Source organism: Tunturiibacter gelidiferens (genome assembly GCF_051013345.1).
GTDB lineage: Bacteria > Acidobacteriota > Terriglobia > Terriglobales > Acidobacteriaceae > Edaphobacter > Edaphobacter gelidiferens_A.
Genome location: NZ_CP132939.1, coordinates 2,289,344 through 2,347,014, shown reverse-complemented (window position 1 = coordinate 2,347,014; position 57,671 = coordinate 2,289,344). Strand labels below are relative to the sequence as shown.

40 protein-coding genes and 2 pseudogenes (1 of these 42 cut by a window edge) are annotated in these 57,671 nt (G+C 53.2%); 19 read left to right on the top strand and 23 right to left on the bottom strand.

Annotated features, from left to right (window positions below; translation table 11 throughout):
• The first annotated feature begins 50 nt into the window (after positions 1-50).
• Positions 51-1,088: a hypothetical protein gene (locus RBB80_RS11585; protein WP_433968317.1), complete on the top strand. Its 1,038-nt coding sequence runs from the start codon at positions 51-53 to the stop codon at positions 1,086-1,088.
• A gap of 46 nt (positions 1,089-1,134) precedes the next feature.
• Here RBB80_RS11585 and RBB80_RS11580 read toward each other — a convergent pair.
• Together RBB80_RS11580 and RBB80_RS11575 are read right to left on the bottom strand one after the other, a co-directional pair.
• Positions 1,135-2,000, bottom strand: a pseudogene (locus RBB80_RS11580) (ATP-binding protein).
• Positions 1,997-2,390, bottom strand: a pseudogene (locus tag RBB80_RS11575) (IS21 family transposase); the annotation flags it as partial. The pseudogenes RBB80_RS11575 and RBB80_RS11580, both read right to left, overlap by 4 nt.
• A 1,140-nt stretch (positions 2,391-3,530) precedes the next feature.
• On the opposite strand from RBB80_RS11575, the gene RBB80_RS11570 reads away from it, so the two are divergent.
• The 5 genes from RBB80_RS11570 (at position 3,531) to RBB80_RS11550 (ending at position 10,043) form a co-directional block, all read left to right on the top strand.
• Positions 3,531-3,815: a hypothetical protein gene (locus tag RBB80_RS11570; protein WP_433968316.1), complete on the top strand. Its 285-nt coding sequence runs from the start codon at positions 3,531-3,533 to the stop codon at positions 3,813-3,815.
• 993 nt (positions 3,816-4,808) lie between these two features.
• The gene (locus tag RBB80_RS11565) at positions 4,809-5,321 is read left to right on the top strand and encodes an Ig-like domain-containing protein (RefSeq protein ID WP_433968315.1); all 513 of its coding nucleotides are present in this window, start codon (positions 4,809-4,811) and stop codon (positions 5,319-5,321) included.
• The gene (locus RBB80_RS11560; protein ID WP_433970154.1) at positions 5,275-5,676 is read left to right on the top strand and encodes a hypothetical protein; all 402 of its coding nucleotides are present in this window, start codon (positions 5,275-5,277) and stop codon (positions 5,674-5,676) included. The genes RBB80_RS11565 and RBB80_RS11560 overlap by 47 nt, the downstream gene beginning before the upstream one ends.
• Before the next feature lie 47 nt (positions 5,677-5,723).
• Positions 5,724-7,946 carry an FG-GAP-like repeat-containing protein gene (locus RBB80_RS11555; RefSeq protein ID WP_433968314.1) on the top strand — a complete coding sequence of 741 codons (2,223 nt, stop codon included), beginning with the start codon at positions 5,724-5,726 and terminating at the stop codon, positions 7,944-7,946.
• Positions 7,947-9,692: 1,746 nt separating this feature from the next.
• Positions 9,693-10,043: a hypothetical protein gene (locus RBB80_RS11550; RefSeq protein ID WP_433968313.1), complete on the top strand. Its 351-nt coding sequence runs from the start codon at positions 9,693-9,695 to the stop codon at positions 10,041-10,043.
• Between the two features lie 802 nt (positions 10,044-10,845).
• On the opposite strand, the gene RBB80_RS11545 is transcribed toward RBB80_RS11550, so the two are convergent.
• From RBB80_RS11545 to RBB80_RS11535, 3 genes are all read right to left on the bottom strand, one after another.
• Positions 10,846-11,787: a hypothetical protein gene (locus RBB80_RS11545; RefSeq protein ID WP_433968312.1), complete on the bottom strand. Its 942-nt coding sequence runs from the start codon at positions 11,785-11,787 to the stop codon at positions 10,846-10,848.
• Between the two features lie 17 nt (positions 11,788-11,804).
• On the bottom strand, positions 11,805-13,397 hold the full coding sequence (locus RBB80_RS11540) for a glycosyl hydrolase family 28-related protein (RefSeq protein WP_433968311.1): 1,593 nt from the start codon (positions 13,395-13,397) through the stop codon (positions 11,805-11,807).
• Between the two features lie 1,623 nt (positions 13,398-15,020).
• On the bottom strand, positions 15,021-15,959 hold the full coding sequence (locus tag RBB80_RS11535) for a GGDEF domain-containing protein (protein WP_433968310.1): 939 nt from the start codon (positions 15,957-15,959) through the stop codon (positions 15,021-15,023).
• Between the two features lie 658 nt (positions 15,960-16,617).
• Here RBB80_RS11535 and RBB80_RS11530 point away from each other — a divergent pair.
• Positions 16,618-16,806 (top strand): hypothetical protein, encoded by a 189-nt coding sequence (locus RBB80_RS11530; protein WP_433968309.1) that lies wholly within the window; start codon positions 16,618-16,620, stop codon positions 16,804-16,806.
• Positions 16,807-17,027: 221 nt separating this feature from the next.
• Here the strand turns inward: RBB80_RS11530 and RBB80_RS11525 are convergent, their stop codons facing one another.
• From RBB80_RS11525 to RBB80_RS11505, 5 genes are all read right to left on the bottom strand, one after another.
• Positions 17,028-18,014 carry a HipA family kinase gene (locus RBB80_RS11525; RefSeq protein ID WP_433968308.1) on the bottom strand — a complete coding sequence of 329 codons (987 nt, stop codon included), beginning with the start codon at positions 18,012-18,014 and terminating at the stop codon, positions 17,028-17,030.
• Positions 18,015-18,669: 655 nt separating this feature from the next.
• On the bottom strand, positions 18,670-19,608 hold the full coding sequence (locus RBB80_RS11520; RefSeq protein WP_433968307.1) for a S1 family peptidase: 939 nt from the start codon (positions 19,606-19,608) through the stop codon (positions 18,670-18,672).
• 211 nt (positions 19,609-19,819) lie between these two features.
• Positions 19,820-20,596: a caspase family protein gene (locus RBB80_RS11515; RefSeq protein WP_433968306.1), complete on the bottom strand. Its 777-nt coding sequence runs from the start codon at positions 20,594-20,596 to the stop codon at positions 19,820-19,822.
• The gene (locus RBB80_RS11510) at positions 20,593-21,738 is read right to left on the bottom strand and encodes a hypothetical protein (protein ID WP_433968305.1); all 1,146 of its coding nucleotides are present in this window, start codon (positions 21,736-21,738) and stop codon (positions 20,593-20,595) included. The genes RBB80_RS11515 and RBB80_RS11510 overlap by 4 nt, the downstream gene beginning before the upstream one ends.
• A gap of 81 nt (positions 21,739-21,819) precedes the next feature.
• Positions 21,820-23,568, bottom strand: a complete 1,749-nt coding sequence (locus RBB80_RS11505) for a hypothetical protein (RefSeq protein ID WP_433968304.1) — start codon at positions 23,566-23,568, stop codon at positions 21,820-21,822.
• 1,836 nt (positions 23,569-25,404) lie between these two features.
• Here RBB80_RS11505 and RBB80_RS11500 point away from each other — a divergent pair.
• The gene (locus RBB80_RS11500) at positions 25,405-28,641 is read left to right on the top strand and encodes a hypothetical protein (RefSeq protein ID WP_433968303.1); all 3,237 of its coding nucleotides are present in this window, start codon (positions 25,405-25,407) and stop codon (positions 28,639-28,641) included.
• Positions 28,642-28,994: 353 nt separating this feature from the next.
• Positions 28,995-30,446 (top strand): hypothetical protein, encoded by a 1,452-nt coding sequence (locus RBB80_RS11495; protein WP_433968302.1) that lies wholly within the window; start codon positions 28,995-28,997, stop codon positions 30,444-30,446.
• A gap of 161 nt (positions 30,447-30,607) precedes the next feature.
• Here RBB80_RS11495 and RBB80_RS11490 read toward each other — a convergent pair whose 3' ends face one another.
• The 10 genes from RBB80_RS11490 to RBB80_RS11445 form a co-directional block, all read right to left on the bottom strand.
• Entirely contained in the window at positions 30,608-31,396 is a 789-nt protein-coding gene (locus RBB80_RS11490; protein ID WP_433968301.1) for a hypothetical protein, read from the bottom strand.
• A 700-nt stretch (positions 31,397-32,096) separates the two neighbouring features.
• Entirely contained in the window at positions 32,097-32,564 is a 468-nt protein-coding gene (locus RBB80_RS11485) for a TniQ family protein (RefSeq protein ID WP_433968300.1), read from the bottom strand.
• Entirely contained in the window at positions 32,561-33,322 is a 762-nt protein-coding gene (locus RBB80_RS11480; protein WP_433968299.1) for a hypothetical protein, read from the bottom strand. The genes RBB80_RS11485 and RBB80_RS11480 overlap by 4 nt, the downstream gene beginning before the upstream one ends.
• A gap of 101 nt (positions 33,323-33,423) precedes the next feature.
• Positions 33,424-34,500 (bottom strand): TniQ family protein, encoded by a 1,077-nt coding sequence (locus RBB80_RS11475; RefSeq protein ID WP_433968298.1) that lies wholly within the window; start codon positions 34,498-34,500, stop codon positions 33,424-33,426.
• Positions 34,497-35,516, bottom strand: coding sequence for a TniB family NTP-binding protein (locus RBB80_RS11470; protein ID WP_433968297.1), 1,020 nt, complete (start codon positions 35,514-35,516; stop codon positions 34,497-34,499). The genes RBB80_RS11475 and RBB80_RS11470 overlap by 4 nt, the downstream gene beginning before the upstream one ends.
• Positions 35,503-36,510 carry a Mu transposase C-terminal domain-containing protein gene (locus RBB80_RS11465; protein ID WP_433968296.1) on the bottom strand — a complete coding sequence of 336 codons (1,008 nt, stop codon included), beginning with the start codon at positions 36,508-36,510 and terminating at the stop codon, positions 35,503-35,505. Before RBB80_RS11465 ends, RBB80_RS11470 begins: the two co-directional genes overlap by 14 nt.
• Positions 36,511-37,517: 1,007 nt before the next feature.
• Positions 37,518-38,234, bottom strand: a complete 717-nt coding sequence (locus RBB80_RS11460; protein WP_433968295.1) for a TnsA endonuclease N-terminal domain-containing protein — start codon at positions 38,232-38,234, stop codon at positions 37,518-37,520.
• 791 nt (positions 38,235-39,025) lie between these two features.
• Positions 39,026-39,985, bottom strand: a complete 960-nt coding sequence (locus RBB80_RS11455) for an IS5 family transposase (protein WP_433964127.1) — start codon at positions 39,983-39,985, stop codon at positions 39,026-39,028.
• An 861-nt stretch (positions 39,986-40,846) separates the two neighbouring features.
• Positions 40,847-41,449, bottom strand: a complete 603-nt coding sequence (locus RBB80_RS11450) for an exonuclease domain-containing protein (RefSeq protein WP_433969621.1) — start codon at positions 41,447-41,449, stop codon at positions 40,847-40,849.
• Positions 41,450-41,714: 265 nt separating this feature from the next.
• The gene (locus RBB80_RS11445; RefSeq protein ID WP_433968294.1) at positions 41,715-42,080 is read right to left on the bottom strand and encodes a hypothetical protein; all 366 of its coding nucleotides are present in this window, start codon (positions 42,078-42,080) and stop codon (positions 41,715-41,717) included.
• 89 nt (positions 42,081-42,169) lie between these two features.
• Here RBB80_RS11445 and RBB80_RS11440 point away from each other — a divergent pair, with 89 nt between their 5' ends.
• The 7 genes from RBB80_RS11440 to RBB80_RS11410 all read left to right on the top strand — a co-directional run bounded on the left by RBB80_RS11440 (position 42,170) and on the right by RBB80_RS11410 (position 49,997).
• On the top strand, positions 42,170-42,421 hold the full coding sequence (locus RBB80_RS11440; protein WP_433968293.1) for a helix-turn-helix domain-containing protein: 252 nt from the start codon (positions 42,170-42,172) through the stop codon (positions 42,419-42,421).
• Between the two features lie 283 nt (positions 42,422-42,704).
• On the top strand, positions 42,705-44,924 hold the full coding sequence (locus RBB80_RS11435) for a type I restriction-modification system subunit M (RefSeq protein WP_433968292.1): 2,220 nt from the start codon (positions 42,705-42,707) through the stop codon (positions 44,922-44,924).
• Positions 44,924-46,189 (top strand): restriction endonuclease subunit S, encoded by a 1,266-nt coding sequence (locus RBB80_RS11430; protein ID WP_433968291.1) that lies wholly within the window; start codon positions 44,924-44,926, stop codon positions 46,187-46,189. The genes RBB80_RS11435 and RBB80_RS11430 overlap by 1 nt, the downstream gene beginning before the upstream one ends.
• Positions 46,190-46,282: 93 nt before the next feature.
• Positions 46,283-46,885 (top strand): hypothetical protein, encoded by a 603-nt coding sequence (locus tag RBB80_RS11425; protein WP_433968290.1) that lies wholly within the window; start codon positions 46,283-46,285, stop codon positions 46,883-46,885.
• Positions 46,886-46,915: 30 nt separating this feature from the next.
• Positions 46,916-49,177, top strand: coding sequence for a type I restriction endonuclease subunit R (locus RBB80_RS11420; protein ID WP_433968289.1), 2,262 nt, complete (start codon positions 46,916-46,918; stop codon positions 49,175-49,177).
• 23 nt (positions 49,178-49,200) lie between these two features.
• Positions 49,201-49,761 carry a hypothetical protein gene (locus tag RBB80_RS11415; protein WP_433968288.1) on the top strand — a complete coding sequence of 187 codons (561 nt, stop codon included), beginning with the start codon at positions 49,201-49,203 and terminating at the stop codon, positions 49,759-49,761.
• Positions 49,761-49,997 carry a hypothetical protein gene (locus RBB80_RS11410; RefSeq protein ID WP_433968287.1) on the top strand — a complete coding sequence of 79 codons (237 nt, stop codon included), beginning with the start codon at positions 49,761-49,763 and terminating at the stop codon, positions 49,995-49,997. Before RBB80_RS11415 ends, RBB80_RS11410 begins: the two co-directional genes overlap by 1 nt.
• Positions 49,998-50,183: 186 nt before the next feature.
• Here RBB80_RS11410 and RBB80_RS11405 read toward each other — a convergent pair whose 3' ends face one another.
• Together RBB80_RS11405 and RBB80_RS11400 are read right to left on the bottom strand one after the other, a co-directional pair.
• Positions 50,184-50,615 (bottom strand): hypothetical protein, encoded by a 432-nt coding sequence (locus RBB80_RS11405; protein ID WP_433968286.1) that lies wholly within the window; start codon positions 50,613-50,615, stop codon positions 50,184-50,186.
• Positions 50,616-50,659: 44 nt separating this feature from the next.
• Complete coding sequence (locus RBB80_RS11400) at positions 50,660-53,644, bottom strand: vitamin B12-dependent ribonucleotide reductase (protein WP_433968285.1); 2,985 nt, start codon at positions 53,642-53,644, stop codon at positions 50,660-50,662.
• A 551-nt stretch (positions 53,645-54,195) separates the two neighbouring features.
• Here RBB80_RS11400 and RBB80_RS11395 point away from each other — a divergent pair.
• Positions 54,196-55,671: a glycosyltransferase family 39 protein gene (locus tag RBB80_RS11395; RefSeq protein ID WP_433968284.1), complete on the top strand. Its 1,476-nt coding sequence runs from the start codon at positions 54,196-54,198 to the stop codon at positions 55,669-55,671.
• Positions 55,672-55,708: 37 nt separating this feature from the next.
• Here RBB80_RS11395 and RBB80_RS11390 read toward each other — a convergent pair whose 3' ends face one another.
• Entirely contained in the window at positions 55,709-56,371 is a 663-nt protein-coding gene (locus RBB80_RS11390) for an HNH endonuclease (RefSeq protein WP_433968283.1), read from the bottom strand.
• A gap of 68 nt (positions 56,372-56,439) precedes the next feature.
• Between RBB80_RS11390 and RBB80_RS11385 the strand changes: the two genes are divergently transcribed.
• Positions 56,440-56,883 carry a redoxin domain-containing protein gene (locus RBB80_RS11385; protein ID WP_433968282.1) on the top strand — a complete coding sequence of 148 codons (444 nt, stop codon included), beginning with the start codon at positions 56,440-56,442 and terminating at the stop codon, positions 56,881-56,883.
• Positions 56,884-57,116: 233 nt separating this feature from the next.
• On the top strand, positions 57,117-57,671 hold the 5' portion of the coding sequence (locus RBB80_RS11380) for a carbonic anhydrase (RefSeq protein WP_433968281.1). It continues 90 nt past the right edge of the window; 555 of the gene's 645 nt are visible here — the first part of the coding sequence; it begins with the start codon at positions 57,117-57,119; its stop codon lies beyond the right edge, outside the window.

Genomic DNA, 57,671 nt, shown 5'->3' with positions numbered 1-57,671 from the left:
GGTGCACATTAAGCCAAAGAGAAGTCCCTAGATGTCCGAGCATACGGTTCATGTGCGCTTTGGCCTCGGCAGGCTTTGCCAGCTTTGTCGCCATGGAATTGTGGCGCCACAATACGTTTGGGATTTGGATGCCGAACACTGTTTATGCGAAGTTATGGTGGCCTTATCAAGAAATTCATACATGGCATGGGCTGGCCGCCGGCAGAGGCAGCGCTACTATGGAGTTAGTGGAAGTTTTATTTTCGCCGTTACTTCTATTTTTCTGGCTTCTTGTTTCTAATCGATTTGTTTTTCGGAATCACCACACTCGTGTGCCTTCCCTCATATCCACCTTGGCTGTTGGGGCTGTCCTGTTCGGTTTAGTGTTCGGCAAAAACCTTGGTCATCGTGGCAGAATGACAGAATCTCTTTTGCCGTTCATTATTTTGCTTTTATCCTTTTGTATAGCAAATATTGCCTGTGAAAACGACGAACTGTTACTGCCGCTCGTCTTAGCCGCGATGCTGCATTTAGGGTTCTGGTCTGTCAATGCTTACTTTCTTGCGCATCGCGGAAATAGTGTCTCGATTCGTAAATTCGAGAACGAAGGGCGAGCTTCGGAGCGGATTCGGCAACTTTTGCACCACGAATCCTTGACGATTATGATTCCTGATGTTGGTGGCGCGGCGCTTTGCTGCGACAAGCTTCGAATATTAGACATCGCCCTCTTGACGAATCCGACTCTAGCGCGGGAAGGATATGGTAATTTCGAATCGTATTTTGTCTTAAACCGGCCTGACATCGTGGTAGCACATGAAGTATGGGCAGAGGCCAGTCATCTCTACAAGGACGGCTTGCTTGATAACTATTCCTTGGTTCAAGCACAACAGACACGCCTGTTCGTGCGGAACGATCTATACGCTCAACTACTTACAGAGAATATCGGCGAACTACACAAGATTACGGAACTGCCAGTTTGTTTGGGCTATTCTAGTGCTGACCAAGAGTACTCTCGAAAAAGGGATCATGTCTCCTCATTCAAAATGAGGCAAACAGCAAGTAGTTTCCTGTCAGGAGTTCTAGACTTTCGGCAAGCGCACGCGTTTTGACATTTGATGGTGACCGGTCTGGGGCTCCGCACTCGCATGAGTGAAATCATCTCAATATGTATCTCAAGGGCGGAGTAAAACCAGGCCACTGGGGCGAAGTAAAAGTAGGCCAGTAGTTGGACGTAAAGTTGTTGAGTATTCGGGGAGAAGGGGCGCTGGCGCGTAGCGGAAGCGGCCCTCCTCCCCGATGTGCGTTTGGAGGGGTAGTGTCAGCGTTCGGCGGGTGGCAGCCGTTTGCGGCGGCTCTATTTAAGGCGGTAGGTTGGAGGTGATTAGAGTGGAACCGCGCTCGTAGCGTTGGCTGAGCATCTCGAAGAGCAATTCGGCGCCGCTTTTCGATGGGGGGCACGAAGCCGAGCTCATCGACGATCAGCAGTTCATAGCTGGCGATCTGCTTCTGGAAGCGGAGCAGCTTCTTTTCGTCGCGAGCCTCGATCAGTTCGCTGACCAGGGCGTCGGTGGTGGTGAAGCGAACGCGGGGTCCACGCTGGCATACGGCCAGACCTAGAGCCAGGGCGAGGTGCGTTTTGCCCGTTCCGCTGTTGCCCAGCAGCAGCACGTCTCGCGGCGGGCAAGGAACTCACATCGCGCCAGCTCGAGCACCAGGGTCTTGTTCAGCGTAGGTATGGCAAGGAAGTCGAAGCTGTCCATGGTCTTGACGACCGGGAACTTCGCCTGCCGGATGCGGCGTTCGGTGGCCCTGCGTTCGCGGTCCAGCAACTCCAACTCGGCCATGCGCAGCAGATAGAGTTGATAGTCCACCTGCTCGACCGCACACTGCCGCGCCACCTTCTCGTACTCGCGCAGGATGGTGGGCAGCCGCAGTTCCTTCAGGTGATGCTCCAGCAGCAACTGCGGCGTGTCGGCTGTATGAGCCGTAGTGTTGGTAGCAGAGACATCGGCGCCGCTCATGCGCACACCTCGGCAAGCAAGGTCATGTAGTCGGCGGCCTCCGTGGTGCGCACCTGGGCCAGGGGCAGGGGGATAGTTCTCCATGTCCAGCCGCGGCGGTCTTCGTTCGATGCGGCACAGCAGCAGATGACGCTCTGCATCGAAGCTGATCGTGGCTAACCGCAGGGCATCTTCGATGGCATGGGTTAGCTCACCGAGGTCGAAGGTCTCCAGCAGGCGAAGCGCCTGCACGTACTCGCGGCCGCCGTGCTGCTTGAGCTTGGCTTCGAGCAGACGCCGCAGTTGGGCGAAGCACTCCGGTAACTGCCAGCCTGCCAGCGGCGCGGCCTGATCGAGGGCGCGTGTCTTCTGTTCGAGCAACGCCAGATAGTGCAGCGGATCGAAGACCACCCGATATGCGAGGGCTAGCTGCAGACGCTTGGGTTGTCTTCGGCTCACCGGTTGTTCCGGTCCCCTATTTTCCCCAATCCCAAGCTCGAGGCCAACCTCGCCTACCGTGTGTCATGATGCAGGATCTCTCACCCCATAGGGATAGGAGTTGTGTGGCTGAACCCCTCCTCGGTTGTTCGAATATTCTTTTCAAGCCATCGCTTGGCCCGCCACCTTCCAAATGGCCGTGCCAGTAAAATTAAGACGAATGCTGCGATCAACGCAATGCGCATTGCTTCCTCCGTTGTCATAAGACCTTATCGACCTCTTCGGCTTTTACATTAGGAGGTAAACTCTCTTCCCGGTTTGAACTGACCTGACCAACAAAACGATCCAGATGCCACTGCGTGCCCAAGGCAGGCGGACTACTGATGACTAGCGACTCCTCATTCCGACTGCGGGCGCGGGCGCGGGCACGATCACAATCATTAGAACTCTCCAATAAATGAATTGATACGCTTTGCTCTCCAACCCGTATTGGGGTGCCCTTTGTCGCCTATCGCACTCGCCAATACATCAATTCAAACAATTCCTGATTGACACCTAAGCTGTAGCGCCTTCGATTCGGACCTTCACGTGCTATTTCAGAAGTCGCAGCGGCAAGCAGCAGCAAATTCAGATTAGGTGTTTCTCATTATGTCCATTACCGCGGAAACTTCCGTAACGGCTCATCTCAGTATCCCTGACGTCGGCTGCGATTCAGTCGTAGAGACCTGGCGCGGACGGCGCCCTCTTGTTTGGTCTATCTCCAGCTTTGTTAGGAAGAACAAAATCAATCGCTCGAGACTTTTAGCGAAGCCGGTCTTAGTGGGAGCATTCTGTTATTCAGCATGTGTCTCGTTCTCCCAAAGTCTGCCGACGGCGACTCAGCGGCTTCAGCTTTCTACCTTCATGGCTGGTTCTAGAGTCTCGAATAATGTAGCGGGGGGAAAGAAATAAACTTTATCTCGGGGCTCGACCTCACTCTGCCTGCTGTCAAGGGTATTAGACCCTCTGTCGAAGCACGCGGATCTTATCCATTAGGAGGCGGCACCGTAGCCCGTCAAAAAGTGTTTCTGTTAGGCCCGGGGGGGCTACGACGCTGGGCGCTTGCATTACTACGTGAATGCTCTTGTCGGACGCGGTCGGATCAACTATGAAGATAATGGTTACATCTTCCGTGGATTTAGATATATCACCTCTACTTCCATGGTCTCGGCGTGCGTAACAGGTATGGACATCGGCCTTACTCATCAGTTCAGCGCCAAAGTCGATTTTCAGTATCAGCATTGGACCGCCCCATCACCGTCCTTCGGTTCCATCAACCCAGTAGTCTTCAGTCTAGGCGGAGTCTACAAGTTCGATTTGAACACACATCATCGTGGATGGAAGAACAGTCTCGACTAGCGTCTCCAATATGTCATCCCTATGACCGAGATTTTCCGAAAACCGTCGATGAGCTCAACAATGCGACCGCGGCACGGCATCTGCACAATCTGCGCTGGGCAAGTGTGTAGTATTGGGATGAACGGTTATAACGAACGTTCACCGCTCGAACATGAAGCTTTGGCTATCACCGCCTAAAGAGCAACCAATGCGACTGTTCGTACCGAAGGACCCCGCGCCACTCTGCCCCCAAACAATGACATGCCACTTAGCTTACTCAATGGGTTGCCTCCTGAGCCGGCTAATATTCGGGAGATGTTGATACAACCAATGAGCGATTGGGAATTCAGGTCTGTGTTGATCTCTTGCGGATTTCGAGCCATGTTGACAAGCCTGAGCTAGGTCTGGGAATTCCTCGGGCGAAATGCGTCAGGTGCGTATCGCAGAAATTGGCTGAATTAAGAGAATGGATTCATGGTAATTCCCTATAAACAATGACCGATTTGCGATGTAGGTAGCAACCTGAGTGTCTTCCGAACGCCAAAAATCTGCACAGAAATTGAATTATGAAGAGATAAATTAACAGAGCAACCAAAGCATGGTGATTGCCGGAATGTATTTGGCGCGCCTAATTGTAGATCGTTACGCCCTCAACGGCTGAATTCATTCGGCTGTGTCCTGCGGTCGAGATACGCTCGATAACGATTCTCATATGAAGACGCTGTCACCTTAGAAGAGTCCAGCCTGATAAGCCGAGCAGTTTAGGGCGGGAGACGCGCAACCATCTCCGCCTGTTTAGCAGTCTCTAATCCTTTGCCTAAAACATTGGTCTTCGACTTGCCGATAACAATGTGCATTGGACGATTAAGGTACCGAATTCCAGGAATTGTAGATATGTGTCACTGGTTTCGCATATGGCTAGCGGCAAGATCCGTATGCCCGCAGATCTGCTTTCCGCCAGACAAGGTACAAATCGTCTTGATCAGCTGATCGTACTAAGAATCGAGAAAAATAATGATTAGAGAATTCAGATTGACTACTTTCGGATGCTTATTGATCTCTATAACAGCAGTGGCTTCTGCTGCTTCTAGTCAAGCACATCTAAGTCAGACCGTTTTACAAGCGCCAACTAGGACTAGCTTAGATTCTCCGAATGGTATGGCCCTTGCTACGACAGATGTAGTAATTGCCGTGAACGTCACGGGACCAACGGGCGCCCCTGTGCCCGCGGGGGCCGCATCATTGTTTGATGGGACCGCTAAGGTCAATGAAACGCCTCTTGTCAATGGTTATGTAAGCTTTACGATCAACTTCGCGGCAGTCGGGATTCATCAACTAACCGCTTGTTTTGAAGGATCCGCAAATTACTTAACCAGTTGCGGAACACTTGCTTTTCAAGCCTTACCTCCCTACACCCTGCAGCAGACCCATCAATCCGGAACCGCCGTCGGCTCCGCGACATTCACAGATCTCTTAAAGGGTGATCCCAGCCCCTGGGTATGTCGGCGTCGTTCAGTTGGGCTGTAGGGTTGACTCCGGTAAGTGCGGCGTGTCGGCGCCGTCACTCACCTTTGTAGGCAATGGCGCGCCGCAATCCGTCGTGACATCGTTTACGCCGATCGGCACACAGTCAACCGCAGGAATGCTCCTCATTCCATTACTAGGAACCATCGGTTGCGCCGTCCGCCGAAGAATCAAGTTGTCGAAACTTGTTGGCGCGGTGCTTGCTTCCATGTTTCTACTAGCAGCGATCGGGTGCGGCCCTCTCGTCGCTTTCCCCTATTTTCCGCCGTTATCCATGTATGTGATGGGCGCCTCGGGTGACTACAGTCAGTCTGTGACATATCAGATCAATGTGGATCCTTTGACGGTCAATCAGTAGCCCAACGGACAAATTGCTTGGTTTGCAATGAAGAGGAGTTTATTACGATGAAAACCAATTTCACGAAGTCTGTGATGAAACTATCACTTTGGCTGTTGATTCCGCGCTGCCTAATCGCTGCCAACGCGCAGACGGTTACAACCTTGGTCGTCACGCCAGGTGGTGTCATTTCCTCCGGTACTGTCGTTACGTTAACCGCGTTGGTCACGAGTTCTGCTGGCACACCTCGCGGCACTGTCTCCTTTTGCGATCCCGGTTTTCCGGTTTGTTTGCCTGGCGATGGTCTATACGGTACAGCACAGCTTACAAGCGATGGAAATGCTAGTCTCACATTGAGACTGCCGGCAGGTACGAACAAAGTTCAAGCGAATTTTGAAGATTTTGGAGCAGCTAGCAGATCTGAGACGACCACGGTTGCTGTTACGCCGATCAGCGTCTACCCAAGCGTCACCTCACTGGCTGGAACTGGAAGTCCTGGAGACTACACCTTAAGCGGGACAGTGAGCGCATATGGGGGTCTTCCAATGGTCAGTCAGATAGGTCTACTCGATCTGACCAATAGCAACTTGCAGATAGCATCCGTACCATTGTCAAATCCAAGGTATGCGCTTTCGGCAGCAGCGCAAATTTCGGCTGGCATTAACCCATATTCGGGGGCGGTTGGCGATCTGAACAACGATGGGATACCAGACGTTGCCGTAACGGATGAATATAGCAATTCGGTGTCTATCTTACTCGGCAACGGCGACGGAACCTTCAAGCCCTTTGTCACCTATGACACTGGAGCAACTCCACTATCGGTCACGATTGCTGACTTTAATCGAGATGGGATTCCGGATTTGGCGGTGGCCAATTCCACCGAAGGGACCCTATCGGTACTGTTGGGGGTTGGAGACGGGCAGTTTCAACCGCAGCGAAAGTATTGGGTGGGGACAGAACCGTTTGCACTCTCAGTTGCTGACTTCGACGGCGACGGGAATCTAGATCTCGCCTGTGCAAATGAAAGCGACGGAACGATCTCTGTATTGCTTGGAAATGGTGATGGGACATTCCAATCTCAAATACTGGCTAATGTTTCGGCGAACCCAGATGCGCTTGTCTCGGTGGACTTGAATGGAGACGGTGTTCCGGATCTAGCCGTAGCCACAAACAATGCGATTTCTGTTCTCATTGGAAACGGTGACGGCACCTTTAAGCCTTCTGTAAACTATATAGCTGGTTCCGGATTAGAGGGAATAACGGTCGGCGATTTCAACCGAGATGGCGCACCCGATCTTGTCGCCGTTGACTTTGGCGGCTCAAGTATTTCGGTGCTTCTGGGCAATGGCGATGGTACTTTCCAGGCGCAAGTTCCTTATCGGGTCGGTAACTACCCCTATTCGGCGGCTGTCGGAGACTTCAACAGAGATGGGATCGCTGATTTGGTCGTGTCAAACGACGCAGACGATACGGCTTCAATACTCCTCGGGAATGGAGATGGCACCTTTCAACCTCAATTCACACTTGCTACAGGGAGCGGTCCACGTGGTCTAGTAGTGGCAGACTTCAATCTCGATGGAGTCCCAGATCTGCTAATAAGCGATACGTCGGCAACTACTGTCTCAGTCTTCCTGGGTCAACAGAGCAGCACCTTCAGTGTAGACCACGTTTCTATCGTGGGGACCGGATCACATAAGGTTGTTGCGAATTTTGGTGGGGACGGGAGCCGGATTAGGAGTCAGTCTCCTCCAGTTGCACTCCTCGCAAGTCCGGCAGTTCCGGTGCTTTCGCTCGTGTCGGCACCAAATCCTTCTACTTTCGGAACAGCTGTTACCTTGGTGGCTTCAGTGTCTAAGACTTCTGAGATCGAACCCACGGGAACTATAACGTTCCAAGACGGATCAACTCTTATAGGCAGTTCCCAACTGTCTGGAGGATCGGCCTCGATTGTCACCACGACCCTTGCCGTCGGTTCTCATACCATCTCCGCAATCTATGACGGAGATTCGAACTATACGGTGACATCCTCGTCCATGAGCCAAATAGTTAGTAAGGCGGTCGCAGCCATTAACCTATCTTCATCCCATGATCCCTCGATGTATGGGAGCGCCGTTACGTTTTCCGCGACCTTACCAGTGGGCGCGACAGGAACGATAAGCTTCAGAGACGGCGATCAACTATTGGGAACGGTTCCGCTAGCATCCGGAATTGCTTCGATTTCCGTGGTCTCTTTGGAAGCCGGCAGTCATGACATCAGCGCTACTTATTCCGGAGATCAGAACTTCCAGTAGGAAGTGATTTCGATCTCCACGCGTGCCAGAGACCCTCGGAGAGTGACCGTCCGACAACATCCGAAGTGTCTTCTGCTCAAGTCAAGGACGGAGACTCGCGCTTTCTGGGACTCGACCAAATCGATTGTGGCCGGAAGGATTCCTGGCTCATGCGGCCTCTTGTCGGAGGAAAGGGCGTGTCTGAGGACAAAACCCTCACGGTTCGAAGCTGATCTGAACAGGATTATCACTTCAAACTGTCCATCACAGCCACTCACTCACCGGATCGTGCTAATCCAATATTCGTATGCTTCTTCTTCGTTGCAGAACCATCGGTACCCCGACTGCACCATCCGTGTCTTACTAAGTACTGCGCCACAGCAGACGCACTTGGCAGTCTCGGCGTATCTTTCGGAGAATAGGAATTTCATAAGTCTCGTCATATGAATTATCTAGCGTAAGCCTCGGGAACGATGGATATGGCTAAAGCATGTTCATCCGACAATCACTACGTCTGCCTCGGAGTGCATTGCACTGATCATCAGGTTCCTCCAACCTCATTCGAGAGAGCCGACCAAAAACACCAGAATGACAACGAATCATTATACTGTGGACCACAGTTCCCAAAACCACTACCGTAGTTGGCTGCTTCTAGTCAGCTTTGGTGGTCGGGTGGACAGCGTTCGGTTGAAATCCATTTCATCCCATCTACGCCCCCAAAGCAGCGATAATTCTTTTGAGACCCGTACGACCCGAACACCGTACAGAAATCCGCGACCCTGCACGTCGGTCAAGAAATGACATCGAAATTACCATCGGCAAAGTACGCTTCCGTTCTGCGGAACCGCACCGAAACGTCAAGGCGCTCAAAAAGGGGATGGTAACAAAGGCACTTGGTGAGACCTTTTCGATGCAGAGGCGGAAGATCTTCTCCGGGCTGTTTCGAAACCTGCCAGGTTTGCTCGATGGGCTGTAGAGCATCCTTGTCCACTGTTTTTCTCTCAACTATAAAGTGTGTTCGAAAGATGAAACGCGGTTCTCAACCAATTTTGGTTCAGTGCAACGACAATCGATTCTGCGTCGTAAAATGACTGGCACCCCGCAAGGGCGTCGTAGCCAATGAATTTCTGGGTAGCATCATCGCAGGCGCAGTTGGACTTCCTGTGGTAGCTGAAAGTATCGTGATTCACCTGTCCGATCAGTTTATCGATAGTGAGCCAGACATCGGGTTTGAACTCCCTTCAGGAAGAAAGCGTCCTGACGCCTTCTTGCATTTTGGAACCTGCTTTTTGGGCAACCCTTTGGTCCGCAACGGTCATCAGAGTACATCAATCCTTCGAGAATCGATTCCATTGCGAATCGGGAGGCATTTTTAGGGATGTGCATCTTAGACGTTTGGGCTAATCATCAAGACAACCGACAGGCTGTTTTCCTCAGGAGATTGGGCGATGACGCTCAGGAGGCTCTCTTCATCGACCACGGTCACATATTTGGCGGACCTCACTGGCACTTCCGGGAGCGGCCGTCCTGACGTCCTTTCTTCGGTCACCTCAATTCTTTCACCGCGATGGTACAACGGCGACTTGGGAAGCCTAACCATCACTATCTAACACGAACGAACTTGTCTATACTGGTGCGACGAGCTCCCGACAGTTCGTTCATCGGAACAGCGAAATGATACCGTGCGATTACCAGATTCTCCAATACACAAACTCCGAACTCCGAACGGACGGAGTGCCGTTTATCGTGGTCTTGCGGATTCATATAATGAATTCGTCCGTTCTGACGGCCTATGTCTTGAAAAATTGGGAAACTATGGTCGAATTCGATAGTGAGCTTGATGATATCGAAGCTTTTCTAGAAGATCTCCGGCAGCAGAGCCGCGCTTCGCCGGCATCCGATACACGTTTCTTCGATCGTCTGAACAGCCTTGGTGTTGGACCGCTTCGCGCGTTGGGATCGGGCTCTTGCGCTGTACAACAGTTGGATACGGTAATTCCGATGTTTTTCGTTGAGATACCAGAAATATCAACTTGGCAAAGATCCTTCAATATGGTGGGTGAGGATTTTTTGACTCGACAGGAAACCTGGCCGCGGCATACCGTATGGACTCTTTGAAGTCAGACCGGTAGAGTCGAGATATAGGGGACCCGATCACTCTTACTGATCGCTGCCTCAGGCAATGGAGCGAGCATCAAGGACACAGAGTCGGTCGTTCTGTACGATGATGTGCAGCTACTGGCTCCGAGAACGTCTTAAAGACAGGGGGCGAAGCGCCAACATCTCATGAGCTTTAACTCGCCAAGCTAAATGACAGGGAATCATTTCGCTAAGTGGCAAGTCGTTCAAATTCTCGGGCTTAGGGAAGTGGAGGGACTGAAACAGCGGAGTACCGGACGGTTGCCTCCTGGGCGGACAAGCTACGTCGCGCTGACGCACCGAGTGGGCCCATCTTCGAAGTTTCGGACCAGATCAATTGGACGGAGACTTGCGGTTGAGCACGTTCCGAAACCGCGCAAAGCTGGTCGTCGCGGACCAGTAGGCCGCTTCGAAAATTGTCTTCGGTCCTCGATTCTCATCAAACCGAATGTCAGTCGGAATTAAATTATTTCGCCGGTTTCGTTTTGCAGTGACCATATTGGTTCGCGACTCTCTCACGGAGAGCGCTCAATCAGATGCACAACATCAGATCCTCCTTCCCCACCGTCCGAGACTTCCTTGTTCCTAAAACCGCTTTCCCTTTTGATGGCAGACTGCCTGGGCTATGATGACACCAAGCACCGGACAGCGACCTGCAGCTGGACGCGAGTCGTTGGACGGACCGGGCTAGGTTACACATATCTGGAAAGACCCCCGATAACCCGCGATGCGAGAGCTTTAGCCTTCGTCGCAGACAGCAGCCCATCGGATGTAAATGTCTTTAGTCATTTGGGTCTAAGAGATCAACTGACCACTTCTGGTTATTTGCGCCGCTCTCGACTGAGAGAGAAACGCAGCCTAGAGAATCGGTTGCCAATGCCAAACCGTTTGCTCTGTTGATGAGGTGGAAAGAGCCGTCTCCAAGTGGCCTTACGTTCCACCGCTGCCCAGCATCAGACATCGTCTCGGAAAGCCCCGGGTAGGGATAATCTAACGAATCGCCACTTCGGTTCGACAGGAAAGCAATCCCGTTACTCAAGCCATAGAAGCCGTCGACGTTTTGCTGCACTGTCCAAGCCCCATTCATTGTCAATGAACCATTACTGCAAGTAGAAGGTGCTTGCGCAGATTGTCCATTCGGCGCCAAGGGGGTCAATGTATATGTCGCGGATCCGCTAAATGAAGACTTTGGTTGAATTGTTATGCCGATACCATCGCTTAAGACGAGGATCCGGTGCAAATCGATTTCAGTGGCATCTGACGAGGGTGTCAACCGTGGAACGACATATTCCGTGCGTGCCTGCGCGAACATGTTCTCGACCACTGAGGGTGATGAAGGTACATCGAGGACTGCTGTTGGAGTGTTGTTATTTGTGGATTCAAGATTAGAGAGTTGCGTAGCATGCGTTACGGTTCCATCAGTCGCAAGCATTGACAGCCCCATTTCCTGTACTGTACCAGCAATCATCACAGCAGCTTTCGGAGACTGGTCTATGGTCAAAGTCGAGTTACTAACCACACCTAGAAGGCTTACTGAGCCGGAAAACTGGCTTGCTTTCATCATCGGCGCAGAGGATGGTGTATAGACGGTTCCCCCTTCGAGAGTCACGACCTCAGATCCCGATAACGTGAATTGCTGCGAACCCTGACCGGCGTCATGCCAGCCATCTTCGACCAAAAAGTGTCCTCCGCCAGACACTTCATAAGAATCGAGAGAGGTCATGAAGCCATCTAGGCGACCTAACGTCTGACCTCCCCCTGCCGGACGGGACCTCCCGTGACAACGGCAGCTTGACCGGAGCCGGCGTTTAGTTCACCAATCCGTACATCTACCAACGCATTGTCAATTTCATCCACCTGGAGACTGAGCTTCGAAAAGGCGGTCTTGCATTGATCACAATGAACACTGGTGGAAGGACGATCCGCGATATCGATCTCCAAGGCAGTGTCCGTCGTCAATCCCCCAAGTGAAGCAAGTTGCATGTTCTCAAGTCTCACATGAGTTCCTGAAATTTTCAGGACGGGACCAGAAAGAGAGATTGTGCCCGCGAGATCGGTAAGAGGGCCGTCTCCGGTTAGGGTGAGATTTGCCGAGTCGGGGACGTTAATGGTTTGATCGATCAAAAACTGGCCGGCCGGAAAGTGGACCACCCCGCCTTCCCGGCTCAGGGCAGCGCTATCCACTAGTTTCTGAATCTCACTAGCGGACGAACCTAACGGAACCTCAAAAATAGGGCGCCCGCTTGGGGGAGGAATGTAAACATCCACCGGAATATCAACTTTAGGGATAATGTCCGTTGAGCTTTGCTCTTCATCGACACTATTCATCACACCGATGTAACCTGTAAATGGTTTCGCCACAGCAAACACATTTCCAATAGAAAAGACGCCAAGCGGGTTGTAGCCCGTCTCGGAGAGAATGTTAAGCGACTGATCCAGTCCCGCAAAATAATTGTCGATTAGCATAACCGGACCTGGGTTTCCTATTTGTATAGGAGTGGTAGTCGGATTAATAACTGTATTTCCTTGAAGAATGATGTTTGCCCCGGCTCCGATGGGTCCCCCAATAAAGAAAGCTGCTGAGTCAAAGGAAATATTTTGCCTCTCCGAAAAGGGTCCGGTGTTCCACATCATCATGTCGGTGTACTGCGACCGGACAAAGACGCTATTTGAAACATTGAAAGCTCCAGAACCGGATCCTCCGGGCCCGGCATTGGTGACGCCAACGTTGCAGTCTGTAAAGAGAGAGTCGACGACGTTGAAATTCAATGCATTCCAGTTTTCTAAGCTAATACCAGCTATCGTATTGTGATCAAAGTGCACACGTTGAACGCTCGTTTCACCTGCAAATCCTACTTGGATTCCAATTCCTGCGTGACTGATCTGCTGGTCTTCGATATCGTCGTAAGTCGGATAGTTCTCTCCGTTCTCAAGTGAAGACGCAATCCGTATCACAACCCCCGCTTTGTCTTCGCCGTTCCAGCCGAGGCGCGCGAGTCGGAACCAAGCGCAGCCTTCAAGATCCAGCATGATTCCACTAGCTGAACCATTCCACTGAATGACTGATTTTGTAGGATCTTCGCCTATGATTGAGAATTGCTGGCAGGCCGTCATCCGTAGCGTGGCGCTGATAATATAATTTCCTTTCGGCACCCAAAGAACCGCCGGATTCGAGACTAGTCGGTTCAACGCGTTCTGGAATGCTTGCGTATCGTCGGTAACGCCATCTCCCTTTGCTCCAAACACGGTCTGAACATTCAACCAGGACGGAAATGGCCCATCGAACTGCTGAGCATGCTCTGCGAAACCGGCAGGAGGAGCGACTTGTTTCATAACACAGTTGAAGGACGAAGATGCTGAAAGCGATCCGAATTGAACCGAGGCTGCGGCAGTTCCGGGACCGTTGCAGAATGCAATGCCCTTGGGTGAAATATATGCGACCGAAGAGCTTCCGGACCAAGCAGATGTGGAGCTTACATCTGCCGATGAGCCGTCCGAATAGTCTGCAGTGGCTGTGAACGCGTAAGGGCTCTCAGATCGCACGGTCTTGGTCGAATTAGCGATCCGAAGCCTGACTAAGCTTGGCCTTTGCGGAATGAACGGCGTGGGGGGAGTCGAAGTGGACGGGCCACTCGGCGGCGGTTGAGGGTTGCCAGAAACTGGCTGAATGTTATTGCCACAGCCTATAGATGTCATGCAAAGCGCAAGGACAATAGTTGCAGCTAAACGTAGGGATGTAGCGTTGCGGGTAGGCATCACCCCCGTTATCGGCTCGCACTTAGCCGCAACCCAGCAGGGCCCGCTTTATTTAGACCAACGTAACGTGACTCTGAAGCCAATGGCAGTCATGCGAATTCGATCGGGGAGCCTTTTTAGAGAAGCAACTTGCGGTGCCAACTAATGACTCGTTAGAGTTTCCGGCGCATAAGAGCCACGAACCCTCTTACAGTGTTGGCCTCTCACGTGGAACATGACGGATACCAACCACCTGCAGTTCGGCACCAAGAACGAATGGGTTAGAAATTTGCAATAAACGAACCATCGTTATGGTCCCGAATCTGCGGAAGGCTATTGCAAGATCGCTTCGAAATGCACCTTCGGAAAGGTAGCTTATCAGAGCTAGTAGGTTTTAGGAGATGGCAACGATCACTGGAACGTGGAATAATCCGGCCGACAGACGATGCAATCGTAAACTCTCATATCGAAGCGTGATGATTGCGGAGAAGAACGCACATAGGGTTAGCCAGAAAGAAGGACGTCTGATTATCGCTTATCAATGTTTTGATTGTGGATGCTTCCACATAGGCAGAGCGGACAGATCTCAACTGCTCGCACGACGTCGAGAAATGCGACCCGCGGTGCCACCGAAGTGCATTTTCTGTCGAATGGTTTTGTACGTCAGGAGAGACATTTTCGATCCGCATCCCGATGGGCCGATATGCCTCGACAAACGCTGTATGGAACGCCGGGCCTCTGCGGCTCCATAGAGGTCGGCTACCTGCAGTGTAGTGTTAGAAGTAGCTAATTCGCGACAAGACAGACAAAACTACTAAGAACATGCTCTCCTGTCCGTTGTAGTGGCGGAAAACATGAAGGGCTGTTGGAAACGTGTGTCAATAACTCGCAAGATTGCATAGGCGACTGCCACCCGGCGGAGCAGCTAACTGCGGTCCCCAGTGACACTTCCGCGAAGAGTTAGCCGAGGATGTCTCTTCGGGTTGCCCCAGTCGCCCTGCGAGTGCCAACCTCGCCTGTCCGGCTCCGGATGGCGATCCACGTTTGCTGGGAATACACCAAGGAAGCAGATGAAGAGTACACTTACAGCAATCCAACAAGAAGCGTCATCTTGAAAAAGCAGAGAGCTGCCTGTCGATCAAGCTTTTCCGATTCTGCACAAGGAAATCATCCTCGAATGACGCGCCAGATCGATGACGTCGTTCAACTAGCTGAGGGATCTTATCGGCGGCGGCTATCTTCGTTGATCGAAGCCAGCAGGATCCGGGTGCAGTTACGGCCCGCTTGTTTGGCGTTGTACAGGGCCATGTCGGCGCGGGCAAGCATGGAGTTGGATGATTCGCGGAAAGTGGCGACGGTGAGGCCGATGCTGAGAGAGATAGGCAGCGCCAATCTGGAGACGGCAAGGCTACTCACCGCCCGTTCTATCCGTCCGGCGATTCGCAGGGCATCGTCGCAAGAGGTTTGAGGGAGGACAAGGAGGAACTCGTCGCCTCCGTACCGTCCGAAGAGATCGTAGGAGCGAAGGCGAGAGGAAATGACTTCAACGACCTGCTTGAGGGCGGCGTCACCTGCCGCGTGACCAGCGGTGTCGTTGATTTGTTTGAAATGATCGATGTCGATGAGCGCGATGGCGAGTTGGTAGCCTTTTCGCTCGGCGCGAACGAGTTCGAGTGCGAGCCTTTGGTCGATGCCGCGGCGGTTGAGTGCGCCGGAGACGTGGTCGTATAGAGACTGCGCCTCGACGATGGCAACGAGTTCGCTACTGAGCATTAGTACGAAGAAGAGGCCAATGATGCAGATGAAGATAAAGTTGACGACGAGTGCCGGGGTCTGGAACCTGCTTGTCTGCATGAGATCGTAGGGAGCACCGTGGAGGAAGGTAACGAGGGAGCGACCCACCCCAAACAGGGCATAGGTGGCCATCAGGACTGCGAAGACATTCAGGATGACCCGTTGACCGGCCTGTCTGAAAAGTTCGACAGCGATGAAGCCGCGGGAAAGGAAGAACACCAGGGAAATGATGGCGATTCGAGGAGCAATCTGGTCGTTCGCCATGCTGAAGTACATCAGCAAAAGGAGAGCAATACCAACCGAGGTCCAGAGTACGAGAGTCGTCCGCGGACTGCGAAAGAAGAGCAGAATCCCACGATAGAACAAAACGAATGCAGAGAAGAGCAGGAAGTTTACAACGACGATAGAGACAACGTTCGGGAGGCTGCCTCGTATAACGATCAGGACGCATCCGAGAAAACCGGAAAAAAGCCGAGAGCGAACGAACCGGTGCCCGGGAGATGACGATGCATCCGCCCCATGCTAAGGAAAACGATCGCGTACACCGCCGTCAGTAGAGTTTGGCAGGCGAAGAGAGTTCTATTGTCTATCCACGAGAGCAACATATTCTTGAAAGTGAGGCAGTTATATTGATCGGCCGTGAGGGGACTACCGAGAGGAGGTAACTTGCTTAAGAGGCCACTTAGGTTAACACCCGTCTTACCCGGACGAATCCCATTCGCCACCCGGGGCTTGCCCGTATGCCGCGCTCGCTGACGACGCCTGCAACTTGGCGAAGTGAGCTTGCGCGGGCTGCCTTGAATCGTTGCACTCTGGATACCGGGGCGGCGCGTTCAGGCAATTCACTCAGAGGAAGTAGTCACCACCGTGGATTGTGAAACATGAAGTGCAGTGTATGGATGACCTTCGCAAGAACGATCCAGAAGATAACGGAGATTAGACAGACATTACGCATTCCCACGAAAGCTTCAAAGCAATCTGATTGCGGCCTGGCCGGCGTAATTTCGGTTTCTGAATACGAGGAATGATCGACCCCACTCTCGATGATCGCTGTTTGCATAATCAAATGGTAAAGCGCACATCACGCGCCAACGTTGACAAAAACACAATGGGCGATGAGCGCATTCCCATTCTGGATCTAAAGAAGATTGCTGCTCTTCCCAAGAGGAAGATCCGCGAACAGTATCAAGAAGTCGTGGATCAGTTCATTTAGATCTTGCACGGAGCAAGAGCGCGACACGGAGGCACGGATAGGGCCAACAGTCAGATTGGCTGAACGTTCAAACAAAGAGGCAATCGAACTCTGTTCGCTATTTTTGAGCCGAAGATTTTCTAAGAAGGTTTCGAATTCATCAACCTCCCATTTGGAGACAACTTCAATTTTCGCTTTTCACTTGCCGAAAGATAAAAATCTTTGAGGCGTAGGAACTAAGCTCATGCAGTCCCACGACGACGATGAAAGGCACTCCGTGTCTCTGGAGTTCTGAGGTCGTGTATTCCAACATCTGATAATCGCAGAGTTTCATTTATGTTTTTCTGTTGACTTGGGTGCCAAGTCTTTTCTGCATCTGCTTGGACGAGTTCCGGCAAACGAAGTAACCGATCTTCTAGCCTGATAAGCAGTTCGCCCAAATCTCCTGAATACCATTCGGATGGCATCGGGGGAACAATCGACGCGAGCACATCCGGAATCAAGGTTTGAATTCGTGAAATCCAAGAGACTACTTGTTCATCCCGCCAAAGATCGGAGTAGACCGCCCTCTCCAAATGAAGAGCTGAAGCCGAATTCTCCTTGAAATTCCATTCCGGGCCTCCGAACATGTGACCGTGATCAATGAAGCAAACTTCCTGAGCGTTTGTCGAGCTTCGTCGGAAGATGGCCTGACGATTGTCTTGGTGATTGGCCCAAACATCGAGGAGGTACATCCCCAAAAACGCCTCCCTATTTGTAATCATGCTGACTCTCGACGGGCTTATGTATTCCGTTGGCCGGTCCGGGCCAGAGGTCTTGCCTACGAACAGACTACCAAAGTGCATACCCTTAGTTGGACGGCGTACTCCCGACGGAAGTTCGAACCACATGTCCGGATGACTGTCGATGAAACTGTCAGAGAGGCATATACCCTTGGCTTCGGCTACGGGGACCCCGACGGCTTTTGCAACGTGGCTACCGAGATGTTCGTTGGCAAGCACGTTGGGGCCTATGGGATTGTCCGTCATCTTTACAACGTAGTGCCGGCCATCATTGGCCAGAACTAAAATCGACTGCGAGCCGCCTTTCATCTTCCTTATATATAGGTTGGCAGTGAGAATGGCATTAGAACAAGGATGAAGGCTATCTTCAAAGGAGCGAAACTCGACGAGACCCACTTCTCCTCCAAACGGAACCTCTGAAGCGTACCGGTCGGTCCACTTTTCCACTCTACAACTTCCGTTTAGCCCATTAAGAGTAACGGACAGGGCAGGCATAACACTAGCCCAGATACTGACGCCGCATGGCTTTCGAACGATTCCGTTTGTTCGTACTTCCCGTGTCTGCACCTGCTACTAGAATGAGGTGGTTACGCCTCTTTGCGCCACACTGAGTCTCACATTTACATTGGCGAATCAAAGATAAAACCCCATCCGTGGCTGGATCATTTCCGATTGCGCGGCCATTCCCTCTCTCAACGGCTTTCGGCTTGTGCCTAAAAGTTGTGGGGTGACGCATAAGGCTGAACTTGCCCCACTCTTGTTTCAATGACTTGCTGGTTTCCAGACCTCATAAGGCTGAAGTGGCGCACCCCCATAAGGCTGAATTTCCGAGGAGAAATTACGCATAAGCTTGAATTCACCGCCGAACCACGATAGCCGTATGCCGATATCTCCCGTAAAACATTGATAATATGCGGGTATTATCTGGTCGATTCAATCCTGCGCGTTTGTTGGCACCGCTGTGACCCTCAAAATGAGGTAGGGCGAAAGCAGATCACACGATGAAATAGTGCTAGGTACTGCCCTGAACTTGCGATCGAAGCCAAATATGACTTCGATGAGGGCGGCCGCGATTCCGAGTCTGTGCTAGCGCGGCGAAGAGTTACCACTTGACTTCGTTAGCCGATATGCTTTTCACCCAAGGACGGAATATCGAAACTCGAGTGTAGACTCCCGGCTTGTTTACGTCCCCACAGCCTTCGCCCCAGCTAACAATGCCAACAAGCTTCCGCTGGCCATTGACAACAATGCTCGCAGGGCCGCCGCTGTCACCTGTGCAAGTATCTTTGCCTTCTCTCCCGGCGCAGAGCATATTGTCGGTTATTTCGCCAGGGTAGCTCTTATTCTGAGTGCACGAAGACTTCGGCACATATGGAACTTCTGTTTGATAGAGAACATCAGTGCGGATATCCTCGGTTATAGACAAGAGGCCCCAACCACTTACGCGTAGGAGAACTCCACCTACAATGCCTGTCTCGTCTGCACCTATGGCATCTATTGGCGTGCCCGCGAGATCAGATTTGACGTGCAATAGTGCAATATCCGAATCATGATTTAGAGGGTTCCAGTTGCAATGAACTGCTACCTGATCAACAGGCACGCGATTTTTCTTGCCCTTAAGTGAAGCTGTTCCTTCGAGGACACTTATGTCTGCAGCCTTCGTTCCCTCATCAACGCAGTGCGCGGCTGTCAGAACCCATCTCTTCGCGATTATTGATCCGCCGCAAAACTGGGCGGCCCAATTATCCGGAACATGGGAAGCTAAGATTGCTACCTGCCAAGGATTGTCTTCAATCTTGGCGGGTTGTCCCCCAATGATTCGTTGTTCTTGCTCAGTGCCTGTTGCATTCCAAACCGCGATTACTTTCTGTAGAGCTCCGGATCCCTTTGCCGAGATGTCATATTGTTTCCTACATGAGCCCTGATTTTGATCAGCTTTTGAATCCGCCTGAGCTAGACCAGTCCTCTGTGTAAAGCAGAATTGTGAAGCAAGAACACAGGTAACAAGGTAGGCTACGGGTCTGGTTGTTCGTCTGGACATAATTCACCTTTCGAAATGGCAGACTCTCCGTGAGAAGAGCTTGATTGCCACCCAAGAGCGTCCAAAAGATAGACGCTTCCGGGATGGCCTGTGAGATATAAGCTCACGCATCTTTCGTTATTCGTCTTCAAAGTCTCTTCCCATTTGACACGCTCTTTAGCCAGATCTTCTTCACGGGGATTAAAGAAGAACCCGTGCCCATCGGCTCCGCCTAGACTATATACTTCGGGGCCTGGGCCTCCCGCGTTGTCCTTAGTACTTCTCTACCCACCAGCCCTAATAGTTGCGGAAGCCGATACCCAGGATTATCAAGGTACAGCGTGAGTGCAGATACATAGGGACTGTCTACGTCGCCTGCCTGCACAAAGCTCATCGCGGTCTTACCATACTTGGCAGCCAATCCAAGGATTGCGGGACCATACGGGTCAGATTGAGACGTGAAACCATCTTCGGAACTAATGATGTTTCGACACGAGTCGAATAAGAAAATTGAAATGCCATTGGTGTGGCGCGCCAGTGTACCTAAGATACTCGAAACAGGGACGGACGTATCATTCTTGTTATCTATTGATGAACGAACGGGAACAATGTAGTTTGTTGAACCGCGGTGAAATCCATGTCCTGCAAAGAAAAAAACAATGACGGCGGGCTGGTCGGGCTTATTGGATGCACGCTGAGCTAACTCTCTCAAGTAGTCGTAAATCTCATCCGCGTCCTTAGGATCGGGGACATATCTTACGAAATCAAAGCCAAACTGAGTAAGTCTCCTTGCAATCTGTTTCGCGTCGTTGAGCGCGTTTGTTACGGGTGGCAAAGTTTCGTAGTGCTCTGCTCCGATAACTAGGGCAATCCTGGGAACGGTTCTCGGAACTGAGATTTGCGGAGTCGTCACTTGCTCTAACTGAGTCTGAGAATGCAACTTGATCGACTGACTAAGCAGAAGCGAAGCGATCGCGATATAAGGCGTGATCCAATTGACACGATTCATTTGAGTGTAGAAAGGCCAAGCTTTTTCATCTGATCGTCAGATAGAGGTGCGATTGCGTACTGTCCAGGAATTCCTGCAGCCCCCTCAGTCCCATCTGCACCGAGGTGACCATTTGGCCCTACGTCGCCCGCCAGTCCACCCTTGCAAAAACCGTCGCCATTTTGTGCGGCGCCGCCCTGTCCTCCAACACCGCATTTACCGCCGGCAGCACCTGGACCCCCACTTCCACCAGAAAGATTCGTTTGGAACACTTGTTTCGCGTACGGCGTCGTCGCGTTCTGAGCAGACGTTACGAATACAAAGTTCCCACCGTTTCCACCCCGTCCACCCGGACCACCTCGACCACCGTTACCGCCCGCGCCGCCATTTCCCCCGTTCGTTGCATCCGCTCTGCAGCCCGAAAGGCCCGCTAAGCTCGAAACGCTAGTTCGACCAGTCCTACCGAATCCACCGTCTCCCCCTGTTTGTCCAGGCTGGCCTGAACTACCATTTTCTCCGCGAAGACTAATCTCAAGGACTCCGCCCACCACCTCCGTTGCGAAAATGAATAGGGTCGGCGCACTCCGCCCAGGAATTCCGGGGCTGCCGGTCTGGCCGTCTGGTCCAGCGTGTCCGGCTGCCCCCTCGATGCTTCCCATGGCACCAGGAGGTGCTTTCAAGTACTGAAAGCCTGCGCTAAGAGAGAGACCTTCATTAGAGGATGTCGTTGGCTGGGTCTTGACGTCTCCTATCGGCCAAACAATCCTGGGTGCGGGAGCGCCAGGAATTACTTTGATCGTACGAGCGACAATGTACTTCTCTGCTCGATCGCTGAAGCGTCCTCCGATGATCAAGCTGCTACCTGGTAAAAACGTTATTACCCTCGCCGCGAGAACCATGCCATCAAACGGCATCGTGTCCTTAACTATGTACTCGGTGGGAGGCCCGGCTTGAATTGCTTCGTACGCCTGCCTCTGGGCGTCATTGAGATTGGCGGTGTCTATTCTGAGCGGTTCAGATTGCTGGCCAATATCACTCTGAACGGTCAAGTTTGTTTCAACGGTCGTGGTCGGAGCGATGGCAGGCTTACACATCACATCCTGTGCTATCGCAACCAGCGAAAATCCCGATAAACTAAAAAGCGCGAGCACGATCTTCGTCATATGGTCTAAGAGTACAGCGGGTCAACTGAGAGTAACGATAGCAGTCTACTTCTTAGGTCGTTCTACTGTCCTTATGCTTTGTTATTGCTTCTTTGAGGCTGGACTGCCCGCGTCAGTTCCAGCGGGCTTCGGAGTCGGCGCAACGGGAACTGCCGATTGGTTTGTCTGTCCCGTCGTTTGACCAAAGTCTTTGATCTTGTAGGTGATCGAAAATCCAAATCGGGCTGTAGGCCGCTTAACTGGTACGGGAGTCCCTGTATTGGGTGGTATTACTTGCCCGGAATGAGTATACCCAATTGGGTAGTCTGCAAACTCGCCAACATTAATGCCCGGAGTTAAAAGCAACTGATTTCTGATATGCAATGAAGGACCGACCAAAAGTCCCCATTGCGATGAATCGGTACTATTGCCGGACACAGCATATGTTGGGCCTGCGGACAAAGCTAGTCCCCAGTTCTCCCGGTTCATTGGGAGTCCGAATACTTTCGGCAAATATACGTTTAGCAATGCTGCAACTCCAACTCGCGGCCCATTGTAGTCATTGATGCCCAAGACATTTTGAGTAGCTGGACTAGTCATACCAGAGGGAACTGTTACGCTTGAATATGAACGTCCTGGTAGCTCAGTGATCAGAAATCCTCCCGACGAGCTCAAGATCTTATGGCCTGCTGGAATCAGGAAGTCTTTGGCTCCACCGGCAACTGAGCCTGCTGGATAATTAGCTTGAACCGTAGCCTTGTAGTCGCTAGTCGAATTGACTGACGCTGCAAAGTAGATCACGTGGGCTGAGTTGACTCGCGCCTGATAATACGTAAATGATTGACGGGCTGGCACGTATGCGTCCAGTATTACAGCTTCAGCGGAGGCAAGAACGTCCGTGGAACAAGCGTCAACATGCTCTAGGCTTAGGTTATTGATGACCTGAGATGTGGCAGCTTGGAACTGGTTGTAGGCATCGGGAACTGGCTGCCACAAGGAAACCGTGGTAGGCCAATCCACTAAATTGACTTTTCCATTGCCGTCTTTGCCGGGATCGAGCTTCCCGATCATGTCGCTGAAATTTCCAGCCCTAGCTTGAGCTATTGTAATCGAATCTGTCAGTGTGGTCGGACAGTTGATTGGTATGGCACCAGCTTTGTTTTTCTTCGCTGCATCATTAGCTGCGTCTGCGGCTGGATTATTTGTTTTACTACCGAAGCTAAATCCTGTAACCGTGCTAATCGCATCTTTGAGTAAGTCAAGAGCACTGCCACTTGGCGCAGTCTCCGTCAGAGAAAATGAAGCAGTGTAAAGAACGTTATTGAAGTCTCTCACCTCAAAGCAGGTCGGCCCTGATTCGTATATTTTGGTCGGATCGGTAGTCCCAGAGGGCCAGAACAAAGAAATTGTACGCTTTGGAATTTTTCCATTGTTACCGACAGGGCAACTCACCGTGAGGGTCGGGATTGTGCCAGTCTCTGCTTTTATGAGTTTCGCCGCCGCGAGTCTTTCGGGTGTATGAGCTTGGATACTTTTACCAGACCCTCCTGATGTGGGTTTCCCAACCGGCGCGACCTTGACAGCGGAAGCCTTCTTGGCAGCAGCGTACATCGCGTCTATAACAGCGTCCGATATTCCAGCATCTTTCAAGGTGCTGATCGTTGCCGGACTTAGGTCGAAATTCACGCTGTCGTTGCGATTTATCGTAGCGATAATGTCTGCATCTGCAAGTTTCCATTTTGCCATCTGAACGACGGCATCGTTATTAAGAGTGGCAGAGGTTTGCGCTTGCAGGATGGCAGACATAATGATCACGAACAGAAGAAAATGCAGCGCCTTTAGTTTGACCATTGAAGCTCCTCGAGTAACTCGTACATGTGGTCCGGCACTAATTGCGAAAGTGGTAAAATACAATTCCTATAGGGATGTATGTGTCCTCACTAACAGAGAATCCCTTGCAGACGTCGAGGGAATCGGCTTTGACACAGCCTTTTGATGCGAACACATCGACTGAGACATCCCCGGCACACCGTAGAACGCAAGTTGGTGCGTCAGCGACATTTGTGAATGGAACGCCAATAGTCACTGATATCGATCTAAATCTAGATTCGGGAGAGAACCGGCAATTCAGAAATACACCCGCACTAACGCGAGTAACTCGCGAGACGCGGCAGGAGGTGCTCATTAGTGCATCTTTTAGATGCTTGGAAAAGTTCTCATGGACTCGATAATATGTCAACAGGTAATTTTCAAATATTTGCCAACCGCCGCTGAAAACAGGCGAGAAGATGCCGTAGCAAATGTGACTAATTGAAGGCGATAATGGCACCTGAAAAATATCGGAAACGCATCTGGTGTCAACTGTCAGATGGTTTTTCCCTTTAGTCATCCCTTCCCTTCATCAACAAAGGGAGCTCATGAACATAGAAAACTATCAGGTGGCTTTAGAAGCCCGAAATGCGGTCGCAGTCATCGGAAAATACGGTCGTGGCCGTAACAGGTGAACATAATGCTTTTTTGAGCGGCCGAAATGCGTAGAAAGGGAATGTAGGGCCCTTGAGTGACTCAGATGCGAGGGAGCAAAACTGCCAGCTTGCTTACCGCAGTTCATGCGTACCCGCAACCGCCTAATCAAGTGATAAAGAATTGCATCTTCGTCGAACAGCTCTCTCCTCGTGCTTCCGCAAGAGCCAGACTCCTCCTCGTCAGCGCAAGGTATACCGCTCGCGTATCCAAATACCCAACGCCCACTTGCACTCTAGTTCTCAGTCCTTTCACGCTTAGCATTTCCGACATAATGGAGGCTTTCGCCACGAATATCTAATGCCAAGGATGCTGCTTCCAACATCCGATTCTCGCCGAGAGCCTTGTACAAACGAATGGTCAGCTTTTGAAGCTCTGGCACGGTTAGAGGATCACCTGCATGTTGAATCCCTAGGCAATTCGACTTGGCTTTCAGAGGGAACCCGGGTTCCCTCTGAGCTCTTCTTACTTGAGAAACGCCACTGAGCAATGGACTCTTCAGAGAGCCTGAAGCGTTCGGCAGCACCCGAGTCATCGTGCCAGCGGAAACATTCGGCTTGGAGTTGTCCGCCAAGTTCCCTTTTGGCTGCACCTGTATGCTTCGTTGGGCAACTTTATGTTTCTTCTTCTTTTTTCTTCTTATTTGATTCGCGAGCTATTGAGATACTCGAATGGGTGCCCGTCGGCGCAGACGGGCCTGGACCGGAAAAAAGTGGCGGAGCACCATCGGAACTGGCCCACTCAGATCCCTGCCGGGCGGCACGATTTTCCCATCTCACGCGATCCCAGTCCATCTTGCTCATGGTTTCTCTCGCTATCCCTGTCTTCCCCGCATCCAAGTCGGCGGATAAGGTCGCGACCAATACTGAAAATCGCTCCCGAGCGGCGAAGCGTGAATAGTTGGCCCCTGACCTCCCTTGCTTGTGAGCAATGGAGTTTTGCGAATTTGAACTACTTCCGGGTTGACCGTCACTCGGGACCTGGCTGATCAGTTCTTAGCCCCCGACTTTCCTAGAATCGATTTGGCAGAGCGGATTGCCTGGAATTAATCCAAGATCCCTGACCATAAGGAGCACGTTCCAACTCTAGCGTATGGTGTCCCTGAAATTCAAACCCTCTGCCGTGACGATAGCCTGCAAGCGCGTGATAGCATGAGCCGACGATATGACGGATCTTTCGAGGTTGTTCCAGAATGCTTTCACAGGCAGGGCCGTGCTCTTCGCCGGGCAGGACCTAGAGCCTGGAACGAGTGAACGATTCCTGCAAGCACTATCTAACAATGCAACTCTTCCGCCAAATGCCACGATGGAAGGCGTCTGTTCTGGAATTGTGGACCCTGAGTACATAATTGCAGCGGCAAAAGCGGTCGAGGAAAAGACAGCCCGAGGGGCTTTGAGGCGTATCGCCGACATCCCGTGGGCAGCAGTTTTCACCTCAGCCCTGGACGACACATTATCGACAGAACTTGCTGGCCAAGATAGCCAAGGTCGACGCCTGCGCCACCTCTCCCTAGATGATGAAATGCCAGCGTTTTTCCCAAGGCGAAACGAAGTTCTTACCGTTCTTCATCTATCTCATCTAGCGAATGAAAAGACTACAACGGGATTGCCGCTGTACGGAAGAAACTGGGGAAGGGCCAAGAGATTACTGATGCCCGGAGTGCTAGGAAATTTAGCGCAAGCAATCGGCCCCGCCCACTTGCTCTGCATTGCCGGAATTAGAAACACTGATGCGGTTGCTCCCCTCCTTGTTGCTGATTCGATTAGCGATCTTGATCCGGATAACGTCTACTGGTTTGTTGGCCCACAAGACAATTTAGACCTTTCTGAGCTCAAACTCGCCGCCCCAAACATCCATTTCGTCGAGTCGGAATTCTCGGCTGCGCTAACGTCCTATTCGGATAGTGCTAGCAAGCAGAGCAGTCTGTCAGTCTTGAAAGAACAGGTTTTGCAACTGGAAGACCTCACCGTGACAGTTAGCCTCGGCGAGATTCAAAAGGTTCTTACCTTCCGCGCGAGCGAGCTTCGCGAGTTTCGTAGGCACCTACTGATAGTTCCTGATCTGAAAGCCAAAGCCGCAGCCCCGGAAACAAATGGGCGCAAGCAGGATTTCATTCGCTTTCTGTCACAAAATCGAGATACGCCCGATTGGAGCGGCATCAGTGAAGGGTATGCATTTCAACGAGACGCTTACAAAGACCTCCTAGAACTTGTCCTTGACCGTACAAGACTGATCGTAGGTTCAGGCCAACGGTCACATACTCGAAAGCGAACCGTCGAAGATCTTCCTATCTTCTTGGCAGGTCCCCCCGCATCAGGGCGGACGGTGGGATTAAGTTGGCTGGCCTATGAACTCCGGCGAAGAGGCATCTTTGTGGTACATCTCCTCCCAGCGGGTGGGACCGTAGACAATGGTTCAATCGAGCAAATTCTTCGACTCGCTGAAGGAAGGGGTGCTCCATCTGCAGTTGTGCTGTTAGACAAGTCCGATCGCAAGGTAGCAGAACAGCTTGACCGGCAACTGAAAAGCGCGGGACGTCGTGCTATGCTGGTCGCTTCCGTAGCACCGGCAATGGCAAAGCGTGGACTACTCGCGAATCACGATCTTGATGATGAACTGGAAGCCTCTCGCGGCATCGAGGTCAACTTAGACTATGCCTTGACAGAGTCAGAAGCGAACAGATTTAGGACCTATCTTATAGAAAACGTCCGTGACATCGATCCGGACCTGGTCCTTCGGCTCTTAGCCTCGGACCCGGCCGTGTTCGCTCTCTTGTATAGATTGATCCCAGATACACGAGAGAACATTCGCGGAGTGGTTGTCGATGAGTATCTCAGCCTAGTAGATGGTCTTGCCACCTTTCGCCCACCGACAGGAGAGCAGCTAAGAGGTAGCACTATGAGCGAACAGCTCTCTATCTGGCTCGGCACTCACAGAACGAAACCAACAACGTTGGAAGCCTCAGCTGAGTCTCAACAATCACCTTCATGGAAGAACATCGCGATTCATCTTCCACAACTTGTGTTGCTTTTTTCGAGCCTAGATGAGTCAATCTCGCTAAATCTTCTAACCAAGAGATTTCCGGGATTGCTCCATGTCTACAGAACCATCAGGGAGACCTTAGAAGCAAGTGGCCTGTTTCAAGAGATCGATCTCGGGAAGCAGAGCGACCTTGGACTAACGGCGGCCAACCCATTCGTTGCGCAACTGCTCTTGAATGCCGCGGTACCGTCTTCAGTCGCGAGAATCAAGCTCCTGGGATCGCTTCTGCGGGAGTTCCCTTGGGACCCCGATAGCAGGCCTGTCGATTTGCCTGAACAAGCATTATTAATCCATCTGATAAGAAGCATCGCACCGCCCAGCGGTGCATTCCAAGCCGATTATCAGCGGACTGAGGATTTAAACGCATTGGCAGATATCCTGCGGGGACTGCGAGAGGACAATGGCGCCGCCCTCCCTCAACTACTCCTAGTGGAGGGGATCGTGCTGCGGCATCTCGGGCGTCGGACGGGTGACGACGGCCGCAATGTGGATGCAATAGCCTACTATCGGCAAAGCCGCCATGTCCTTGAGCTGGCGCGAGAAAGCCTTGCTCGTCGCAGACCATCATCTGGCCGCAACTTCGAAATGTCGATGGTATTGAACGCCATCGCCACGACAATCGGCTATACGTTCAATGCCGAATCACGTGGGCAAGACCTTGATGAATCGGAGCGTAGAGATTTGGTTCAACAGGCTTTGGACACCGCTAGCGAATCAAGAGCCTACACCGACGCATACCATCCTCTGGATACCGCATTCTGGACAAGTCGAGATTTCTTCAGACACTTATCTGAGGGACCAGAAACAGAACGAGGCAGACAAGAACGTGAGCGGGCGCTCCTTAACATGGCTGATGCGGTCGATAAAGCAAAAGAATTGGGACAATTGCCGCACGATCAAGCTGACCGGCTGGGTAGCCGTATCGTCGAACTAGCGACGTACCTGAACGATGACGGTACAGCCCAGCTTAGAGCGGAGGAAGATGCGCAAGCAGGAAAATTTAGCGGGATCTGCCTGTTGGGACGAATGGACGCGATCGATAGCCAATCAGGAAAGATTATTAGTTCTGCGGCCGCCACTGCAGCGCTCCACCGGCTGAATGCCTATGCGCCGAAGATATTGGCTGATGATCGCGCATTGACATTGATGCACCGACTTTGGCTTGGGGCACACCTAGGAAATCGTGATCTCGACGAACGCCCGCACGGAATCGCCAGTACGCAAGCTGAGTGGAAAGAGCTCGAAATGATAACCGCTGGTCGGCGTCAGCTTTTGGGGAGACCCGTGTGCCGTACGTCAATTTCTGGCTCTCGGTTGCACTCGCCCATCAAGGTGATATACGTAGGGCCTTACAGATGACCGAAGAAGTTCAGGCAAACTCTCTAGCCTTTGGTCGGCGACGCCTAACGCCGTTAGTCTATTTGTCTGACGAGTGGGGTGCGCCAAAGCACTTGGCCGCTATTGTAAGACGGAGAGACGATGATGATCTCTTGACTGTGTTCGTTCCTGCGCTCGGGATAGAGGTTAAGATCCCCAAGCGTTATCAAGGCCCTTCCGCAATGAATAATCTTCAGAGGGGTGATGAACTTATTACGCTTGTGGCATTCAATTACTGGAATCCCATGGGAGTCGGAACCGCTTGGGCCGAGACCAATAAATCTGATTCTGCTACCGGCAACTGACGGATCGAGACACTGCAGCCGAAAAATGCCATGGGACGCGACGAAGCGCTTCAACTCGTAGGGAACATGCTTCAGGATTTTTCCTCATTTTCGTCAACGATAGGCGGCCTTGAGTTTTATGGAGCGTCACCGGAATTCAAGAATGTTCTGCGACTTTGCAACGAAGTATTAGGGTCGGCGTCAACCGAAGACCCTGTTCAGCGCCGGGCCTACATATTCTTGGAGCAATACCACGGCAAGACCTCTATCGCCAAATCTCTTGACACTGCGGCGAAGAACAGGGGCATTCAGTCTTTCTATCTCGATGGAACCCTAGGTCTCACCCAAAAAGAACTTAAAGATTTGAGACGGTCGAGAGATTCATTGATCTTGCTCGATGGTTTGCCTGCCTCTGCTTCACAACGTGGGACAGTTTTGGAACGTTTTAACGCTCTTTCGGGTAGAGCCATTCTCTTTTCTCCGTCTGAATACCACTCAGATGCAAATCTAGACGCACAGGTACAGACTGTCCGCCTTAGCCACGTTGACGATCGCCCCTTAGACAAGATTGCGTGGCTTATAGGACTCATTCGTGAGCTTTTCCGGAATGATACGAGTGCGGATTCTGGTGATCTTGTAACCGCAACAACACAGCTACCATCAAGTGCACTCGTGGCATTGTCAAAGGTAAGCCTTGGACCGAGGATCAAAGAATTGCCCGAATTAGCCGCAAGGTGTGCAGATATGATGCGCCTTAGAGTTCAACTTGGCCCCAGGGAGCGCTTGGGGTCGGAAGACTTGACGGGACTCTTCTTAGAATTTTATGCGCCTCCATTAAACACCGCGAACGGCGGGTTTCGGCTATGGGTCGAGGGAGAGACTGACAGTCGCCTTCTGAAGCTTGTTTCGAAGCTGGCATATGCTGCCAAGGGTGTTGATGTAGCAGAGAGCCTCTCGATCCTACCGCTTGGCTCAGGCAGAGATGGGGGGACAAGCAAGGTTCCGGAAATTGTCGTAGAGAAAAGCACTAGAAGAAATAGGGACCTATTTCTTTTCGACTGTGATCAACCTGGTCGGAATGCCAAAGAGAAACTTCAGATCTTGGACCAAGATGCCGTGTTGTTGGAACCACAGCTCTCATGCAGCAGGTGTGACACGGAAGTAGAGATCGAGGATTTTGTTAGTCTTTCGTGCTTGGACCGGTTTTATGAGCATCATTCGGCGTATCGTCCTGAAAAGGAAATCATCAGATATAAGGCGCCAACGGGGCGACGAGTCGTAGTGGAGGGTTCTCACAAAGAAGCGCTCATGCAGTGGCTGGAAGCAAACGCTGAATTTGCAGATGTAGAGAATATGTTTTTTCTTCTTTGCGAGATCCGAGACCGATTTTCACTCCGAAACCCACTGTCTCCCGCAGAAATGATCGCTTGGAAAAGGAGACTTCAGGTGGACCTCGAACCGCTCAAGCACCTTGGGAGTCGCCCGCGCCATTGGGTCCCGTAGGAGCAGATAGGGTCGGTAGAGGATGATGCTATCGGCGCCATTCGACCAAACGGCTTTACGAGCGCATTCGTTTTTTATAAATAGCCGTCATGGAACGTGCACACCGCTTTCGATCTGGTTTGAAATTGACGGCATTTCCCAGAAATAACTTACCCTTTTGTTCACGGTTTTCGGGAACGATATACCTTGCGTTGGCGCGGAGGATCCGTACCCTTATCGAAACAGGAGTAAAGGACCACTAGACGGCTCCGCGCCCGGATAAAGAGCCTCTCCGTTAGGCCGAGGGTATGCTGCGCTTCGACGTAAGTGTCGGTATTCTGGATGGCCCTGATGATCGCAAGTAGCTCGGGGTTCTGATTCTTGACGAATCTGAAGAACTCATCCACGAGGATGCCGTTCTGAATAGCTTGATCATAGCTCATCCCAAACGCCCCGCGTTCGCTGGCAAGCGCATAGATGTAATCCTCGTCGAGCTGCGTTCCATCCGGCTCCGGTGAATAGTAGCTGGACGTGTTGGACGCGCGAACGGGGTTCGACGCGGCCTTCTGCCACAGCGAGATAAGGCGGTTCGTCAGGATTATTTTGATGTAATTGAAGAAGCGAGGCTCTGAAGCGCCATAGGCAAGGTCCGGATTGAAGGTCTGAATGCGGTCCTTGCACCCATCTGGGAAGCCGTTGTAATCCAGGGCGCGGAACTTGGACTTATCGGGCAAGCTCATGAGGAATATGAGCAGCTCGTTCTCGTGGTCCTCACGTTCCGAATCGGTACTGTTGGGCCAGAAAAAACGGACACGGCCACGGACGTACCGGGGATGCCTCTCAAAGAACTCTTCGAAGCTGCGTGGAACGACGAACCCATCCTGTCCGATGAAGTGGCCGTCCTCGGAAATAGTGTACAAGTCGCCTGTCCACCCCGGCTTCTCAGGCGTGGCGACCTGCGCTTCCTGCACGGTTGGTACCGCTTCCATAAGGGGGAGCGGCGAGGGTGTTGTGTGTAGGATTCGGTGAAGTTGCGCGGTATATGAAAGGTTTGACTAGCTTCGACGCGATTGTCCATCGCAACAGTCTAAGAATCTCCAAATGCATCAGCTGGCATCAAGATAACACTGACTCGATGATTTCTCAGAATCAAAGAACTGATTTCTTGAAGCAATCGAAAGAGGCATCTGATCTCTGCTCTAGTGTGCGTGTTCAGAGGCGGGACCAGCTGCCAGGCACTATATTCTCAGCAAGCCGTCGCGGAGCTACTCTGTGACGGAACTGTGCCCTTCCAATCGAGACGCGATTCTTCCGGACACCAACTCGTAGATGTTTGCAAAGTTCGCTGCGGGCGCAGTCAGTCCATCCTCGGATCCGCGAGGGCCTATATCCCCCAGCAGCTTTTCAAAATTGGAGGGCCAATCCTTGAGCACGCTGACTGCCGCCTGCAATAGATGTCTGCCCATCTGTAATTTCGAACTTCTGTTCGCAGTTAGTCGCTGCCTTCCGAGAGAACGGACAAGAGAGAGTAGCGATTGCAGACTCATGGCGGCGAGTTGCTCGCAGGGCATGCATGAATCATTTCGAGGACCGGTTCGATCATTAAGGACTTTTTGCCGAATTAAGTCGAGGAGCCACAGATCCTGTCTGGAATAGGAGTCGCGGGGGACGTCAAAGGGAGCTCCCGCACTTGCACGTTAGTAGACCCGATCTTACCCAGCTCAGTCTCCTTCGGCATTTACCGCAGAACCACACAGCGGGCCGCTCGTGAACAGGACAAGCCACCATGAGTTCAATATGCCAATGTGCCTCAATGAATCCTTTCTCGGCGACACACGCTGGGCACACCCTTGCGCCAGTCAAGTTCAGGTCTCTCTTACTCACCCAGTTCCCTAATAATTGCATTGTTTCGGACTCGTCCCCTGAATCCTTGAATGCAATCTGGTCCAGAAGAGCGGTTTGACAATTCGCGATCGCGGCGAGCTTTGAACATTCAAAATTACTCGGCGAAATTTCGTCTGCCTTCATGCCAGCCAATCGATATAGATTCTGCGGAGAGGTATAGCCGTTTGCTTCGCTGAGACGCAGGACATATCCCTCGGATAGGGAGGGGTGCCGAACCAGTTTTGACGTGATCATGCGCCTACCGCTCCCTTTACAGATGCGATTACTCGCATACCAACTGCATCATCGGGAATCAAACTCTCTAGAGTTTGACTCGCACCCGAGAAGAGGTAGCATTTGTCCGCAAGGCGGATGAACGGCTGCAGGCCACCACGTCTCCTTGTTGGCACCAGAAGCATGTTGATGCCATTCTCTTCACAGCGACGCATCAGGGCTCTGCTGCTGGTACCTTCGCTTTTTGCGACAGATGCTAATGAAACGTATTGCCGTTTGAACACCTCGATGGAGTCATCCGTTATCCGCAGGCCTACGGGCGTTTCGCTCCCCTCAAGAAGACCTAAGCGCACCAAACCAGGAACGGTGGTCCCATCACAAACGAGAGATCTCGCCACCGCAGCCGGTGTGCTGGCGTTCCCTGCAGCTCTGTTACGAACATCTTCTACAAACCGGTGATATGCGGCGCGTTCTAACAACACCCCTCCAGGAGTTCCATCGGCATTGCCGACGACGGCAATCTTATCTGAAAGAACCGCTCGTAATATGTTCATCTTGATCTCCAGCGAGTCGTGGTGTCCTTGCATAACAACTCGCAGGGCGACGCAATCTTGAGCCACGCCGGAGGACGACTCGGAGCGTGGAGCGAGAGTCAACAGCCTCTGCCTGAAGGCTTCAATATCGAGTTCGTGGAATCCCGCTCGTGTTGGAAGTAGATGGTTGATTTCGTAAACACCGGCCTTCTTTAAAAACTGCAACAGAGACGCGGAAAGTCCCATGTGCTTTGCTGCATCTCTATTCCTGAATATCTTTCCGGGCGAAGTGCGAGGAACTTGACTTTGACTTGCGTCCACCAGAATGCGCTCAGCTTTGCCACACTTCACTCGCCTCGAAGAGGCTTTTGACTCCTCAGAAGTCGTGCAACGGTGCTTTGCTCCACTCCTATTTGCGTTGCGAATTCCGTCTGCGTCAGGTATCGCTTGGCAACATTTGTTCCCAATACCTTTACCAACTTGCGGTCGACAAAGCCTCGACCCCAATGGTTCATGGCAAAGTCTAGAAAAGCGACCTTCAGAAAGTCGGCATCCTCTCGCGGCCTGATTGCTTCGCTCTTAAACAAGGCATGATAGATGCTTGCAAACTGCTTTCTGACGCCGCCGGCAGTGGTTACCGGAAGCCTTTGACCGATATCTACAAACAGTTCGATGAAGTGTTGTGGCCAGTTCATCAGGACGTGTGAGGCTTTCTCTACCGCTCGTCGTTTATCGTTCCAGCTAGTCGAACGATTGGCGATCATACGATGCTTTCCAAGTGTGTGGACAACTGCCAGTAGTGAGTGCAGACTCATCTTCATGAGCTGATCTTGTGGCAGCGATGCTAGGTTTTCTGCGGGCACCGGAAGCGCCAGTACTGTTCTTCTGATCGCGTCGAGCAGGCTTGCTTCTGACAGGGATATTGAAGGTAGTTCGCCGTCCTGCAGGTTGCCGCCGCACTTGCATTCCAATAGGCCCGGCCTGAACCAGCTCAGGCGCTTGCCGCACTTAGGGCAGGTCGAGAGTGCCAAACACTGATGGATAGGACAGGCCACCATGATCTCCAGGTGCCAGTGCGCCTCAATGAATCCCTTCTCGGAGACACATTGAGGGCAAAGCTTCGGCTTGGTTACATTTAGATCCGTCGGAACCAAGCGATGGCCCAGCAGCCGAGAGCAACGCTGGTGGTTAGCCGATTGTGCAAATGCAATGCCGTCCAGTTGGGACACAGGACACCCGGCAATCTTGGCCAAGCTCTCAACTCTGATGCCCGTGGTTCTCATCTCGTTCTGTCTCATCCCGGCCAATCGATATACGCTCCACGGCGAAGGGTAGCCATTGTTCTCGCTCAGTCGTAACACGTACCCAAGGAGGCTCTCAGTTCGATGCGGAGTTGGATGCCGGACTAGAAGCGGGGTGCTCATCGAGTCACCAGTTCGGCATTGAGAGACTTGTCTCTTGGTTTCTTGAATCCGCGTAGCGTCGGCGTCGGCGAGATGGCGGTGACCATACCTACCTTTCCGGCGCGATCGAGAATGTCCACATTTGCAACTAGTGAAAAGCCGCGATCAAATGGCTTGAGAAGATCATGACTCGTCGCGTTGGACCATATTGCCTGCCCATGTGCAATGTTTAGGTCCTCAAGCGTTATGGACGTCTTGTTGCCATCGACTGCGTTCCGCACGGCCTGTCTCAGAAGCTTCGCTAAATAGCCAATTAGACCTCCAGTTGCGCAGTAAAATCGGAAGGCCAAGCCCTCTTCATGAAACGGTGGAAGTTCGTATTTCTTGGAGAGTCGGTTATGGAATTCCTTCAGAATGCCCATAAATTCCCTTCGTTGATTCAGATCCTGCCACCAGAACCTCGGCAATTGCACCGGAGCGAGAAATCTCCTGCGCAATTGTTCATTCTGGTTAATAACGGACGCGCAGGAAGGAAGACCCGCCACCACGAGTATTGAGTGCGTGTCGTCGATCAAGACCTTGAGCCAATCTGCGATGTTGTACATAATTTTTTGTTTGTCCTGATCGTAAAAATGCTGAAACTCATCGATCATCACCATCCGTGTCCCTGTTCCTTTCATCAGCACCCGCAGGCGCTTAGATTTTTCATGCTCAGTACCCCGTTCCCAATCGGGGTCCTTGAGGGCCGCCAACATCGCCCCAGCAAGGCTCTTAACCGTTGGTTGGGGAGGCACTGTCGCTGACAGGATCGGGACGCGCCAGCCTTCGTTGGTATGGATGGATTGGTAATTAGCTCTGAAGCTCTCTAGTACACTTGTCTTTCCTGTGCCAGATTCTCCGGTTATTGCGACTCCTTCCGCTTCCGCCTTTTCACCCGAGAACTCAAAGCACTGCCGAATCTGTCGCTCTGCGTGGAGGAAGGCCGTATGTGGGATTACGACTTGATCGACAATCGTTACGTAGCTATTCGTCTTCATATCCGCCCTTGTACCTTGCTGTGAATGTTGGAAGATCGTCGGAAAGGTCTTGTGCGCCCGGATCTGGGGGACCACCAAACGGGCTTGCAAGAGAGTACGAATCCGCCGCCACAGAGTTGCTGGCAGCAGCGTTTGATGAACTTCGGGATGGGATCGATGTTGTCTCGTGTGACTCTCTATGTGCTCTGGCCTTCTCCGACCCTTCTAGATAGCGCCCAACACGCTTGCCCATCCGTTTGCGCTTAAGTGATGCGTCCTCTTCGATCCGCCGCGAAATGTCTTGGCTTACCTGCAGCCGCCCAGCTGAACCCTGATCAAGATCAGCATTTTCTCTTTGTCTTTTCTTGTTTACCCTGTGTGCCCAGAGACTAAGGCCTTTGGCATAATCGAGCTCTAGTGCCGGAACCTCGAATGGTTCCGAGACTTTCGGCCATAGCACATAAAGGGAACCTAGATCGCTTTCGTTGACACGTATTTCAACTTTAAGATCGGCCCTCTCTAATCGCCTCAATTCGTGAATAGCGGGCGAATAGTAGATTAGGCTCTCGAACTCTATCCCCTTGTGTGTCAAAGAGCGCCAATATGCGCTACCGGTGACAGCATCAAGCTGGGTCGACTCATCTGGGTAGCGGATATCCTCAGGACTAATACTGGATGTCCACATTTTGGAGGGCGTTGTATCTATCGACCGGTGGGGCCGTTGATGATACTCGTCGGCAATCCATTGCATGATATTCCTCTTCAAAGTCGAGAGGGTTACGCAAGCATGCTTCGCTGAATCGTAGTCTCCCTTCTCCTCGATGCTCCTGAAGGTCGTGCCTGGAACGCCCTCGGTAACTGCACGATTGAGTGTGCCTAAAAATCGCTCGATCTTCCCCTTGAACCAGGGCGTACGACAGGGTGACATGACTATATTGATGCCAAGAGAATTGCATGCCTTTTCTAGGCTAGTGCCGTGAAACTCAAGACCACCGTCGACAACCAGATTGCGCATTACGCCATGTGCTGGCCACTCCGACTGGATTTCCGGATATTCGCTCTTGAGCCTCACCTTGGGACGAAGGCAGTCATTTAGGCAGAGTTGAACAGTCTGATAGCCAGGCGGATTAAATCCCACATAGATACCCAGGATGCAGCGGGAGAAGTCGTCTATGCAGGCTGTCACATGTGGCCTGCCAATCGTTTTGGACGTCTCATCGTCTACAACCTCGATATCGAGTTGCGTATGATCGATCTCTGCTCGTTCAAGGGGGCCTCAGTGACAACATGCCCTTTGACGGAGCGAAAGGCTTTACGGGCTGACTCGTGGCCGTACCGTGCTGCATGCTTATCGAAGGCAGGGATGTGTTGAACGAGCCGCTTTACAAGTCGCCGGGTTGGCAAAGGAAGTGCCAAACTGGGCAAACGATGTTTGTTCTCTTCTAGGACCCTACTCTTGGCATATTCCAACGTTTTCTGAATAGTGTTGCGCTCTCTCCGCAAATATCTGGCCTCGATGGCTTGATTGCAAATCTCAACCACCGTGGAAGGATAACGATTCAGGCGGTTGCCTTTCCCTCTTGTGTCGTTGACGAGCACGCGGTAGTCGCCGTTTGCCGCTTGGTAGCGGCGCTTCCAGAGATACACTGTCGAGTAACTGGGAGCCGTATCTGGAATCTTGATCTTGTTCCAGAGGTCTGCGATGACTCGTTCAAGAGATGTGCGTGAGTTTGGAACCTTGAGCGCTTCTCGCACATAGGTAAGTCTCAATACTGCTAGTTCGTGATCTTGCGAAGATATTGACAAGTTTGCTGGACCGCAGTGAACGACGTTGCCGCTGCTTGGAAACACGAGTGTTTTGTCGTCATATTTAATTAGAAGTTCGTTCTCCTCAAACTGAGCAAAGCACCCCGTTCGGGTATGCACCAACTGCCAGCGCGTAGAGGTGATTTTGCTTAGGAGGCGATGCTCTACCCCGTCAATCTTTACGAGTGCATTTTTTCGAACGCGCAAGCACCCATTTCAGATTCCAGCCTTTCCGGTAGTGAACCGAGTGTCGGCAGACCATGTCGCATTCATGTCCAGGGACAATGTTCCATTGAGCGCGAGGTGGCACAGAATCTCCCTGCCTCTTGAGCCATATGCCCCGGCGCAGGCATCCGACCAGACCAATGCGCCGCATCGCTTGAGGGCTAACCTTATGAACTCCTGCTCGCACTCCGTGACGGTGTCTCGACCAAAGCTAAGCAGCCGATCCGCATTTCTGAGGCGCGGTTGTCTCGCGAGCTCGTGGTCGAGAACGACACGGTAGGAATAGCCCCACCTCGGAAGATGTTGCGCAAGCAACGTCGTCCGCGAAGCTACTTCAGGCCGAATGGCCTCGGCCTCAGGCTTAATCTCCCACAGTTTTTTGCAGCCTTTGGTCTCGACGAGAATGTCTGGAAAGTGGGTTTTAGATACTCCGTCGTGGACGTACAAAATCTTGCATGGCTGTTCAGCGAAGCGTGTTACTTCTGGATCGCAGTCGAGCAAGCGGAATGCGTTAAGTTCGTTCAGAGACTCCCACTGGAGCATCCTACCCATCTTCCAGCTCGGATACTTACCCGTCGAGCGGCTTTGCGACCGCGTCACCACTTTGCGAGCTCGAAGCTGCCCTGGCTCAGGAAACTCGATGCTTTGGATCGCGGAAATTGTTGCCAGAACTGCACCATCCGGCCTGCCTAACTTCTGGATGGGCACCCTTCTGTCGATTGGTCGCCCAGTTCCTCGGGCTTGTGAGCGAGTTACAACTTTCCGAGATCGAAATTCCCCAGGTTCCGAGAAGCGGATATCTATGATAGATTGTGATATCTGGTCGACAAGATGCGGCCAGTCTGCTTGCGAAGTATGTGTTGTTAGTTTCTTAGCGGTAGATAAAATTGTCATACGTTAACATCGGGACCTGAGGTCGATTTATGGAGTCGATCGTAAAAATATTTTGAATTGTTTCTGCAGTAGAGGAGTTCTACCTGGTCGCCCACCGTGTTAACCAGTGATGTTGGCTGGGGAGTTACATGCTGAGATACGATGAGAGCCTGACATTTACTATGGCGAGGCAGGTACTTGTAACCAAGACGGAGAAGATCACAGTGAAGTAAACTGGCCCTTCTGCTGACCTCTGGATTTAGAGCTTCCATTTCCAATGGAATTTCTCGCAGTTTCTCTACATCATTGATTTCCGCGAGATGGCGATGACGGATCCCATCAAGGCTATCGTGGATTTCACGTGGCTGTTCGTATAACGCCGTTACATTCGGATTGCTGTCGAGCCGTCTGAAAGCATTGAGTTTGTTCTTGGACTCAGCGTGCATGATCCTCAGCATTTTCCAACTTAGATATTTCACAGTTACTCTGGGGAACCTCTGCGTAGGCGTCTGACTTTCTGGGGTCAGGGAGTGGGCATGGAAGATGCGCGGGTTTTGGTTGGTTTGATGCTGTTGGAGGGCTAATTGGAACGCGCATCCGCCCGTTTTCCGGGGCTTCCAGGCGCACTACTGCCCAAGGACTGCCAGACGTTTGCGGTGCAGGTACAGGTTCACCAGCGCGAAGTTCGCGCACAGGCGGTGATGGTTCTTCGCGATGCCTCTGTATCTCACTTTGTCGAAGCCGAAGATGCGCTTCAGGATCCGGAACGGATGTTCTACCTTGGCCCGCACCCTCGACTTACTCCGGTTCTTCTTTTTCTGTAACTCGTCGACATAGTTTTTGAACTTCGTCCGCTTGCAGGTCATGTCCTGTGCCTTCGGAGCGGCCTCTTGGATGGCGTCGGTCTGGCCCTGATAGCCGCCGTCGCCCCACACCTTACGCTCTTGGCCGTGCAGCAGTTCCGGTAACATGTGGCAGTCCGCCACGCTGGCTGCGCTCGTCGCCACAGAGTGGACGATGCCCTCCCTCGCGTCCACGCCGATATGCGCCTTCAGGCCGAAGTACCACTGGTTGCCCTTCCTGGTCTGGTGCATCGCCGGGTCGCGCTCGCCACTCGCGTTCTGGGTCGACGAAGGCGCATGCAGGATGGTCGCATCGACAATCGTGCCCGTCGCGATCCGGATGCCCCTGGCATCCAGATGCACGTTCACCGCATCCAGCATCAACCCGCCCAGCTCGTGCCTCTCCAGCAGATGACGGAACCGCAGGATGGTCGTCTCATCCGGCGCAGGCGCAATCCCAAGGTCCACGCCAACGAACCGCCGCAGCGCCGCAGACTCGTACAACGCCTCTTCCACCCCAGGGTCCGACAGATTGAACCACTGCTGCACAAAGTAAGTCCGCAGCATGATCGCCAACCCTACCGGCTGCCGTCCCTTGCCCGCCTTCGCATAGTGCGGTCGTACCAGGGCTTCCAGCGCAGACCATGGAACCACCTGCTCCATCTCGTCCAGAAACAACTCCCGCCGACTCTTCCGCCCGTACTTCTCAAACACACCCTGACTCGACAGACTCTGCTGCTTCATCGCAATCTCCTCGCAGCTATCAGATTAATCAATCAGGCAAGCGATGCAGAACTTGTGCAGACTCTCCCTGGAGTGAGACTGGCTTGCGCCTTCCGCAACCTCAACTGGCTTGACTTCGGACCGGAGAGGCGCGATAGATTGAGACTGCCCGTTTCACAAAACGATCTATATCGTTTTGTGAAACGGAGTGACATTTACTGTCGTTTGTAGATATTGCCCGTGTCATAACCTGAGCCACAAGGCCGCGTCTATGGACTCGAAGTGAGAAATATTTTCCCGTCGGGCTCCGTTTGCGCAGGGAGTTCTCGGTTTCTTTTTCGTTCACATCCTTTAACATGGTGGGTCGCACGCACGCGGACTCGCGATCCATAAACGCCTCGAAATACCTGCAAGAGGGACCGAGACGAGGGCGGCCTGTAGCCGGGCATTAGGGTGATAGTGCTCATTACGTTCACTAAGTGGTTATAAGGACAAATGGAGCAGTTTTGACGAAAAGATTTGTGGAAAACTGGTGGAAAAGCGCTTCGCTCTAGAAAGCGATGACTAGTAGTGCCGATTAGCCGTTCTATCCACTTCCGGTATAGCCTTCCCACTTACACTGAATGTGATTTGCGGATTCAACAGAAAATAGTTTGGGATTTTACAGAAGGCGATGGGAGTTATGCATTTGCCATAGTTAAACCTCGACGATGTCCTGATAGCTCTTTGGTTTGATTTAAAAACGAAATTTCGTCGCGATATGACATTAAGTTCGAAATGAGGAGCGCGTGCACGATTGCCTTGCTCACGATCCAGGCAAGTCGGAGATGTCGTCGAATTGCAATCGCTCCAATCATGGACGCAAGCTGAGTTCATCGTCGGCTAGGTTTTCACCGGACCAGATGCTTCGTCCCCGGATGAAGTCGAAAGAGACCGCTGCAGCTTCTCTGCGAAAGAACTCAAATGTGTTCCTTCGATAGCTTTTGCGGGAGGTGGCCGCTGAGGATCAGGATTGCCCCTCATCCGCCGAACCACAGCGGCGTGGATCCGTGCAGTATTGCGGGCGTCAACCAACGCGCAGTGTGGGACACCATCAAACTCCAATCCAAGTAATTTGACTGCGTTTCTAAGGCTTGGTCCATCCCTCAAGAGAAGGAGATTTTGAACGAAATGCGCCAGGTCCAGAAGGTGACGCAAGGGGCTCTTGAGCCCATGCGATCGACAGGCGTCCGCGATAAGCCCAGCGTCGCCACCCCAAGTACAACAAAGCGCCTTCTGGGGATTGAATTCCTGTGTCACCAAATCGAGGACTTCAGCGAACGGGCGTGCCGAGCGAATGTCATCCGTTGTGATCCCGGTGAGATCGGTGCATTGGGAACTGATCTCCCATCGACGCGGGCGTATGAAATGTGATTTTTCGCGAGTGATCGTAAGCGCCATCAGATCCATTTCAACGATCCCTATCTCAACAATCTCTTGCTTCATACCTGGTGGTGGTGGACCCGACCAGCAAGTTAATTCGATATCTATATATATGGCTCGGTGATGCTGCTCCAGATCGTGCACTGTCATGTTGCTTCACTGTTCCTCAATAGGGGGTGATGACCACAATAGGCGAAGAAGAATAAACAAGCCGCAGCGATAGCATTCTCTAAATCGATGAGCGACTGGGCTAGTTGAGCTTCTTTCAGATCGATTGACCTGCATAGTTCCCGTGGGGCGGAATTAGCTCCCGCCCCAGCGCAGGTTGTTACCGGCGGATATTTGAACGGTAGACAACAGGGAGAGCGTAGAGTGCGGCCGTTATCTGGTCGTCCGAAGCATCTGGGTCCGTCAGAGCAAGGGCGGAGGGTGTGACACCGACGCCGCTGACGGCCCAAGTCTGGGCAGAATGGTCGTAGCGCACATCAGCCACGATGTTAGGAAACATGCGAATTTCTCTACCATTTTCACAGTCACCCACGAATGTGTGAGTGTCCAGCATGTGCTGCAGATAATCATTGTGGGTAGCGCAAGTGCCGTCCGCCCAACGCACAGAACTGGGCAGTTCAACGGACATATCCTGGCTTGGGTTCCACTTAGCGATAAGCTCCATTGGCGAGATGCTGTTTTTCATCCTTCTCCTCATGTTGATTGCATTAGTCTTGTGTAGAAGTGACCTTCATTTGAATCACTATAGAGCTTTTATAGCTCCATTGAGCTTACATGTCAAGACCTGATGCACCAAAAGATTTGACGATCGACTGGAAGTCGGTGGGACGCCGGATTCGGGAACTCCGTGGATTCGACACAAAGCAGTCGGAGCTGGCTGACGCGGTCGGAGTTGCGCAGAGCTATGTCTCTGCGATCGAGCGCGGGGAGAAGGAATGTGGGGCAGTAATCCTGTTTCGGATCTCGAAGCTCTATGGGAAATCCATCGAATGGCTACTGACAGGGAACGACTCGGAAGTCCGTTGAGACAATCTGCAGACCTGCTGCAGTGATCAGGCTTTGGTTCGGAACTAGATATCGATCGCCGGTACCGCCTATACTTTGCACATACCTAAATCGACCTCTCGCTTGATAGATCTATTCCATATCTGTAACATTCTAAGCAGCTTACGAGATGATAAATTTTCTCGCCTGAGTGGCGGCATGTGAGGCCGTCTGCGAGGATCTCTCACGTCATGTGCGAAAGCACTCAAATTAGTCGATCGCGCGGCAAAGGCCACTAACAAGAACAGTTTTCAGGAAAGCATTGATGCAAAATACGCAGCACCAAAATCTCGTCGGGTTCATCTGGAATATCGCGAATAAATTACGTGGTCCGTATCGTCCTCCGCAGTACCGCCGCGTGATGCTTCCCCTGATCGTTTTACGCCGCTTTGATCTCGTCTTGGCGGAAAACAAGCAGAAAGTTCTGAATGAAAAGAAGCGACTTGAAGATAAGGGGATCACCGGCGCTGCTCTCCAAAAGTCGCTGTCGCGCGTAGCTGCGAAGGACCGCAAGCAGGAATTGTTCAATACCAGCGGCTTCACTTTTGAGAAGCTTCTAGGGGATGCTCCCAACATTGCGGGCAATCTAATTGCTTACATTCAGGGATTCTCGCCGCGTGCCCGTGACATCTTCGATAAATTCGAATTTGAGGCTGAAATCGCCAAGCTCGACGAAGCCAACCGCCTATTCCTGATCATCAAGGAATTCTGCTCGCCAGATATCGATCTGTCCCCGCAGCGCTTGTCCAACCTGCAAATGGGTTATCTATTCGAAGAGCTCGTACGCAAGTTCAACGAGCAGGCCAATGAAGAAGCCGGAGATCACTTCACCCCGCGCGAGGTCATTCGGCTTATGGTGCAGTTGTTATTCGTCGGCGAAGAAGATATTTACGCAAAACAGATTTACCGCAGTGTCTACGATCCCACAGCTGGCACCGGCGGGATGCTGTCTGAATCAGAGAAGTTCATCTGCGGTGATGGAGTTCATACGGGCCTTAATCCTGAAGCGAACATCGAGTTGTTCGGCCAGGAATACAATCCCGAGTCCTACGCCATCTGCTGCTCGGACCTCCTGATCAAAGACGAGCCGATCAACAATCTGATCTATGGCGATACTCTCGGCATCAAGGACGCCAAGAACAAGACCAACGGCTTTGTTGCGCATGACGGGCACCAAGACAAGAAATTTCACTATATGCTATCCAACCCTCCATTCGGAGTGGAATGGAAACCGGAAGAAGACTTCGTTAGAGAAGAGTACAAAGAGCAAGGCTTCTCAGGCCGTTTTGGCGCTGGTTTGCCGCGCATCAACGACGGGGCGCTCCTCTTTTTGCAGCACATGATCTCGAAGATGCACAACCCACCCAAACTCGGTGGAGACGGCTCCAAGATCGCCATTGTTTTTAACGGCTCCCCTTTGTTTACCGGTGATGCAGGCAGCGGTGAAAGCAATATCCGTCGCTGGATTATTGAGCGCGATATGCTGGATGCTGTAGTAGGCTTGCCTGACCAGATGTTCTACAACACAGGTATCTACACTTACGTCTGGATCGTGACCAACAAGAAGCCTGCTCATCGCCAAGGCAAAGTGCAATTGATCGACGGTACTCGTCACTTCATAAAGATGAACCCAAGCCTTGGTAACAAGCGCAACGAGCTGTCAGATGACCACATCAAGGAGCTGGTACGCCTCTACGCCGAATACGAGCACGATGCGGAAAGCGAAGTTCTGGTTGATGGCAAAGCTGAACGCCGCATCTGCAGCAAAATTTTCGATAACCGTGGATTTGGGTTCCTCAAGATGACGGTGGAGCGTCCGCTTCGTCTCAATTTCCAAGTGAGCGCCGAGCGCATCGCCAGACTCGATGCCCAGAGCGCTTTCAAAAACCTGGCGAGCAGCAAGAAGCGCAAGGATGACGCTGCCTATCGTGCGGAGATTGAAGAAGGACGCAAGATGCAAGCAGCCATCAAGGTGGCTTTGGACCGGATGGACGGAGAGACACTTTATCGAAATCGCCGCGCGTTTGAAGATGTTCTTAACACAGGGATGAAGAAGGCGAAAATCAAGCTCGAGGCACCGATCCGGAAAGCGATTCTTGCAGCGCTTTCGGAGCGAGACCCGAAAGCCGACATCTGCTTCGACGCAAAAGGCGACCCTGAGCCCGATCCTGAAATACGCGATACCGAACTCGTACCGCTTCCTAGCGACATTTCCCTTCCGTTGCCGCTTGGCTACGACAGTGAAACAGGCCATGACAATCTGCTGGCCCTGGTGCAAGCCCACTGCGAGGAGTACCTCAAGACGGAGGTTCTTCCCCATGTACCCGATGCCTGGATCGATCACAGCAAGACCAAGGTCGGCTATGAAATCCCACTGACGCGGCACTTCTATGTCTACCAACCGCCGCGTCCCTTGGATGTTATCGCTGGCGAAATCAGTCAGCTCGAAAAGGACGTCATGACAATGCTGAGTGAGGTGCTGTGATGGCGCAGTACCCACCATATCCGAGCTACTCGAAGTCTGGCGTACCTGAGGCTTGGGGATACAAGCGTTTGCGATTTTCTTTGACGATGAATCCGAGCAAGAGCGAGATTAGTCTTTGTCAATCAGATCAAGTCTCATTTGTACGTATGGATGCAGTCGGCGAGTATGGAGGAATCCGCCTAGTTGAAGAGAAAGCGTTGGCGGAAGTGAGTAGTGGCTACACCTACTTTCGCGACGGTGATGTCGTCGTTGCCAAAATAACTCCATGTTTTGAAAATGGGAAAGGTGCCTTGGCAAAGGGGCTCAGAAACCAAACAGCTTTTGGGACAACCGAACTGCATGTATTGCGTACCTCGCCCGAACAGCTTGATCCAAAATTCATTTTTTATCTCACCATATCCCACAAGTTCCGGAAGCTTGGTGAATCAGAGATGTATGGGGCAGGTGGGCAAAAACGTGTTCCCGAAACGTTTTTCAAGAACTTCAGAGCTGGCATGCCTCCGCTCGAAGAGCAATGGACCATCGCACGCTTCCTTGATTTCAAAATGGAGCAGATCGATGCACTGATCGCGAAACAACAGACATTGTTGGAGAAGCTAACCGAAAAGCGTACGGCGTTAATCAGCCATGCGGTCACCAGGGGCCTTGACCCGTCTGTTCCCATGAAAGATTCAGATGTCGAGTGGCTGGGCAAACTTCCGGCGCATTGGAATACAAAGCGCCTACGTTTTCTGACCAACATGACGGGCGGAATGACTCCCAGTACTGGGAACTCAGAGTATTGGGGTGGAGACATTCCCTGGATCTCACCTAAAGACATGAAAAGTGAGGTGCTCGGGGGCTCAATCGATACGCTTACAGAGCAAGCACTTATCGAGACAGGGATACCTCTTCACGAGCATGGAAAAGTACTGATCGTCGTGCGTGGAATGATTTTGGCGCACACCTTCCCAGTTGCCATCAATTCGGTACCAACGACCGTAAACCAAGATATGAAGGCTATCGCCACAACCTTGGATAGCAAGTACCTTGCGATTCTGCTCAGAGGAATTCAGCAGCTAGTCCTGAGTGTTGTCGAGGAATCTGCTCATGGCACTAAGGTGCTGCGTACGGATGTGTTCAAGAACATACATCTTCCGGTGCCACCTCTAGCGGAACAGGGTGAAATCGTCGCGACAGTATGCAACCTCACTAATAAAATCGATAACCAAAAAAACACGTTCAGAGGATCATTGACCATCTTCAAGAGTATCGTTCTGCTCTGATCACGAACGCCGTCACTGGCAAAATCGACGTGCGGAGTGTGCCTATCCCTCCATCGACGATGCCAGCCCTAGCGGCGGCGGAGGAGTGACCAGATGGCCTTAAACGCGCAGGGATACTTCAACTGCCTAAAGTCTTACCTGAACACCAATCATTACGGTGAACCCCAGGCCGGGCAGGATGAAATCGTGCTGAGGGAAAAGGGATACGGTGAAAATGGCAGTAAACCCATTGAATATAAGGTGAGACTACAGACGGCGGGCGAGGTCCTTGTGATTAGGCTTGATTCTAAGAAAAACGGATCTTCGCCACCACTGTTTCATTTTCTCGACGACAACGCCAAGCCTTGGTCGAAGCGCTGCGATTTCGTGGTGTTCAATCTGCGTGAAGGCAAGCTTTTCACGTACTGCCTTGAGTTTAAGTCCGAGAGCATTCCTCAGGATGTGCCAGCTCAGTTGCAGGCCAGTGTGGATTGGTTGAAGGCGTTGCATGCTACGGTCAACGCTTATACCGCCAAACGCAGCAAATTGCAGGTAACCAGATATGTGCTGAGCAATCATCCAGACGCGAGCCCGTACCTAGATGTAGAGAGAAAGTACCTGCAACGTGACCACACGATTCGCCATTACCGCTACTCTGATGTGAACGGTATGTCTCTGGCAGATCTGGAGAACACCAACGTTGAGGTGATTCGCTAGAAGCGAATCAGCCTCTGCACAAGGATCGACATGCATAGAGAAATCGACTTTGAGAACGACATCGAAGACACGCTGACGACCAGTGGCGGATATGTTAAAGGTGTCCCGAGTGCGTATGATCCGGAGACCGCCTTATTTCCAGCTGATGTGGTGGCCTTTGTGCAGAAGACGCAGCCCCAGATCTGGACGAGGCTCACGCAACTAGACGCGAGCAAGGCACAAGCGATCCTGCTCGACAGCCTGGTCAAGGAACTGGCCGCCAAAGGCGCATTGGCGGTGCTTCGTGGGGGATTCAAGTGCGTCGGAAAAACGGTACGACTGGCTTATTTCGCACCCAATACCGGACTGGACCCCACGGCCACGGAACGATACGCGGACAACTGCCTTACCGTTGTGCGCCAAGTTCCGACCAAGAGCGGAGCGATACCAGACGTAGTGCTGGTGGTGAATGGGCTGCCAGTGGCAACGATAGAACTGAAGAATCCGATGTCAGCAACTCGTTGGAACGTGGAGCACGCCAAGTATCAGTATCGTTTTGAGCGCGATCCAAAGGATTTGCTGTTCGCTTTCGGGCAGCGCTGCCTTGTGCACTTTGCCGTTGATACAGAACTCGTATTCATGACCACGAAGCTCGAAAGAAAAGATACGTTTTTCCTGCCCTTCAACCTTGGCTTTGAGCATGGCGCAGGAAACCCGCCTGTAGATGGAGACGTTCGCACCTCCTACCTCTGGCACAAGGCTTTGGTGCGCGACAGTTTTATGGATATTCTGGCGCGTTTTATCCACCTCCATATCGAAGAAAATACAGTCGTGACGGAGAGAGGCATCAAGCGGAACCGCAAAGAGTCAATGATCTTTCCGCGTTTTCACCAGTTGGATGCGGTGCGTACTCTAACTGACCATGCCCAGACCCACGGGGCGGGGCACAATTATCTGATTCAGCATTCGGCGGGCTCAGGTAAATCGAACTCGATTGCTTGGCTGGCACACCGTCTCTCTAGCTTGCACGACATCCATAACGAGAAGATCTTCCATTCGGTGGTTGTGATTACAGACCGGCTCGTACTCGATCAGCAGTTACAGGACACCATCTTTCAGTTCGAGCACAAGCTTGGCGTGGTGCAAAAAATTGACGAGGACACACAGCAACTGGCAAAAGCGCTCGCAGACGGTGTTCCTATCATTATCTCTACTATCCAAAAATTTCCGTTCATCACGCAGGCCATTCGTACGATGAAGGGGAAAGGCCACTCGGTGATGCTCTCCACTGCGGGCAAGCGCTTCGCTGTGATCGTGGACGAGGCCCACAGCTCGCAAAGCGGCGAAACTGCAATGGAGCTGCGCAAAATCCTCAACAAAGATGGCATTGAGGCGGCAGTTGCCGAGCAAATGCTCGACTTGGACGACGACGAGTTAAGTGAGGAAGCCAAAAAGGAACTGCTGCGCGAGCAATTGAAACGTACCAAGCAGCCCAACCTTAGCTTTTTTGCTTTTACGGCGACCCCCAAATTCAAGACGCTGTGCGTATTCGACGAGGCGGGCCTGGATGGCAAGTCCCCGTTCCATCACTACAGCATGCGCCAAGCCATCGAAGAGGGCTTCATCCACGATGTCTTGAAGTATCACACCAGTTACCGGCGCTACTACAAACTGATCCAGAAGGTCGAGGACGATCCCGAGCTACCGAGACGCAAGACAGCCCGCGCACTAGCGCGGTTCGTGGAGTTCCACGACTACGAGATTGCACAAAAGGTGGAGGTGATCGTCGAGCACTTCCGTACCCATACACGCCACAAGATTGGTGGGCGAGCCAAAGCGATGGTGGTCACCGGCTCGCGCGAGCATGCCGTGCGCTACAAGCTTGGGTTTGACAAATACATCAAGGAAAAAGGCTACGCGGATATCAGATCCTTGGTAGCCTTCTCGGGCGAGATCATGCTTAAGGAGTACGGTGACAAGAAATTTACCGAAATTGGAATGAACAACGGCATCAAGGAATCTGAGCTGCCTGAGAAATTTAACACAGAAGAGTATCAAGTATTGTTGGTGGCAGAGAAGTACCAGACCGGCTTCGATCAGCCCCTTCTACACAGCATGTACGTAGACAAAAGGTTGTCAGGCATTCAGGCCGTACAGACGTTGTCACGTCTCAATCGTACGACGCGAGGCAAGACTGATACCTTCGTGCTCGACTTTGTGAATGAGCCAGACGAAATCTATAAATCATTCAAGCCGTACTACCAAGTGACACCCAAGGGGAGGACACTGACCCGCAGCAGCTCAGTACTTTAGCTCATACCCTAGCGAGTTGGAGGGTGTTTACCGCAACTGAGGTGAACGAATGGTGCGAGATCTGGTTTCGAAACCGGATGAACCCGACGGGCGGCGAGCATAAGCAACTAAATGGCTTATTAGACCTCGCCGTAGAGCGTTTTAAACAGCTGAGGGAAGAAGACGGAAACTTGTTCAAGAGTCAATTGGCGAGTTTTCGCAATCTTTACAGCTTTGTTTCACAGATAATCCCTTACCAGGACTCTGACTTTGAAAAACTCTACACGTATGCACGCTTCTTGCTGACGAAACTGCCGCAGACTTCGGATATCCGAAGAATTGAGATTGATGACGAAGTAGAGTTGAAGTTTTATCGCCTCCAGAAAATCAGTGAAGGGGCGATAGATTTGAAGGCGGGTGAGGCCGAGGCCCTTAAGGGACCGACCGATGTCGGTACCGGCCAGCCGGATGAAGACGTGCAACTGTCAACGTTGGTGGGTAAACTGAATGAACGTTTTGGCACCGAGTTCACTCCAGCTGATCAACTTTTTTTGAACAGGTTCGTGAAACTGCTGTTGCCAATGAGCAACTGCGTCAGGCAGTGATGACGAACACCATCGAAAATTTTGAGCCGGTTTTCAATAAGGAGCTGGAAAATTTGTTTATTGATCGAATGGATGGCAACGAAGAGATATTCGTCCGATTGATGAACGACGAAGCCTTCCGCAGCATAGCAGCAAGCCACCTCATGCGTGCTGTCTATACCCAGGTCCGGGCAGCTGACGATCACAATTCATACAACAGTTCTACTATCGTGCGGCTCACTCAGGAGCGAACGTGATCACTTCTTTCCTTGGTCAGCGAAAGCACGCCCGGACCAATAGACCCAATCTCTTACTCTGCTGCTGCTAAAAACACCCCAAAAGCGCTTTAGGCTTATGGGGTGTCGACTTTAGCTTTATGGGGTACAACTTCAACCTTATGCGTAAACCCACACACAACCCCACATCAACCCACATGAGGTTCATCAGCTGCAGCCGCTGGTGCTGCCGCAGGACATGCAGCGGTAGCAGGATCCGCTGCGGGTCATGATGGCTCCGCAGGTGGCGCAGGACGGTGAGTCGCCCATCTCGTACATGGACTTCATGGCGTCGGAGGCGTGGTAGATGCCGCGGTCTTCGAGGGAGAGGTTGTCCGTTGTCCGTTGTCCGCTCTCAGTCAGGCCGCTGCGGGCTGCGAGATCGGGGGCGATTCCCTGTTGGGGTGGGGTGGTGGGGTGGGTGTGCTCGTGGCTGTCGTAGTCGCCGGTTGAGGCAGAAAGATCCAAGCTGTTGGTGGCTGGGCCGGCGGCTTCGGGATCCTTCGCTCCGCTCAGGATGACAGCAGAGGCGTGGAGGTTGGGGAGGACTGAGGACTCGATGCGGTTGACGGGTGCCGAGGTGCTGGAGGGTCCGGTCAACGTGGACGATTCGATGCGGTTGTTGGGGGCGTTGACGGTGCCTTCTACGGGGATGCTGGTTGGGATGCTGGCGTGGCCCTGGCTTTGGGGGTGAGGCCGGCGAAGAGGTCGAACTGGTGTCCGGAGAGGAAGCGGATCTGGATCCAGCGGAAGATGTAGTCCATGATCGACTTGGCGTAGCCGATTTGCTCGTTGCCGGTCCAGCCGGAGGGCTCGAAGCGGGTGTGGGCGAACTTCTCGCAGAGGACACGGAGAGGAACGCCGTGCTGGAGGGCGAGAGATACGGCAGTGGCGAAGGAGTCCATGAGTCCGGAGACGGTGGAGCCTTCCTTGGCCATGCGGATGAAGATTTCGCCGGGCTGGCCGTTGGGGTAGAGGCCGACGGTGATGTAGCCCTCGTGTCCGGCTAGGCCGAACTTGTGGGTGACGGAGGCGCGCTCGGCAGGGAGACGGTGGCGGACGGCGCGGGGCGGTGCCTGCGAGTCTGCGGCGTCGGAGTTCTGGAGAGCGGCTTCGGCGATCTGCTTGAGCTGGGTTTCGAGGGAGTGGATGCGGGTGTGGGCGGCGGTGGCGGTCTCCATGGCCTCGGTGAGCTGCTGGCGGGAGGCGGCCTTGGCGGCTTCGACGGCTTCCTCGATTTCGATGGAGCCTGCGGCTACCGGGGCTACGGCGTTGGTGGCGCGGGTTCCCTTCTTGTCGGCGTCGGTTTGGGCGGTGACGTTGAGGGGCTGGGTTCCCTTGGAGTTGTCGCGGTAGATGGCTACGGCCTTGAGGCCCTGGCGCCAGCTTTCCATGTAGGCTTCGGCGATGTCGTCGACGGAGCAGTCCTGCGGGAGGTTGACGGTCTTGGAGATGGCTCCGGAGAGGAAGGGCTGGGTGGCGCCCATCATCTTGATGTGGCCCATGTAGGAGATGCTGCGGGTTCCCTTGGAGGGCTTGAAGGAGCAGTCGAAGACGGCGAGGTGCTCGGGCTTGATGGCGGGAGCGCCTTCGATGGTGCCGGTGGCGTCGATGTAGCTGACGATGGCGTTGACTTGCGCCTCGTCGTAGCCGAGCTTGATGAGGGCCGAGGGGACGGTGTTGTTGACGATCTTGATCATGCCGCCGCCGACTAGCTTCTTGTACTTCACGAGGGCCAGGTCAGGCTCGATGCCGGTGGTGTCGCAGTCCATCATGAAACCGATGGTGCCGGTTGGGGCGAGGACGGTGACCTGGGAGTTGCGGTAGCCGTGCTTTTCGCCGTGGGCGAGTGCGCCGTCCCAGGCGTGACGGGAGGCTTCGATGAGCTGATCGAGCTGGGGGACGGAGAAGGGCTCGCTGGAGGAGCGAGAGGTGCCGATGTTGTTGACCTCGGCGCGATGCATGCGGATGACGTCGAGGAAGGGCTCGCGGTTGACGTAGAAGCCGGGGCAGGCTCCGCCAGCGATTTCGGCCTGCTGGGTGAGCGGGGTGGCTGCGCCGAGAGGCGGGCAGGTTTCGGCGATGCGGGAGGACTGCCAGTAGGCGTCGCCGCAGAGGATGGAGGTGAGAGTGGCGGCGAAGTCACGGCCGGCGTCGGAGTCGTAGGGGAGACCGAAGGCCATGAGGAGCGCGCCGAGGTTCGCATAACCGAGGCCGAGGGGGCGGTAGTCGTGCGAGTTCTTCGAGATCATCTCGGTGGGGTAGCCGGCGGAGTCGACGATGATCTCCATGGCGGTGGTGACGATCTCGATGGCGTGGCGGTAGCTGGGGATGTCGAACTGGCCGCCGGGGGTGAGGAACTTGAGGAGATTGAAGGAGGCGAGGTTGCAGGCGGAGTCATCGAGGAACATGTACTCCGAGCAGGGATTGGAGGCGTTGATGCGTGCGGTGTTCTTGCTGGTGTGCCAGCGGTTGATGGTGGTGTCGTACTGCATGCCGGGGTCGCCGCACTGCCAGGTGGCTTCGGCGATGTTGTGCATGAGGTCGCGGGCCTTGTACTCCTTGACCGGGGTGCGCTCTTTGACAGTACGGGTGACAAAGGTGCTGTCGGACTCGACGGCGCGCATGAACTCGTCAGTGACGCGGACGGAGTTGTTGGCGTTCTGGAAGAAGATGGAGCTGTAGGCTTCGGAGTCGGGGCCGCTGCCGTCGTAGCCCGCCTGCATGAGGTGCCAGGCCTTCTGCTCTTCCTTCACCTTGCACTGGATGAAGTCGTCGATATCTGGATGGTCGACGTTGAGGATGACCATCTTGGCGGCGCGGCGGGTCTTGCCACCGGACTTGATGACGCCGGCGAAGGCGTCGAAGCCGCGCATGAAGGAGAGGGGGCCGGAGGCGGTGCCCCCGCCAGAGAGTGTTTCCATGGAGCCGCGGATGCCTGAGAGGTTCGAGCCTGCGCCCGAGCCCCACTTGAAGAGCATGCCCTCGGTCTTGGCGAGGGTGAGGATGGAGTCGAGCGAGTCCTGCACGGAGTTGATGAAGCAGGCGGAGCACTGGGGCTTGGTGTAGCCGGTGACGGAGAACTCGACTTTGCCGGTGGTGGCGTTCCAGTGCCAGTTCTGAGCGTCGGAGTTGGGCTCGAGGCGGTCGCAACCTACGTTGAACCAGACGGGCGAGTTGAAGGCGACCTTCTGGTTGAGGAGGAGGTGGGCGAGCTCGGCGTAGAAGGTGTCGGCGTCACTCTGGGAGGCGAAGTAGCCGCCTGCGATGCCCCAGTCGCGAATGGACTCAGCGACGCGGGTGATGAGGGCGCGGACGCCGGATTCGCGTTCGTCGGTGCCGTTAAGGCCGTGGAGGTATTTGCTGGCGACGATGTTGGTCGCGGTCATGGACCAGTCCGCGGGAACCTCGACGTTCTTCTGCTCGAAGATGGTCTTGCCCTTGAAGTCCTGAATGATGGCGTCGCGGAGCTCCCAGACGATCTCGTCGTAGGGGGAGATGCCGGGCTTGGTGAAGTGGCGATCAAACGTCAGGCCCGGGGTGCGCTGATTCTTGAAGCCGGCTGCTCCGGGTGTGGTCTGGGTGCCGTTCTGGCCTTGAGTGTGGGTCTGGTTTGAGATGGTCGCCATTGGGGAGTACTCCTTCTAATTGGATGAAGAATCTAAGGTGCCGATGCCTCCCGGAGGCGTTCGACCGGGGAGGTAAAACTGACGACGAGAGCGCTGGATATGTATCCGGCTAAAGGAGCCGGCGGCGTTCTGGGTCGTGAAATGTAAGGAACTCGGCTGTGCTTTGCTTGGCTGCAGTCGTGAAAGTAACGCCCCTTATGGGGTGTGTCAAGTATAAAGCACAACATGTTGTGTTAGCTGTGCGAATACCCCTATTTACGCGGGGTTAATGTGTCAAAACGGTGAAAACCGCGGGTTTTACTGTGGATTTTGCATAATGTGGGCGCGGACGGCGGATTTAGTGTTCTGTAACAGAACAGTTTTGAGGGTAGGCTCGAACACGGGTAAGAGCAAGGGATGCTTGGTGTGGATGAGCGTGGAAATGTAGGAAAAGTGGACGGCTCATCCTCAGGAATCTGGGTGTCGTCGGCATCAAAAGACGGAACGGGGGTGAACCCCGTGTAATGTGTTGCGTAGCTTGTCGGACACAACGATCTAGCGCGGAGGGATTCTTGCTTCGAACGGGGAGTGGCTCGCGTGCGGCGACGCAGGCAGATAATTTGGCGCTGGTGGGGATCGCGCTGGTGGTGGCGGTCATCCACCTGATGACGAATGGGCGGTATGGATTTCACCGGGACGAGTTCCAGTTTCTGAGCGATGCGCGGCATCTGGATTGGGGGTTCGTTGCCTATCCTCCGCTTACGCCGTTTGCGGAGCGGGTGGGTTTGCGGTTGTTTGGGGTGTCGATGGTGGGGCTGCGGCTGTTTTCCGTGATTGCGCAGGCGCTGGCCATTGTGGTGACGGGGCTGACGGCTCGCGAGTTGGGCGGTGGACGGCTGGCGCAGGTGACGGCCGCGCTGGCGGTGGCGACCTCCGGGTTGCCGGTGTTTGAGGGGACCGAGTTTCAGTACTCCACGTTCGACTATCTGTGGTGGGTTCTGATCGCTTACTTCGTCATTCGGTTGTTGAAGACGGAGAACCCCCGATGGTGGCTGGCGATCGGAGTGTTTGTTGGCCTGGGGTTGATGACCAAGTACACGATTGTGTTTTTCATTGCGGGAATCGTGAGCGGAATGGTGCTGAGTTCGGCTCGCCGTTATTTTGCGAGTGCCTGGTTTTGGAGTGGAGTGGCGGTCGCGCTGTTGATCTTCGCGCCTAACATTATCTGGCAGGTGCAGCATGGATTTATCTCGGTGCATTTCTTGCAGCACATTCATGTGCGGGATGTTCGGCAGGGGCGCGCGAACGGTTTCGTGAGAGACCAGTTCAAGATCTGTGCGAATCTGGCGGCTGCGCCGTTGTGGATTGCCGGAGTGATCTGTTTTTTGCGGGAGAGGCGATATCGGATGCTGGGATGGATGTACCTGGTGCCGTTCGCACTGTTCCTGTTAGGCAAGGGGCGCGGGTACTATCTGGCGGCGGCGTATCCGATGCTGATGGCGATGGGTGCGGTAGCTGGGGAGAGATGGGTTGCGTCGCTTGGACGAGCGTGGCGGCGGGTTGTACTGGGGGTGGCGTTCGTCGGGATGGCGGCTTACGGAATTTTTGTGTACGCGATCATTGTGCCGCTGGCGGCGGATGGACCACTGAAACAGTTCGCGCTGAAGAACAATGGCGATCTCCGCGAGGAGCTTGGGTGGAAGGAGATGGTGGCGATGGTGGCGGGAATCCGCGATTCCTTCCCGCCGACCAACGGTCAAGCGTCGGCGTGTTTACGGGGAACTACGGGGAGCAGGGCGCCGTTGAGATTCTGGGGCCTGCGTATGGGTTGCCGATGCCGATCAGCAGGACGAACTCGGCGTGGCTTAGGGGTATCCTGCGGTGCCGCCGACGCCCCTGATCGTGCTGGGACTTTCCAAGGCTACTGCGGACAAGGCCTTTACGGACTGCCGAATGGTGGCGCGGATCGACAATCCAGAGGGTGTCGACAACGAGGAGAAAGGTGGGAGCGTGTTTGTGTGCGGGCCACCGCGGCTGCCGTGGCCTGAGTTTTGGAAGGAGTATCAGGCTTATGGATGAGCTGGACTAAGAGGCTCGGGTAAGGCGGAGGCGCTGGCGGAGCTGGGCAGTGGTTTCGCGATGGCAGAGGAGGCAGAGTGTGCGGATGTTGTCGAGGTCGCATTGGCCGCCGCCTTCGGCTACGGGACGAATGTGGTCGGCGTCCCAGAGGCTGCGGCGGGCGGTGATGGACTTCATGCCGTAGAGTCGTAGCCCTGCAGCGCGGGCGGAGCCTCGGGATCGTTTCAGGGCGTTATAGGCGGCGATGGTGTCGATGGCGCATACGTGGCAGATGCCACGGTCTCGGGCGAAGACCTGGTCGCGTAGGTAGCCGGGGTCAGTGCGGAGACGCCACTGGTGGACGCAGTAATCGCTGCAGAAGGTACGGCGGCGTCTGGAGATGATTTCAAGTTCGCACCAGCGACAGAGGGGCAGGTTGTTCGGACCGACCGGCAGAGCGTGGCTTGTGGTGCGGCCGCCGGGGAGGGTGCGTGGGATGATCACGATGCTTTGAGGATAGAGCCACGGATCGAAGGGCGGAATTGTTGAGACAGGTTCTGGGTGGTTGGCCTCGAGGGATGATCTAAGGCGATTGGAATGGCCGTTAGGCTGATCGATCTCGACGGCCGACCAGTGGGGCAAGCCGTGCGAGAAGCTGAGGTTGACCGGTCGAGTAGGGCTCGGCCTCAAGTAATTTGGTGCCGCGGGGCGTGATGTAGCGAGAGTTGGCTATGATCGTTGAGGTAGTGGAGGGTGTGATGTCCAGAACGCAGTCGACTATGGTCTCGCTGGGGAGTACGGCTCCGGCGTTTGAGTTATTGGATGTGGTGAGCGGGAAGGCTGTGGGTCGGGATGATGTGTTCGCGACGGCGTCAGAGGATGCGCGGGCAGACGCGGCAAACTGCTCGACCACCGGATGCCACGGGCTGCTGGTAATGTTTCTCTGTGTACACTGCCCGTTTGTGAAACACGTGGAAGAGGAGCTGGCGCGGATCGGACGGGATTACGAGGGCAGGATTGCGATGGCGGCGATCTCGTCGAACGACGTGGAGGCTTATCCGCAGGACGCGCCGGGGGAGATGAAGAAGCAGGCTGAGCGACTCGGCTTCCGCTTTCCCTATCTGTATGACGAGACCCAGGAGGTGGCGCGGGCATATAACGCGGCTTGTACGCCGGACTTTTTCTGTTCGATGCGGGGATGACGCTGGTTTATCGGGGTCAGCTGGATGATAGCCGGCCTCGCAGGGGGACTCGGGCAATGACCTTCCTGTGACGGGAAACGACCTGCGAGCTGCGATGGATGCGGTGATCGCGGGGAAGCGGCCGGATACGAATCAACGGTTCTCGATTGGATGCAATATTAAGTGGAAGGAATAGACTGCAGCTTGCATCACGCGGCGCGATGCGATCAATTGACGGCTTGAGAGGGAGAGATATGGATACTGTGCTGGATGTGTTGAAGGCGGGGATACGGAAATTCCGGATGGAAGTTTATCCCGAGAACAAGGACATCTACACCAAAGCGGCGAGCGAGCCACAGAAACCGCACGCTTTGATTGTGACTTGCGCGGACTCTCGAATTGATCCTGAGTTGATCACACAATCACAACCGGGCGATGTATTTGTAACTCGAAATGTCGGTAATCTGGTGCCGGCTTACGGGGAGATGCTTGGCGGCGTGAGCGCGGTGATTGAGTATGCCGTGACAGCGCTGAAGGTGCAGCACGTGGTGGTGTGCGGCCATTCCGACTGCGGCGCGATGAAGGGTCTGCTGCATCCCGAGGCCCTGGAGAAGATGCCGACCGTTAAGAGTTGGTTGAAGAATGCGCATGCGGCATTAAGTGTGGCGAATTCGCTGGCTGAACGCGATGAGAAGCCGAGTGTGCTAATGCGCCGGGTTACGGAGGAGAATGTTCTGCTGCAGATGCAGCATCTGCGAACTCATCCTTCTGTGGCTGGAGCGATGGCGCGCCAAGAGCTGACGATCTCG

Coding starts and splice junctions, on each gene's coding strand:
- RBB80_RS11455 (WP_433964127.1), bottom strand. CDS start 39,985: ATGAAGCAGCAGAGTCTGTCGAGTCAGGGTGTGTTTGAGAAGTACGGG.
- RBB80_RS11470 (WP_433968297.1), bottom strand. CDS start 35,516: ATGAAGACGAATAGCTACGTAACGATTGTCGATCAAGTCGTAATCCCA.
- RBB80_RS11410 (WP_433968287.1), top strand. CDS start 49,761: ATGACGAACACCATCGAAAATTTTGAGCCGGTTTTCAATAAGGAGCTG.
- RBB80_RS11540 (WP_433968311.1), bottom strand. CDS start 13,397: ATGAAACAAGTCGCTCCTCCTGCCGGTTTCGCAGAGCATGCTCAGCAG.
- RBB80_RS11495 (WP_433968302.1), top strand. CDS start 28,995: ATGGGACGCGACGAAGCGCTTCAACTCGTAGGGAACATGCTTCAGGAT.
- RBB80_RS11450 (WP_433969621.1), bottom strand. CDS start 41,449: ATGAAGCAAGAGATTGTTGAGATAGGGATCGTTGAAATGGATCTGATG.
- RBB80_RS11550 (WP_433968313.1), top strand. CDS start 9,693: ATGAATTCGTCCGTTCTGACGGCCTATGTCTTGAAAAATTGGGAAACT.
- RBB80_RS11530 (WP_433968309.1), top strand. CDS start 16,618: ATGATCGACCCCACTCTCGATGATCGCTGTTTGCATAATCAAATGGTA.
- RBB80_RS11515 (WP_433968306.1), bottom strand. CDS start 20,596: ATGAATCGTGTCAATTGGATCACGCCTTATATCGCGATCGCTTCGCTT.
- RBB80_RS11555 (WP_433968314.1), top strand. CDS start 5,724: ATGAAAACCAATTTCACGAAGTCTGTGATGAAACTATCACTTTGGCTG.
- RBB80_RS11500 (WP_433968303.1), top strand. CDS start 25,405: ATGACGGATCTTTCGAGGTTGTTCCAGAATGCTTTCACAGGCAGGGCC.
- RBB80_RS11480 (WP_433968299.1), bottom strand. CDS start 33,322: ATGGGACTTTCCGCGTCTCTGTTGCAGTTTTTAAAGAAGGCCGGTGTT.
- RBB80_RS11565 (WP_433968315.1), top strand. CDS start 4,809: ATGATTAGAGAATTCAGATTGACTACTTTCGGATGCTTATTGATCTCT.
- RBB80_RS11435 (WP_433968292.1), top strand. CDS start 42,705: ATGCAAAATACGCAGCACCAAAATCTCGTCGGGTTCATCTGGAATATC.
- RBB80_RS11385 (WP_433968282.1), top strand. CDS start 56,440: ATGTCCAGAACGCAGTCGACTATGGTCTCGCTGGGGAGTACGGCTCCG.
- RBB80_RS11510 (WP_433968305.1), bottom strand. CDS start 21,738: ATGACGAAGATCGTGCTCGCGCTTTTTAGTTTATCGGGATTTTCGCTG.
- RBB80_RS11445 (WP_433968294.1), bottom strand. CDS start 42,080: ATGAAAAACAGCATCTCGCCAATGGAGCTTATCGCTAAGTGGAACCCA.
- RBB80_RS11475 (WP_433968298.1), bottom strand. CDS start 34,500: ATGAGCACCCCGCTTCTAGTCCGGCATCCAACTCCGCATCGAACTGAG.
- RBB80_RS11505 (WP_433968304.1), bottom strand. CDS start 23,568: ATGGTCAAACTAAAGGCGCTGCATTTTCTTCTGTTCGTGATCATTATG.
- RBB80_RS11485 (WP_433968300.1), bottom strand. CDS start 32,564: ATGATCACGTCAAAACTGGTTCGGCACCCCTCCCTATCCGAGGGATAT.
- RBB80_RS11420 (WP_433968289.1), top strand. CDS start 46,916: ATGCATAGAGAAATCGACTTTGAGAACGACATCGAAGACACGCTGACG.
- RBB80_RS11400 (WP_433968285.1), bottom strand. CDS start 53,644: ATGGCGACCATCTCAAACCAGACCCACACTCAAGGCCAGAACGGCACC.
- RBB80_RS11425 (WP_433968290.1), top strand. CDS start 46,283: ATGGCCTTAAACGCGCAGGGATACTTCAACTGCCTAAAGTCTTACCTG.
- RBB80_RS11465 (WP_433968296.1), bottom strand. CDS start 36,510: ATGCGCAATCTGGTTGTCGACGGTGGTCTTGAGTTTCACGGCACTAGC.
- RBB80_RS11430 (WP_433968291.1), top strand. CDS start 44,924: ATGGCGCAGTACCCACCATATCCGAGCTACTCGAAGTCTGGCGTACCT.
- RBB80_RS11520 (WP_433968307.1), bottom strand. CDS start 19,608: ATGTCCAGACGAACAACCAGACCCGTAGCCTACCTTGTTACCTGTGTT.
- RBB80_RS11545 (WP_433968312.1), bottom strand. CDS start 11,787: ATGACCTCTCTCGATTCTTATGAAGTGTCTGGCGGAGGACACTTTTTG.
- RBB80_RS11440 (WP_433968293.1), top strand. CDS start 42,170: ATGTCAAGACCTGATGCACCAAAAGATTTGACGATCGACTGGAAGTCG.
- RBB80_RS11585 (WP_433968317.1), top strand. CDS start 51: ATGTGCGCTTTGGCCTCGGCAGGCTTTGCCAGCTTTGTCGCCATGGAA.